This is a genomic window from Streptomyces sp. NPDC101181, from assembly GCF_044767975.1.
Lineage (GTDB): Bacteria > Actinomycetota > Actinomycetes > Streptomycetales > Streptomycetaceae > Streptomyces.
This window is the reverse complement of the sequence record NZ_JBIWOX010000017.1, coordinates 115,344-171,555: the sequence shown is the minus strand read 5'-3', so window position 1 is coordinate 171,555 and position 56,212 is coordinate 115,344. Positions and strand designations below refer to the sequence as shown.

The 56,212-nt window shown below is 73.2% G+C and carries 51 protein-coding genes and 2 pseudogenes (2 of these 53 only partly in view); 37 read left to right on the top strand and 16 right to left on the bottom strand.

Annotation, left to right across the window (positions count from 1 at the left end):
• The 15 genes and pseudogenes from ACIRRU_RS23870 to ACIRRU_RS23800 all read left to right on the top strand — a co-directional run.
• On the top strand, positions 1-644 hold the final stretch of the coding sequence (locus tag ACIRRU_RS23870) for a polyamine aminopropyltransferase (RefSeq protein ID WP_403683670.1). The gene continues 958 nt to the left of window position 1, outside the view; 644 of the gene's 1,602 nt are visible here — the last part of the coding sequence; its start codon lies off the left edge, out of view; the stop codon is at positions 642-644.
• Between the two features lie 70 nt (positions 645-714).
• Positions 715-1,668, top strand: a complete 954-nt coding sequence (locus ACIRRU_RS23865) for an SRPBCC domain-containing protein (RefSeq protein WP_403683668.1) — start codon at positions 715-717, stop codon at positions 1,666-1,668.
• Between the two features lie 20 nt (positions 1,669-1,688).
• A complete protein-coding gene (locus ACIRRU_RS23860) occupies positions 1,689-2,495 on the top strand; it encodes an aldose 1-epimerase (protein ID WP_403683666.1) in 807 nt (268 codons plus the stop codon).
• Between the two features lie 135 nt (positions 2,496-2,630).
• Positions 2,631-3,170 (top strand): orotate phosphoribosyltransferase, encoded by a 540-nt coding sequence (pyrE, locus tag ACIRRU_RS23855; RefSeq protein WP_363201880.1) that lies wholly within the window; start codon positions 2,631-2,633, stop codon positions 3,168-3,170.
• Between the two features lie 338 nt (positions 3,171-3,508).
• Positions 3,509-4,540 carry a class II fructose-bisphosphate aldolase gene (fbaA, locus tag ACIRRU_RS23850; protein ID WP_403683664.1) on the top strand — a complete coding sequence of 344 codons (1,032 nt, stop codon included), beginning with the start codon at positions 3,509-3,511 and terminating at the stop codon, positions 4,538-4,540.
• 93 nt (positions 4,541-4,633) lie between these two features.
• Positions 4,634-5,803: a MalY/PatB family protein gene (locus ACIRRU_RS23845; RefSeq protein WP_403683662.1), complete on the top strand. Its 1,170-nt coding sequence runs from the start codon at positions 4,634-4,636 to the stop codon at positions 5,801-5,803.
• A gap of 365 nt (positions 5,804-6,168) precedes the next feature.
• A complete protein-coding gene (locus ACIRRU_RS23840; protein ID WP_403683660.1) occupies positions 6,169-7,731 on the top strand; it encodes a DHA2 family efflux MFS transporter permease subunit in 1,563 nt (520 codons plus the stop codon).
• A gap of 19 nt (positions 7,732-7,750) precedes the next feature.
• Positions 7,751-8,164, top strand: a complete 414-nt coding sequence (locus ACIRRU_RS23835; RefSeq protein ID WP_363201884.1) for a DUF3151 domain-containing protein — start codon at positions 7,751-7,753, stop codon at positions 8,162-8,164.
• Between the two features lie 215 nt (positions 8,165-8,379).
• Positions 8,380-9,228, top strand: coding sequence for a tryptophan 2,3-dioxygenase family protein (locus ACIRRU_RS23830; RefSeq protein ID WP_403683658.1), 849 nt, complete (start codon positions 8,380-8,382; stop codon positions 9,226-9,228).
• Complete coding sequence (kynU, locus tag ACIRRU_RS23825; protein WP_403683656.1) at positions 9,221-10,519, top strand: kynureninase; 1,299 nt, start codon at positions 9,221-9,223, stop codon at positions 10,517-10,519. Before ACIRRU_RS23830 ends, kynU begins: the two co-directional genes overlap by 8 nt.
• 290 nt (positions 10,520-10,809) lie before the next feature.
• Positions 10,810-11,703, top strand: a complete 894-nt coding sequence (locus ACIRRU_RS23820) for an alpha/beta hydrolase family protein (RefSeq protein ID WP_403683655.1) — start codon at positions 10,810-10,812, stop codon at positions 11,701-11,703.
• 213 nt (positions 11,704-11,916) lie between these two features.
• Entirely contained in the window at positions 11,917-12,744 is an 828-nt protein-coding gene (locus ACIRRU_RS23815) for an NAD(P)H-binding protein (protein ID WP_403683653.1), read from the top strand.
• A 254-nt stretch (positions 12,745-12,998) separates the two neighbouring features.
• Positions 12,999-14,321 (top strand): annotated as a pseudogene (locus tag ACIRRU_RS23810) (sensor histidine kinase); the annotation flags it as partial.
• A 377-nt stretch (positions 14,322-14,698) separates the two neighbouring features.
• Positions 14,699-15,385 carry a response regulator gene (locus tag ACIRRU_RS23805; protein WP_403683651.1) on the top strand — a complete coding sequence of 229 codons (687 nt, stop codon included), beginning with the start codon at positions 14,699-14,701 and terminating at the stop codon, positions 15,383-15,385.
• Between the two features lie 41 nt (positions 15,386-15,426).
• A complete protein-coding gene (locus ACIRRU_RS23800; RefSeq protein ID WP_403683650.1) occupies positions 15,427-16,632 on the top strand; it encodes a cytochrome P450 in 1,206 nt (401 codons plus the stop codon).
• A 47-nt stretch (positions 16,633-16,679) separates the two neighbouring features.
• Here the strand turns inward: ACIRRU_RS23800 and ACIRRU_RS23795 are convergent, their stop codons facing one another.
• From ACIRRU_RS23795 to ACIRRU_RS23785, 3 genes are all read right to left on the bottom strand, one after another.
• On the bottom strand, positions 16,680-17,036 hold the full coding sequence (locus ACIRRU_RS23795) for a hypothetical protein (RefSeq protein ID WP_403683701.1): 357 nt from the start codon (positions 17,034-17,036) through the stop codon (positions 16,680-16,682).
• A gap of 228 nt (positions 17,037-17,264) precedes the next feature.
• Positions 17,265-17,540 (bottom strand): DUF1876 domain-containing protein, encoded by a 276-nt coding sequence (locus ACIRRU_RS23790; protein ID WP_363201893.1) that lies wholly within the window; start codon positions 17,538-17,540, stop codon positions 17,265-17,267.
• A gap of 45 nt (positions 17,541-17,585) precedes the next feature.
• Positions 17,586-18,467 carry a diacylglycerol kinase gene (locus ACIRRU_RS23785; protein ID WP_403683648.1) on the bottom strand — a complete coding sequence of 294 codons (882 nt, stop codon included), beginning with the start codon at positions 18,465-18,467 and terminating at the stop codon, positions 17,586-17,588.
• Between the two features lie 186 nt (positions 18,468-18,653).
• Here ACIRRU_RS23785 and ACIRRU_RS23780 point away from each other — a divergent pair, with 186 nt between their 5' ends.
• From ACIRRU_RS23780 to ACIRRU_RS23750, 7 genes are all read left to right on the top strand, one after another.
• Complete coding sequence (locus tag ACIRRU_RS23780) at positions 18,654-19,937, top strand: adenylosuccinate synthase (protein WP_363201895.1); 1,284 nt, start codon at positions 18,654-18,656, stop codon at positions 19,935-19,937.
• A gap of 237 nt (positions 19,938-20,174) precedes the next feature.
• Complete coding sequence (locus tag ACIRRU_RS23775; RefSeq protein ID WP_403683700.1) at positions 20,175-21,062, top strand: glycoside hydrolase family 19 protein; 888 nt, start codon at positions 20,175-20,177, stop codon at positions 21,060-21,062.
• A gap of 377 nt (positions 21,063-21,439) precedes the next feature.
• On the top strand, positions 21,440-22,327 hold the full coding sequence (locus ACIRRU_RS23770) for a glycoside hydrolase family 19 protein (RefSeq protein ID WP_403683647.1): 888 nt from the start codon (positions 21,440-21,442) through the stop codon (positions 22,325-22,327).
• Between the two features lie 306 nt (positions 22,328-22,633).
• Positions 22,634-23,323, top strand: a complete 690-nt coding sequence (locus ACIRRU_RS23765; RefSeq protein WP_403683698.1) for an RNA polymerase sigma factor — start codon at positions 22,634-22,636, stop codon at positions 23,321-23,323.
• A complete protein-coding gene (locus ACIRRU_RS23760; RefSeq protein WP_403683645.1) occupies positions 23,320-24,384 on the top strand; it encodes a CU044_5270 family protein in 1,065 nt (354 codons plus the stop codon). Before ACIRRU_RS23765 ends, ACIRRU_RS23760 begins: the two co-directional genes overlap by 4 nt.
• Positions 24,385-24,809: 425 nt before the next feature.
• A complete protein-coding gene (locus ACIRRU_RS23755; RefSeq protein ID WP_403683696.1) occupies positions 24,810-26,285 on the top strand; it encodes a helix-turn-helix domain-containing protein in 1,476 nt (491 codons plus the stop codon).
• A gap of 103 nt (positions 26,286-26,388) precedes the next feature.
• A complete protein-coding gene (locus ACIRRU_RS23750) occupies positions 26,389-27,045 on the top strand; it encodes a hypothetical protein (protein ID WP_403683643.1) in 657 nt (218 codons plus the stop codon).
• A gap of 33 nt (positions 27,046-27,078) precedes the next feature.
• Here the strand turns inward: ACIRRU_RS23750 and ACIRRU_RS23745 are convergent, their stop codons facing one another.
• The 3 genes from ACIRRU_RS23745 to ACIRRU_RS23735 all read right to left on the bottom strand — a co-directional run bounded on the left by ACIRRU_RS23745 (position 27,079) and on the right by ACIRRU_RS23735 (position 28,958).
• A complete protein-coding gene (locus tag ACIRRU_RS23745) occupies positions 27,079-27,732 on the bottom strand; it encodes a TetR/AcrR family transcriptional regulator (protein ID WP_403683641.1) in 654 nt (217 codons plus the stop codon).
• A gap of 96 nt (positions 27,733-27,828) precedes the next feature.
• Positions 27,829-28,125, bottom strand: a complete 297-nt coding sequence (locus ACIRRU_RS23740; protein WP_403683639.1) for a DUF397 domain-containing protein — start codon at positions 28,123-28,125, stop codon at positions 27,829-27,831.
• The gene (locus tag ACIRRU_RS23735) at positions 28,122-28,958 is read right to left on the bottom strand and encodes a helix-turn-helix transcriptional regulator (protein ID WP_363202091.1); all 837 of its coding nucleotides are present in this window, start codon (positions 28,956-28,958) and stop codon (positions 28,122-28,124) included. Before ACIRRU_RS23735 ends, ACIRRU_RS23740 begins: the two co-directional genes overlap by 4 nt.
• A gap of 156 nt (positions 28,959-29,114) precedes the next feature.
• On the opposite strand from ACIRRU_RS23735, the gene ACIRRU_RS23730 reads away from it, so the two are divergent.
• Positions 29,115-29,522, top strand: a complete 408-nt coding sequence (locus tag ACIRRU_RS23730) for a hypothetical protein (RefSeq protein WP_403683637.1) — start codon at positions 29,115-29,117, stop codon at positions 29,520-29,522.
• Here the strand turns inward: ACIRRU_RS23730 and ACIRRU_RS23725 are convergent.
• Both ACIRRU_RS23725 and ACIRRU_RS23720 read right to left on the bottom strand, forming a co-directional pair.
• A complete protein-coding gene (locus ACIRRU_RS23725) occupies positions 29,511-30,128 on the bottom strand; it encodes a GNAT family N-acetyltransferase (protein WP_403683635.1) in 618 nt (205 codons plus the stop codon). The genes ACIRRU_RS23730 and ACIRRU_RS23725 overlap by 12 nt on opposite strands.
• A gap of 82 nt (positions 30,129-30,210) precedes the next feature.
• Entirely contained in the window at positions 30,211-30,771 is a 561-nt protein-coding gene (locus ACIRRU_RS23720; RefSeq protein WP_403683633.1) for a TetR/AcrR family transcriptional regulator, read from the bottom strand.
• 211 nt (positions 30,772-30,982) lie between these two features.
• On the opposite strand from ACIRRU_RS23720, the gene ACIRRU_RS23715 reads away from it, so the two are divergent.
• Positions 30,983-32,359 (top strand): MFS transporter, encoded by a 1,377-nt coding sequence (locus tag ACIRRU_RS23715; RefSeq protein WP_403683631.1) that lies wholly within the window; start codon positions 30,983-30,985, stop codon positions 32,357-32,359.
• Here ACIRRU_RS23715 and ACIRRU_RS23710 read toward each other — a convergent pair.
• The 3 genes from ACIRRU_RS23710 to ACIRRU_RS23700 all read right to left on the bottom strand — a co-directional run bounded on the left by ACIRRU_RS23710 (position 32,341) and on the right by ACIRRU_RS23700 (position 35,654).
• Complete coding sequence (locus ACIRRU_RS23710; protein WP_403683629.1) at positions 32,341-34,161, bottom strand: protein kinase; 1,821 nt, start codon at positions 34,159-34,161, stop codon at positions 32,341-32,343. The genes ACIRRU_RS23715 and ACIRRU_RS23710 overlap by 19 nt on opposite strands.
• A gap of 360 nt (positions 34,162-34,521) precedes the next feature.
• On the bottom strand, positions 34,522-35,001 hold the full coding sequence (locus ACIRRU_RS23705) for a MarR family winged helix-turn-helix transcriptional regulator (protein WP_403683627.1): 480 nt from the start codon (positions 34,999-35,001) through the stop codon (positions 34,522-34,524).
• Positions 34,998-35,654, bottom strand: coding sequence for a type 1 glutamine amidotransferase family protein (locus ACIRRU_RS23700; RefSeq protein WP_403683625.1), 657 nt, complete (start codon positions 35,652-35,654; stop codon positions 34,998-35,000). The genes ACIRRU_RS23705 and ACIRRU_RS23700 overlap by 4 nt, the downstream gene beginning before the upstream one ends.
• A 162-nt stretch (positions 35,655-35,816) precedes the next feature.
• Between ACIRRU_RS23700 and ACIRRU_RS23695 the strand changes: the two genes are divergently transcribed.
• The 3 genes from ACIRRU_RS23695 (at position 35,817) to ACIRRU_RS23685 (ending at position 38,890) form a co-directional block, all read left to right on the top strand.
• Positions 35,817-37,190: an aspartate aminotransferase family protein gene (locus tag ACIRRU_RS23695; RefSeq protein WP_403683623.1), complete on the top strand. Its 1,374-nt coding sequence runs from the start codon at positions 35,817-35,819 to the stop codon at positions 37,188-37,190.
• A gap of 157 nt (positions 37,191-37,347) precedes the next feature.
• Entirely contained in the window at positions 37,348-38,043 is a 696-nt protein-coding gene (locus ACIRRU_RS23690) for a GntR family transcriptional regulator (protein WP_403683621.1), read from the top strand.
• A 196-nt stretch (positions 38,044-38,239) separates the two neighbouring features.
• On the top strand, positions 38,240-38,890 hold the full coding sequence (locus ACIRRU_RS23685) for a hypothetical protein (RefSeq protein WP_403683619.1): 651 nt from the start codon (positions 38,240-38,242) through the stop codon (positions 38,888-38,890).
• Between the two features lie 242 nt (positions 38,891-39,132).
• On the opposite strand, the gene ACIRRU_RS23680 is transcribed toward ACIRRU_RS23685, so the two are convergent.
• Positions 39,133-39,990 (bottom strand): SLATT domain-containing protein, encoded by an 858-nt coding sequence (locus tag ACIRRU_RS23680; protein WP_403683617.1) that lies wholly within the window; start codon positions 39,988-39,990, stop codon positions 39,133-39,135.
• 300 nt (positions 39,991-40,290) lie between these two features.
• On the opposite strand from ACIRRU_RS23680, the gene ACIRRU_RS23675 reads away from it, so the two are divergent.
• From ACIRRU_RS23675 to ACIRRU_RS23640, 8 genes are all read left to right on the top strand, one after another.
• Positions 40,291-40,635 (top strand): YbaB/EbfC family nucleoid-associated protein, encoded by a 345-nt coding sequence (locus tag ACIRRU_RS23675; RefSeq protein ID WP_097868468.1) that lies wholly within the window; start codon positions 40,291-40,293, stop codon positions 40,633-40,635.
• 151 nt (positions 40,636-40,786) lie between these two features.
• A complete protein-coding gene (gene recR / locus ACIRRU_RS23670; protein ID WP_363202092.1) occupies positions 40,787-41,386 on the top strand; it encodes a recombination mediator RecR in 600 nt (199 codons plus the stop codon).
• A gap of 224 nt (positions 41,387-41,610) precedes the next feature.
• The gene (locus tag ACIRRU_RS23665; protein ID WP_363201911.1) at positions 41,611-42,270 is read left to right on the top strand and encodes a DUF5063 domain-containing protein; all 660 of its coding nucleotides are present in this window, start codon (positions 41,611-41,613) and stop codon (positions 42,268-42,270) included.
• 497 nt (positions 42,271-42,767) lie between these two features.
• On the top strand, positions 42,768-43,856 hold the full coding sequence (locus ACIRRU_RS23660; RefSeq protein WP_403683614.1) for a hypothetical protein: 1,089 nt from the start codon (positions 42,768-42,770) through the stop codon (positions 43,854-43,856).
• A 541-nt stretch (positions 43,857-44,397) separates the two neighbouring features.
• Positions 44,398-45,669 (top strand): aspartate kinase, encoded by a 1,272-nt coding sequence (locus ACIRRU_RS23655; protein ID WP_363201913.1) that lies wholly within the window; start codon positions 44,398-44,400, stop codon positions 45,667-45,669.
• Positions 45,666-46,739 (top strand): aspartate-semialdehyde dehydrogenase, encoded by a 1,074-nt coding sequence (locus tag ACIRRU_RS23650; protein WP_403683612.1) that lies wholly within the window; start codon positions 45,666-45,668, stop codon positions 46,737-46,739. Before ACIRRU_RS23655 ends, ACIRRU_RS23650 begins: the two co-directional genes overlap by 4 nt.
• 272 nt (positions 46,740-47,011) lie before the next feature.
• On the top strand, positions 47,012-47,674 hold the full coding sequence (locus ACIRRU_RS23645) for a SigE family RNA polymerase sigma factor (protein ID WP_403683610.1): 663 nt from the start codon (positions 47,012-47,014) through the stop codon (positions 47,672-47,674).
• On the top strand, positions 47,671-49,191 hold the full coding sequence (locus ACIRRU_RS23640; RefSeq protein ID WP_403683608.1) for a hypothetical protein: 1,521 nt from the start codon (positions 47,671-47,673) through the stop codon (positions 49,189-49,191). Before ACIRRU_RS23645 ends, ACIRRU_RS23640 begins: the two co-directional genes overlap by 4 nt.
• Positions 49,192-49,478: 287 nt before the next feature.
• Here ACIRRU_RS23640 and ACIRRU_RS23635 read toward each other — a convergent pair whose 3' ends face one another.
• Both ACIRRU_RS23635 and ACIRRU_RS23630 read right to left on the bottom strand, forming a co-directional pair.
• Positions 49,479-50,423, bottom strand: coding sequence for an SURF1 family protein (locus ACIRRU_RS23635; protein ID WP_403683606.1), 945 nt, complete (start codon positions 50,421-50,423; stop codon positions 49,479-49,481).
• 97 nt (positions 50,424-50,520) lie between these two features.
• Positions 50,521-52,650: a S9 family peptidase gene (locus tag ACIRRU_RS23630; RefSeq protein WP_403683605.1), complete on the bottom strand. Its 2,130-nt coding sequence runs from the start codon at positions 52,648-52,650 to the stop codon at positions 50,521-50,523.
• Between the two features lie 146 nt (positions 52,651-52,796).
• On the opposite strand from ACIRRU_RS23630, the gene ACIRRU_RS23625 reads away from it, so the two are divergent.
• Complete coding sequence (locus ACIRRU_RS23625; RefSeq protein ID WP_403683603.1) at positions 52,797-53,639, top strand: class I SAM-dependent methyltransferase; 843 nt, start codon at positions 52,797-52,799, stop codon at positions 53,637-53,639.
• A gap of 78 nt (positions 53,640-53,717) precedes the next feature.
• On the top strand, positions 53,718-54,140 hold the full coding sequence (locus ACIRRU_RS23620) for a nuclear transport factor 2 family protein (protein WP_403683694.1): 423 nt from the start codon (positions 53,718-53,720) through the stop codon (positions 54,138-54,140).
• Between the two features lie 71 nt (positions 54,141-54,211).
• Here ACIRRU_RS23620 and ACIRRU_RS23615 read toward each other — a convergent pair whose 3' ends face one another.
• Both ACIRRU_RS23615 and ACIRRU_RS23610 read right to left on the bottom strand, forming a co-directional pair.
• Positions 54,212-55,036 (bottom strand): SGNH/GDSL hydrolase family protein, encoded by an 825-nt coding sequence (locus ACIRRU_RS23615; protein ID WP_403683601.1) that lies wholly within the window; start codon positions 55,034-55,036, stop codon positions 54,212-54,214.
• Between the two features lie 733 nt (positions 55,037-55,769).
• Positions 55,770-56,212: pseudogene (locus ACIRRU_RS23610) on the bottom strand (molybdopterin-dependent oxidoreductase) (its annotated part continues 1 nt past the right edge of the window); the annotation flags it as partial.

The following is a 56,212-nucleotide window of genomic DNA, read 5'->3' as shown; positions in this document are numbered from 1 at the left end:
TCCTGCGCTACCGGGACGTCCGCGCGGTCACGGTCGTCGAACTGGACCCGGTGGTCACCCGCCTGGCCCGTACGGATCCGGCCCTCTCCGCGCTCAACGGCCACGTCCACCGCGACCCGCGCCTCACGACCGTCGGGGCGGACGCCTTCACCTGGCTCCGGTCCGACCACGACCGCTACGACGTGGTGATCTCCGACCTCCCGGACCCGGGCATCACCGCCAGCACGAAGCTGTACTCCGCCGAGTTCTACGGGCTGGTCGCCGAGGCCCTCGCGCCGGGCGGGCGACTCGTGGTGCACGCCGGGCCGTTGGGGGTGCGCCCGGAGACCTTCTGGACGGTGGAGGCCTCCGTCCGCGACGTCGGCCTGACCACCCGCCCGTACCGCATCACCGGCCGCAACACCGGTTTCGCCGCGAGTCCGGACCGGGTCGGGGGCGGCGCGCGCGGCCCGCAGGACTGGGGCTTCCTCCTCGCGGGGGCGGGCGACGCGGTGGAGCCGCCCGCCCTGCCCGCGGAGGGGCCCGCCGCCCGGTCGCTGAGCGGGCGGGAGCTGGCCGAGGGCGCGCGGGCCGCGGACGCCGCCCGGCTGCCGGGACGGACCCCGTCGACGTTGGTCCACCCGCGTTACCGGGAGGACGTCTGAACCGCCCGGCGGCGGTCCTCGGCGGGGGAAGCGCTGACGTCGCGGCCGTGGCCGATTAGGCTCGCTGTCCATGGAGCATGAGGTGCACGTTCCGGTTCCCGTCCCGGCCCTGCGGCGCACGCTGGGCGACCCCGTCCGCGTCGCCCGGTGCGTCCCCGGTCTCCAACAGGACGCGGACGCCTCGGCGTCGCCCCTGGCCGGGCGGCTGAAGCTCCGGGCGGGCGGTCACACCATCACCTACCGCGGCGAACTGCGGCTCTCCGGCCCGGAGGGCGACGACGGCCCGGCCGGGCCGCGCTTCTCGGTGACCGGGGAGGGGGTCGAGGCCCGGGGCACCGGCGCGGTGCGGCTCGCCCTGACCGTCTCCCTCACCGAGGCCGACGGCGGGACGACGATCGCGTACAGCGGTGGCGCGGACGGCGACGGCCGACTGGCCGAGCTGGAGAAGGGCGCGGCCCTCGCGGCCGCCCTGCGGCTCCTGGACCGCTTCACCCAGCAGCTGGTGACGGAGTCGCTGGCCGCGGAGGCTCCGGGCGGCGCGGATTCTCCGGCTGACGCCGGATCCGGTTCCGGTTCCGATGTCGATGCCGGTGTCGGTGCCAGCGCCGTCGCCGGTTCGGGTGCTGACGCCGACGCCGGTTCCGGCGCTGACGCTGACGCCGCCTCCGAAGCCGGAGCTGATGCCGATGACGCTTCCGTGGCCGATGACGCCTCCGAGGCCGGTGCCGACGACGGACCCGTCTTCGACGCGCCCGTGCCGCCCTCCTCGCTCGACCCCGTCGCCGGGGTGGAGTTCACCGTCCCGGACGAACCGGCCGCCGAGGCCGCACACGCCCGCCGCACGATGATCGGGCGCAGCGCTGAGGAGGTCGACCACGCGCCCCCGCGCGGCCGGTACGCCCCGGTGCCCTCGCCCGAGGAGGGCGGGGCGGGCACCACGCTGCGCTGGGTCGCCCCGGCCGCCGCGCTCGCGCTCGCCTCCGCGGTGGTGCTGGGGCGGGCGTTGCGACGTCGGAGGCTGTGAGCCGCCAGTAGGGTCGTCGGGTGAGCAGGAACGAAGAGAACGTCAGGCTGACCGTCGGCGACGCCGAGTTGACCGTCGACCCCGGGCACGGCTGCCGCGTCAGCAGCCTCCGGATCGGGGGCGTGGAACTGCTGCGCCAGGGGGAGCGGTACGGCTGCTTCCCGATGGTGCCCTGGTGCGGGCGGACCGCGAACGGGCGGTTCCGGAACGGGGACGCGCTCCACGAACTGCCGTTGAACTCCCCGCCGCACGCCATCCACGGCACCGGCCGGGACACCTCCTGGCACCCCGCGTACACGGCCGCCGACCTGGCGGAGGGCCGGGCGTCGTTCTACTACGACCTCGCCGAACCCTGGCCGTACGAGGGGCGGGTGACCCAGACCTTCGAGCTGACCGGGGACGGGCTGGCGCTCGGGCTCTCCGTGGAGACGTACGGCGACTCCTTCCCGGCCCAGGCCGGCTGGCACCCCTGGTTCCACCGCAATCTCGGTGGCCAGGACGTCCGGCTCTCCTTCGATCCCGCCTGGCAGGAGGAGCGGGGCGCGGACCATCTGCCGACCGGGAAGCGTGTCGACCCCCTGCCGGGGCCCTGGGACGACTGCTTCGGGATGCCCGACGGCGTGGACGTGACGCTGACCTGGCCGGAGCAGCTGGAGCTGACGGTGAAGAGCCGCAGCACGTGGGTGGTGGTCTACGACGAGCAGGACGAGGCGGTGTGCGTGGAGCCGCAGTCCGGGCCGCCGAACGGGCTGAACACCGCACCCCGGCTGGTGACCCCGATCGACCCGCTGGAGCTGACGGCCACTTGGAGCTGGGTGCGGCTCTGACCCAGGAGCACGCGGCCCCGGGAGCAAGGGGAAGCGGGAAGCCAGGAGCGGGGGAAGCGGAAAGCCGCGAGCGGGGAAGCGGGAAGCTGGGAGCGGGGCGTGTACGGCCGGGGTGCACCGCTTACCCTCGTGCACATGACTGACGTACGCGCTGACCTGCTCCAGCAGATCAAGGACAAGGCCGTGGTGCACGGCAAGGTGACCCTCTCCTCGGGGCTGGAAGCCGACTGGTACATCGACCTGCGCCGGATCACGCTGGACGGCCAGGCCGCGCCGCTGGTCGGCCAGGCCATGCTGGACGCCACCGCCGAGCTGGACTTCGACTGTGTCGGCGGGCTGACGCTGGGCGCCGACCCCGTCGCCACCTCGATGCTGCACGCCTCCGCCGCGCGCGGCCGGCGGCTGGACGCGTTCGTGGTCCGCAAGGCGCAGAAGGCGCACGGGATGCAGCGCCGGATCGAGGGCACCGACGTCACGGGGCGCCGCTGCCTGGTCGTGGAGGACACCTCGACCACGGGCGGCTCGCCGCTGACCGCCGTCGAGGCGGTGCGTGAGGCGGGCGGCGAGGTCGTCGCCGTCGCCGTGATCGTCGAGCGCGGGGCCGCCCCGGCGATCGCCGAGGCCGGGCTGCCGTACGTCCAGGTCTACTCGGTGGCCGATCTCGGCCTCGCCTGAGCCGGTCTCCCCGGAGCGGGTCTCGTCCGGCCCGGTCTCGTCCGGCCCGGTCTCGTCCAGGCCGGTCTCGCCGGAGCCGAAGGCGTCTGCGCGTGAGCCGGACGCGTCTGGGCCGGACGGGTGCGGGTCCCGGTCCGGGCGGGGCTGACCTGCGGTTTTCGTCAGGGGTGGAGGGTTTCACGTGAAACCCTCCACCCCTGGCCCGTTCCCGGACGGTGTCCGACGGGGTCCGCCGGGTGGAGCCGGGGGGTGAGTCTGGGAAGATGGGCGGGACGATGACGTCGCCCCCAGGTCAGGGACTCACGCCTGCACACCCGCACATCCCAAGGAGCGGTCAGATGCCCATCGCAACCCCCGAGGCTTACGCCGAGATGCTCGACCGGGCAAAGGCGGGCAAGTTCGCCTACCCGGCCATCAACGTGACCTCGTCCCAGACCCTGCACGCCGCCCTGCGCGGCTTCGCGGAGGCCGAGAGCGACGGCATCGTCCAGATCTCCACCGGCGGTGCGGAGTTCCTGGGCGGCCAGCACAACAAGGACATGGTCACGGGCGCGGTCGCCCTGGCCGAGTTCGCGCACATCGTCGCCGCGAAGTACGACGTCACCATCGCGCTGCACACCGACCACTGCCCCAAGGACAAGCTGGACGGTTACGTACGTCCGCTGCTCGACGTCTCCGCGGAGCGCGTCGCCAAGGGGCTGAACCCGCTCTTCCAGTCCCACATGTGGGATGGTTCGGCCGAGACCCTCGCCGACAACCTGTCCCTCGGTCAGGAGCTGCTGGCCAAGGCCGCCGCCGCCAAGATCATTCTTGAGGTCGAGATCACCCCGACCGGCGGCGAGGAGGACGGCGTCACGCACGAGATCAACGACGAGCTGTACACCACCGTCGACGACGCGCTGCGCACCGCCGAGGCGCTGGGTCTGGGCGAGAAGGGCCGCTACCTGCTGGCCGCCTCGTTCGGCAACGTCCACGGCGTCTACAAGCCGGGCAACGTCGTGCTCCGCCCCGAGCTGCTGAAGGACCTCCAGGCGGGCGTCTCCGAGAAGTACGGCAGGCCGGCCGGCAGCCAGCCGTTCGACTTCGTCTTCCACGGCGGCTCGGGCTCCACCGCCGAGGAGATCGCCACCGCGCTGGAGAACGGCGTCGTGAAGATGAACCTCGACACCGACACCCAGTACGCCTTCACCCGCCCGGTCGTGGACCACATGTTCCGCAACTACGACGGTGTCCTGAAGGTCGACGGCGAGGTCGGCAACAAGAAGACGTACGACCCCCGCACCTGGGGCAAGGCCGCCGAGGCCGGCATGGCCACGCGCGTCACCGAGGCCTGCGCGAACCTGCGCTCGACCGGTACGAAGCTGAAGTAACCACCCGTCCGCACGGACGTACGGCCACGGGCCCGGTCCTCCTTCGCGGGGGCCGGGCCCGTCGCCGTGCCGGGAAGAGAAGAGGGCCGCCACGTGGGCACGCACTACGACTTCGACACCGCCGTCGACCGCCGGGGAACCTGGTGCGTCCAATGGGACGGGGTCGCCGACCGGTTCGGGGTCGATGACCTGCTGCCGTTCACCATCTCCGACATGGACTTCGCCACCGCCCCCGAGGTGCTGGACGCCCTCCGGGCGCGGCTGGAGCACGGGGTGTTCGGCTACACCACCTGGCAGCAGGACGACTTCCGTTCGGCGATAGCCCACTGGTACGCCACCCGCCACGGCGCCGAGATCGACACCGGGCAGCTCGTCTACGGCCCCTCCGTGCTCAGCCAGCTCTCCCAGCTGCTTCAGATGTGGACGGAGGAGGGGGACGGCGTCGTCGTCCACACCCCGGTGTACGACGGTTTCCGCAAGGCGATCACCGGGCTCGGGCGGCAGCTGCGCGGGGTGCCGGTGGGCGACGAGGAGGCGCTGGAGCGGGAGCTGGCCCGGCCGGACGCGAAGGTCCTGGTGCTGTGCTCGCCGCACAACCCGACCGGCCGGGTGTGGACGGCCGGTGAACTGGCCCGCACGGCGGCGCTGGCGGAGCGGCACGGGGTCGCCGTGGTCAGCGACGAGATCCACGCGGACTTCGTGCACGAGCAGTACGCCGGGGGTGCCCACGTGCCGTGGACCCGGGTCGCGGGCGCGGGCCGCTGGGCGCTCATCACCTCCGCTTCGAAGGCGTTCAACTTCCCCGCGCTGACCGGTTCGTACGGGCTGATCGGAGATCCGGCGGACCGGGCGGAGTTCCTGCGGCGGATGGAGACGGCGGAGGGTCTCGCCTCGCCCGCCGTGCTCTCGCTGACCGCGCACATCGCCGCCTACCGGGAGGGCGCGGCGTGGCTGGACGCGGCACGGGCGTACGTGGCGGGGAACCTGGCCCTGGTCGCCGAGCGGCTGGCGGACAGCTTCCCCGAGCTGGGCTGGCGGCCGCCGCAGGCCGGGTACCTGGCCTGGATCGACCTGCGGCCGCTGGGCGTGGACGAGGACGCGTTGCAGCGGGTGCTGGTGGAGCGGGAGAAGGTCGCGGTGATGAGGGGGTCCGTCTACGGGGCGCCCGGGTTCGTCCGGCTGAACGTGGGGTGCCCCCGGGAGAAGGCCGCCCGGGGGATCGAGGCGCTGGTGCGCGGCGTGGGAGCGGTACGGGCCGGGTGAGCGGGCGCCGGGCGGTGCCCCCCCCGGGGGGAGTGCGCCAGGTGCGCCGTCCGGGCGGCCGGTGAGCGGTGTGGGCCAGGGGGCGTAGGCGGCCGGTAGCGGTGCGGGCCAGGGGCCGGTGGCCTCGGGGAACGGGGCGGACGAGACCGGCCGTGCGGAGGCCGGCTGAGCGGGGCGTCGGCCGGTGGCCCCGGGAGGGCACACCTGGTGCGCCGTCCGGGCGGCCGGTGAACGGCGCGGGCCAGGGGGGCGTGGGCGGCCCGTAGCGGTGCGGGCCAGGGGGCCGGTGGCCTCGGGGAACGGGGCGCACCCGGGCCCCCGGCTCCTCCCTCGCCACCAGGGCTTGATTGGGGCAGGCTGGCCCCATGACTGCTGCTGCCTCCGCGCCAGGAGAGAAGTCCGGGGAGATCCGGGTCGCCTCGCCCGCCGGGCGGTGGGTCGTGCTCACCACCGTGCTCGGGTCCGGCATGGCGATGCTGGACTCCACCGTCATCAACGTCGCCCTGCCCCGCATCGGCACCGACCTCGGGGCCGATCTGGCCGCGCTCCAGTGGACCGTCAACGCCTACATGCTCACGCTCGCCGGGCTCATCCTGCTCGGCGGGGCCCTCGGTGACCGGTACGGGCGGCGGCGGGTGTTCCTGGTGGGGGTGGTGTGGTTCGCGCTGGCGTCGCTGCTGTGCGGGATCGCGCCGAACGCGGAGGTGCTGATCGCCGCGCGGGCCCTCCAGGGGGTGGGCGGAGCGCTGCTCACGCCCGGGTCCCTGGCGATCATCCAGGCCGGTTTCCACCCGGACGACCGGGCCCGAGCCGTGGGGCTCTGGTCCGGGTTCGGCGGCGTGGGGGCGGCCGTGGGGCCGTTCGTCGGCGGGTGGCTCGTCGACGGGCCCGGGTGGCGGTGGGTGTTCCTGCTGAACCTGCCGCTCGCCGCGATCTGTATCCCCGTCGCCCTGCGGCACGTACCGGAGTCGCGGGATCCGGCGGCGCACGGCCGGTTCGATGTGCTGGGGGCCGCCCTCGGGGCGCTGGCGCTGGCCGGGGTGACGTACGCGCTGATCGAGGCCCCGGAGCAGGGCGCCTCGCCGCTCGTGATCGGGGCGGCCGTCGGCGGGCTGCTGCTGGGGGCCGCGTTCGTCCGGGTGGAGCAGCGGCGGGCGGACCCGATGCTGCCGCCGTCGATCTTCCGATCGCGGTTGTTCACCTCGGTCAACCTGGTGACGTTCTGCGTGTACGCGGCCCTCGGCGGCTTCTTCTTCCTCTCCGCGATCCAGCTCCAGGTGGTCGCCGGCTACTCGGCGCTCGGCGCCGGTACCGCGCTGCTGCCGACGACGGTCCTGATGCTGCTGTTCTCCGCCTGGTCGGGGGAGCTGGGGCGGCGGATCGGGCCGCGCATCCCGCTCACCGTGGGTCCGCTGCTGGCCGCCGCCGGGATGCTGCTGATGCTGCGGGTCGGGCCGGGCAGCGCGTCCTTCGGCGGGTACGTGAGCGAGGTGCTGCCAGCCGTCCTGGTGCTCGGCGCCGGGCTTGTCGTGGTCGTCGCGCCGCTCACCGCGACCGTCCTGGCCGCCGTGGACACCGGGCGGGCCGGTCTCGCCAGCGGCATCAACAACGCCGCCGCCCGCGCCGCCGGGCTGATCGCCGTGGCCGCGCTGCCGCTGCTCGCCGGGATGGGGCCGGAGGCCTACCGGGACGCGGGCGAGTTCGCGGCGACCTTCCGGCGGGCGATGCCGATGTGCGCCGGACTGCTGGTGGCGGGCGCGGTCATCGCCTGGTGGACGGTGCGCACCCCGGCGGCCGCCGCGGCCGCCCGGGGCGAGAGGCCCGCGGCCGCGGTGCACTGCGGGGTCGTCTCCCCGCCCCTGGAACCGGACCGCGCCCGCGGGGCCGGCCCGGAGCCGCGGCCGGGGCGCGGTGCCGCCGAGGCGTGACGGCAGGCACACTTGAGCCATGTCGATCCACGAGAACCTGCTCGGGGGCCCCGCCCCGACCCACCTCCCCGACGACCCCGAGCCGCGCGAGCTGCTCGCCGCGGGCACCCCGCCCGCCGAGGTCGCCGCGAAGTACCCCACCTCCTCGCTCGCCTGGGCGCAGCTCGCCGACGAGGCGTACGAGGGCGGCCGGGTCGTCGAGTCGTACGCGTACGCCCGTACCGGCTACCACCGCGGCCTCGACGCGCTGCGCCGGGCCGGCTGGAAGGGCCACGGCCCCGTCCCCTTCGAGCACGAGCCGAACCGCGGCTTCCTGCGCGCCCTGCACGCCCTGGCGCGGGCCGCCGGGGCCATCGGGGAGACCGAGGAGCACGAGCGCTGCTCGGCGTTCCTGCGGGACTCCTCGCCGACCGCCGCCGACATCCTCGGCTGACCCCTCCCGGTGCTCCCCGCTCGGGCGTCACGGGCGGGGAGCACCGGAGGGCCTCCCTCCGAACAGGCCGGACCAGGCCGGACCGGGCCGGATCAGGCCGGACCGGGCCGGGCCGGGTCCGAAGCGAGGCCCTACTATGCGAGCAGGGGACCGGAGCCCATCACCTCACGGAAGGGGCGGACCGCTACCCGGAAGCTCGTGTCGAGGAGACAGCGATGTCGACCAACCACCCCGACCCCGAAGCCACCGGTGCGGACACCCCGTACCTGGACTTCGCGGGAACGACTCCGTACGAGGACTACGTCCAGGCGGACGTCCTGACCCACCTCCAGCACCTGCGCTCGGACGATCCCGGCGAGATGGTCTTCCTGGTCACCACCCAGGTCATGGAGCTGTGGTTCACCGTCATCGTCCACGAGTGGGAGACCGCCACCCGCGCCCTGCGCGAGGACCGCGTACCCGTCGCGCGGGACGCGCTGAAGCGTTCGCTGCGCGAGCTGGAGGCGCTGAACGACTCCTGGCGGCCGCTCGCCGGACTGACCCCCGCCCAGTTCAACTCCTACCGGAGTTCGCTCGGTGAGGGCTCCGGTTTCCAGTCCGCGATGTACCGGCGGATGGAGTTCCTGCTCGGCGACAAGTCCGCGTCCATGCTGGTGCCGCACCGGGGCGCGCCCCGGGTTTACGACGAGCTGGAGAAGGCCCTCGGCGAGCCCAGCCTGTACGACGAGACCCTCGCGCTGCTCGCCCGGCGCGGGTATGCCATCCCCGAGTCCGTCATCGGCCGGGACCTGACCCAGCGGTACGAGCCCTCGCCCGAGGTCGAGGCGGTGTGGGCGCGGATCTACGCCTCCGACGACCAGAACGACGAGCTGGTCCGCCTCGGTGAACTGCTCACCGACGTCGGCGAGCTGGTCTGGCGCTGGCGCAACGACCACCTGGTCGCCACCCGGCGCGCGATGGGCTCCAAGACCGGGACCGGCGGTTCCGCCGGGGTCGCCTGGCTGGAGAAGCGCGCCACGAAGAACGTGTTCCCCGAACTGTGGACGGCCCGAAGCCATGTCTGAGACCTCACGTGACGCGCTCCGCGAACGGGCGCTGAAGCTGGACGCCGCCGACCCGCTGGCCCCGCAGCGCGAGCTGTTCGCGCTCGACGACGGCGTCTACCTGGACGGCAACTCGCTGGGCGCGCTGCCCCTGCACGTCCCCGACCGGGTGCGGGACGTCCTCACCCGTCAGTGGGGCGAGCTGCGCATCCGCTCCTGGGACGAGAGCGGCTGGTGGACCGCGCCCGAGCGCATCGGCGACCGGATCGCCCCGCTCGTCGGGGCCGCCGCCGGGCAGATCGTCGTCGGCGACTCGACCAGCGTGAACATCTTCAAGGCGGTCGTCGCGGGCAGCCGCCTCGCGGACCGCCCCGACGGCGGACCGTCTGTCCACGACGGGGGGCCGTCCGTTCACGACGGGGGACCGTCCGCCCGTGACGGGGGACGTGACGAGATCCTGGTGGACGCGACGACGTTCCCGACGGACGGGTACATCGCCGCCTCCGCCGCCCGGCTCACCGGACGCCGCATCGTGCCCGTCGACCCGGCCGAGGTGCGGGCCGCGCTCGGCCCCCGTACCGCCGTCGTCCTGCTCAACCACGTCGACTACCGCTCCGGGCGGCTGCACGACCTGCCGGGCCTGACCGCCGACGTGCACGCGGCGGGCGCGATCGCGGTGTGGGACCTGTGCCACAGCGCGGGTGCCCTGCCCGTCGCGCTGGACGAGCACCAGGTGGACCTGGCGGTCGGCTGCACGTACAAGTACCTGAACGGCGGCCCCGGTTCGCCCGCGTACCTCTACGTCGCCCAGCGCCACCAGGCCGCCTTCGACTCCCCGCTGCCGGGGTGGAACTCGCACGCCGACCCGTTCGGCATGACCCCGGACTACACCCCGGCGGACGGCTCCGTACGGGGCCGGGTCGGCACCCCCGACATCGTCTCCATGCTCACGCTGGACGCGGCCCTGGACGTGTGGGACGGGGTCTCCGTGGCCGCGGTGCGCGCCAAGTCGCTGGCGCTGACGGACTTCTTCCTGGAGTGCGTCGAGGCGTACGTACCGCCCGGCCGGGTCTCCTCGGTCACCCCGGCCGCGCACGCCGAACGCGGCAGCCAGGTCGCCCTGCGCTGCGCGGACGCCGAGCCGGTCATGCGCCGCCTCATCGAGCGGGGTGTGGTGGGCGACCTGCGGCGGCCGGACGTGCTGCGGTTCGGCTTCACCCCGCTGTACGTGGGGTTCGCCGACGCGGAACGCGCGGCGCGGGTGCTGGCCGAGGTGCTCGCGGACGTGCCCGGGGAGAACCCGGCCGCCTGACGGGGCGTCGCGCTCCGACCGGCGTGGCGGGGGACGGTGCCGCGTGCTGGTACCGTCCCCGCAGGTCAGCCCAGTTGGGCACCTGACACGGACACGAACCATGGGCACGGGCACGGGCCACGGGCTCAGGAACGGGCTGCGGGTTGCGGGCTTCGGCACGAGCACGGGCCATGGGCCCGGACGCGGGCCACGGACCCGGGTCACGGACACGGGCGCGGGTCACGGCACAGACGGCGGGTACGGACGGCGGGCGCGGAGCGCGGGCCGCGGGCGGAGGACGGTTGAGCAGCATGTCGGATTTCCCGGGTTCCCCGGACTCTGCGGCGCGTGATCGGGACGAGGCCGAGAGCGCGTCGGCGTTCGCGCATCCCCCCGTCGCCCCCGACCGGACCGCCGCCTACGGGGACCACCCCGACCAGGTCATCGACTTCTACGCTTCGCGCGACGGCCGCACCGGCGCCCCGCTCGTCGTCCTGCTGCACGGCGGCGCCTGGCGCGCCCCGTACGACCGGGCCCATGTCTCCCCGCTCGCGGACTTCCTGGCCCGCCGGGGCTTCGCCGTGGCCAGCGTGGAGTACCGGCGCGGCGGCGCGGAGCCCGGCGGGCCGGACGTCGGCCCCGTCGCCGGGCGCTGGCCGGACACCTTCGACGACGTCGCCGCCGCGCTGGACGCCGTCCCCGTCCTGGCCGCCCAGGCCCTGCCGCAGGCGGACGTCCGGCGGATCGTGGTCACCGGCCACTCGGCGGGCGGGCACCTGGCGCTCTGGGCGGCGGCGCGGCACGTCCTGCCCGAGGGTTCGCCGTGGCGGCTGCCCGCCCCGCCGGCGCTGCGCGGGGTCGTCGCACTGGCCCCGATCGCGCACTTCACAGCGGCGGTCGAGCGGGGGGTGTGCGGCGGGGCCGTCACTCAACTCCTCGGTGAAGAGGGCGTGTTCGATGAGCGGGCGGCGCAGGCGGACCCGGCGGCGCTGCTGCCCACGGGAATCGCCACCGCGATCGTGCAGGGCGTCGAGGACATCGTCGTACCGGCGGCCGTCCCGGAGGCGTACGTCGACGCCGCGGCGAAGTCCGGCGAGACGGTCGGGCTGACGCTCCTGGGCGGCGTCGGGCACTTCCCGCTGATCGACCCGACTGCCGACGCCTGCTCGGTGGTGGCGGAGGAGATCACCCAGCTGGCCTGGTGACCCACCTCCCCGGTGACCGGGGAGGTGGGGGGAGCCGGGGCCGTCATCTGCGTGCGGTCACGGACAGGGCGTGCGGTCACGGACAGGGCGTGCGGTCACGGGTAGGGCGTGCGGTGCGGACAGGGCGTGCAGTTGCGGACAGAAGGTGTCCGCAAGGGTCTCTAGCGTCGTGGGTGTCGAACCGAAACGGGTGTCGAGCCGAAGGAGAACCCCATGACGACCCTGGTGACCGGAGCCACGGGAACGGTCGGACGTCGCGTCGTCGAGCAGCTGCTGGAGCGCGGCGAGCACGTCCGGGCCCTGACCCGCGATCCGGCGCGGGCGGAGCTGCCCGCGGGCGTCGAGGTCGTCCGCGGCGACCTGGAGGACCCGGCGTCGCTGGAGTCCGCTCTCGACGGGGTGACCGGGCTGCACCTCATCACCTTCGGCGGGGCGTTCTTCGCGCCGCTGGAGACCGGTGAGGAGATCCTCGCCCTGGCCCGGAAGGCGGGCGTGCGCCGGGTGACCGTGCTCAACGGGGGTGGCGAGACCCCGATGGAGGCGGCGGTGCGCGCGAGCGGGCTGGCCTGGACGGTGGTCATGCCGGTGGAGTTCATGGCGAACGCCCTGGAGTGGGCCCCCGGCGTCAAGGCCGAGAGCGTGGTGCGCGAGCCCTTCGTCGGGCGGCTCAGCGCGATGGTGCACGAGGCGGACATCGGCGCGGTGGCGGCGGTGGCGCTCACCGAGGACGGGCACGGCGGCCAGGTGTACCTGATCACCGGGCCGCAGGCGCTGACCGTCGGCGACAAGGTGGCGGCCGTCGCGGCGGCGCGAGGCGCGGACATCGAGCTGGTCGAGCTGACCGAGGAACAGGCGCTGGAGTCGTGGCGCGCGAACGGGATGCCCGAGGACGTGATCGGGTTCCTGATCGGCGTCTACCGGGACACCCCGCCCGAGGGCCGGACCGTGACCGACACCGTGCGGAAGGTCACCGGGCGTCCGGCGCGGACGTTCGCGCAGTGGGCCGACGAACACGCCGAGCACTTCCGCGCGGGCGCGTAGCGGGGCGGGTGCGCGGAGAGGCGCCGGTGCGCGGGGCGGGTGCCCGTGGAGGCGGCGGAGTGCCGGGCGGGCGCTTGCGTGCGGAGGCGGCGTACCCGGAGGCGGGGGCAGGGAGGAGGCGTCGGGAGGCTCGGGTGCGGGGGATCCGAGCGACCCGACGGCGGGCGGCGGAGGCGGGTAGTCCTTGAGGGGGACGCCGGGGAATCCGTATCGGTGCTGACGACCCGCCCTCCGCTCCCGCCTACCGTGGAAACGTGACCGAGACCCAGTCGAAGACCAGCAGCCCGGAGTTCCGGGCGGCCGCCAGTGCGATGGACGGCCTGCGGGAAGACCTCTTCCGCCATGTGTTCGCCTACCGACCGCTGCCGCCCCTCTCGCAGGAGGGGCGGTTCATACGACAGCTGCCCGAGGGGCTGCGGAGGGCGGTGATCTGGACCCCGCACGCCCTGGTGCTGTTCGCGGCCTTCCTCGTGATGCTGTCCGGGTTCGCCAGCTGGAACTTCCGGCTCTTCGTGGGCCTGGTGCCCGCGATCGCGGTCGCGATGACCCTGATCCGGCCGGTCGCCGCGTTCTGGGCCTCCTGGGTCGCGACGTTCGTCACCGCGCTGCTGGGCAGCGAGGGGCTGTGGGGGGTGAGCGCGCTCGCCGGACAGGTGGTGGTCCTGGTGATCGTGGCCGCCCGGACCCGACCCCGTACGGCGGCCTGGATGTGGCTGCTGACCCTGCTGTTCGGAGTGGTGCTGGAGGGCGGGAGCCCGTCGATCACCGCGCCCGTGGCCGTCCTGACGGCCCTCGCGCTGCTCGTCGTCGTCCTCTTCCAGGTCCGGCGCGACGCCGAGCAGGAGGTCCGCGACGCCGAGCGGGAGGTCACCGTCCAGCGCACCGTCACCGCCGTCGAGCGCGACCGGCGCACCCTGCTGGAGGAGCGGACCACGATCGCCCGGGAGCTGCACGACGTGGTCGCCCACCACATGTCGGTCGTGGCGATCCAGGCGGAGGCCGCCCCCTACCGGGTGGAGAACCCGCCGCCCGAGCTGGAGCAGGCCTTCGTCACCATCCGGGAGAACGCCGTGGCCGCCCTCACCGAGCTGCGCCGCGTCCTCGGAGTCGTCCGCGCGGAGGACTACGCGGCCCCGGACGCCCCGCAGCCCACCCTCGCCGCACTCGACGGACTCCTGAACAACGTCCGCGACACCGGTCTGGAGACGGAGAAGGTGATCACCGGGGCCGTTCGCGAGCTGCCCCAGGGCGTCGAGCTGTCGGCGTACCGCATCATCCAGGAGGCTCTGAGCAACACCCTGCGCCACGCGCCCGGCGCCACGGCCCGGGTCGAGCTCGGCTACGTCCTCGGCGGGATCGGGGTGCGCGTGCTCAACGGGCCGCCGACCGGCCTGGTCAAGCCGTCGCCGGGGGCCGGGCACGGGATCACCGGGATGCGGGAGCGGGTGGCGATGCTGAACGGCGAGATGACGGCCACGGCGACGCGGGACGGCGGCTACGAGGTCGCGGTCTTCCTGCCCGTACCGCTGTCGGAGGAGCCGGAACCCCGTGACACGCCGACTCCGGCGGCCACACCGACTCCGGCGGCCACGGAGACCAGGGGGGCGGGCACGGAGACCACGGCGGGCGGTTGGGGCGGCGGGAATTCCGCAGGCTCCGAGCCCGCCCGGCCCACCGAGCCCACCCGGCCCGCGCCCACCCGGCCTGAGGCTCCCGCCGCACCCACCCGGCCCACCGAGCCCACGCGGCCCGCGCCCGCCCGGCCTGAGGCCCCCGCCGCACCCGCCCGGCCCACCGAGCCCACTCGGCCCGCGCCCACCCTGCCTGAGGCCCCCACCGCGCCCGCCACCGATACCGCCGACACCAGCGACACCGTCGTCCTCGACCGGAGCGACCGAAGCGAGCAGGGCGACCGGGGCGAGCAGGGCGACCGAAGCGACCGGGGTGAGCGGGCATGAGCGACACCGGCACCCCGGCCCCGGCCGACACCCGGGTCCTGATCGTCGACGACCAGATGATGGTCCGCGAGGGCTTCTCCGTCCTGCTCAACGCGATGCCCGGGATCACCGTCGTGGGCGAGGCGGTCGACGGTCGCCAGGCCCTCGCCCAGGTCGCCGCCCTGCGCCCGGACGTCGTCCTGATGGACATCCGGATGCCGGAGATGAACGGCATCGAGGCGACCCGCGAGATCGTCGCCCAGGACGCCGACGCGAAGGTCCTGGTGCTGACGACCTTCGACCTGGACGAGTACGTCTACCAGGCGCTGCGGGCCGGGGCCTCGGGCTTCCTCCTCAAGGACGCCTCGGCCCGGCAGCTCGCCGACGGGGTGCGGGTGGTGGCCTCGGGGGAGGCGCTGCTCGCCCCGACGGTCACCCGGCGGCTGATCACCGAGTTCTCCAAGCTCGCGGAGGCCCCGCGCCCGCCCGCCCTCGCCCGGATCGGGGATCTCACCGAACGGGAGACGGAGGTCCTCGTCCTGATCGCCCAGGGGCTGTCCAACGCGGAGATCGCCGCGCATCTGATCGTCGCCGAGTCGACGATCAAGACGCACGTCAGCCGCGTCCTGGTGAAGCTGGGCCTGCGCGACCGGACCCAGGCGGCGGTGTTCGCGTACGAGGCGAGGCTCGTCACCCCGGGGTAGCGGCCCCTTGCGGTCGGCGCGGGCGCGGGTAGCGTCGGGTCATGCACGTGTCCTTCGACCCCTGGTCGCCCGCGTTCGTCGCCGATCCGTACCCCGCCTACGCCGCCCTGCGCGCCGCCGGCCGGGCGCACTGGTTCGAGCCGACCGGGCAGTGGCTGATCCCGCACCACTCCGACGTGTCGGCCCTGCTGCGCGACCGCCGGCTGGGCCGGACGTATCTGCACCGCTTCAGCCACGAGGAGTTCGGCCGCACCCCGCCGCCCGCCGCGCACGAGCCGTTCACCACGCTCAACGGTCAGGGCATGCTCGACTTGGAGGCCCCCGACCACCCCCGCATCCGGCGGCTGGTCTCCAAGGCGTTCACCCCGCGTACGGTCGAGAACCTGGCCCCGACCGTCCGGCGGCTGGCCTCCGAGCTGGTCGACGCCTTCGTGGCGAAGGGCGGCGGGGACCTGCTGGCGGAGGTCGCCGAGCCGCTGCCGGTCGCGGTGATCGCGGAGATGCTGGGCGTCCCGGAGGCGGATCGGGGGCTGCTGCGGCCCTGGTCGGCGGCGATCTGCGGGATGTTCGAGCTGAACCCGTCGCAGGAGACGGCCCGCGCCGCCGTCCGGGCCTCCGTCGACTTTTCCGGCTATCTGCGCGGACTCATCGCCGAGCGTCGCAAGGCCCCCGGCGATGATCTGGTCTCGGCGCTCATCGCCGCCCACGACGAGGGGGAGCGGCTGAGCGAACAGGAGATGATCTCCACCTGTGTCCTGCTGCTGAACGCGGGCCACGAGGCGACGGTGAACACCACCGTCAACGGCTGGCGCACCCTCTTCCACCACCCGGGGCAGCTGGCCGCCCTGCGCGCCGACCCCGCGCTGCTGCCCACCGCGGTCGAGGAACTGCTGCGCTACGACACCCCGTTGCAGATGTTCGAGCGCTGGGTGCTGGACGACATCGAGATCGACGGCCGGACCATCGGGCGCGGCGCGGAGGTGGCGCTGCTGTTCGGCTCGGCCAACCGGGACCCGGAGCGGTTCGCGCGGCCGGACACCCTGGACCTGTCCCGGCCGGACAACCCGCACATCACCTTCGGCGCGGGCATCCACTACTGCCTGGGCGCCCCACTGGCCCGCCTCGAACTGTCCGCGTCCTTCGGCGAGTTGCTGCGGAAGGCACCCACGATGCGGCTGGTGGCCGAGCCGGAGTGGCACCCCGGTTACGTGATCCGGGGGCTGAAGGAGCTGGTGGTGGAGGTCTAGGCGCGGAGAACGGGAGCGCTTCGGGCCCGCCCCGCCCCCTCGGCCGGTCAGCAGGGTGTGCCGCAGTCCTGCAGCGACCGCGGACCGGCCAGGACCTCGAAGCCGGACCCGAACGCGGCGATCCCCGCGAGGGCCGCCGCCAGTCCGAGCGCCGGGCGCCACCGGCCGCGTATCACGGTGAAGACGGCCAGTGTGGCCACCGCCCCGCCGAGCGCCATGACGGGCAGGCCCAGCCACAGGACGTCCGCGTTGATCTCCCCCTCGAAGCCGCCGTCGAGACCTCGCCTACCGTACGGAAGCCAGGCCGCGACCCCCGCCAGGGCCCCGAGCACGGCGGTCAGACAGCCCACAGCGCCGGTGGCGGCCTCTCGTCGGGTTCCCCCGGTGTCCCCGTCGGTGTCCATGGGGGAGAGGACGCGCGGGCCCGCCCCGGGGGTTCCCACCCCGCGCACCGCCCTCCTCCAGGCCCCGGCCGCCGGCTGCGGGGCCCACCCCGTTCACCAGGGCCGTGATGCCGCCCGGCGGAGCCGTCCGCACGGCTCCCCGGAGCCCGACGGGGATCAGTGGATCAGGGGCATGGAGATCAGGTGATCAGGGGAGCGGAGGGATCAGGCGATCGGGAGATCGGGCGATCAGGGCGTCAGCGGGTACGACGTCCGCCCGGATGCCTCGTCGATCTCGTCGTGCGCCTTCGTCAGCAGTCTCATCGCCAGTTCGTTGAGGGCCCGCGCCCCCGCGATCTCCTCGCCCACCCGCTGCTGGTCCGCGTCCGAGGGGTGGCGGCTGGCGTAGCCGTGGGCGCGCACCTCCGTACCGTCGGAGAGGCGTACGAGGGCCGCGGCACGGGTGCGGTGGCTGTCCTCCTCGAATTCGAGGTCGATGTGCCAGCCAACGGCGATCCTGTTCATGACCGTCACCTCCGGGGCGTGGGGCATGTGGGGCGGTCGCCCCTCTCAGCGTGCGCCTGTCGCCCCGCCCGCGCTCGCCGGGGCGGGCAGCATGAGCCCCCAGGCGCCCGCCCGGACCGTCCAGGTGCGGGTCCGGACCGGACCGCCGGTCTGTATGTCGGCCCGGTAGCGGAAGTCCGCGCCGGAGACCGTGACCGCCTTGGCCGCCGCCGTCACGTCCCGGCCCGAGGAGGTGCGGACGACCACGTCGGCCAGGCCCCCGTCGCCTTGGGAGGTCACCGAGAGGCCCCGCACGGGCGTGTCCAGGTCGCTCAGCAGCACCCCGTCCGCCTCGATGCGCAGCCGGTGCGTGCCCGGGTGGGCGGCGGCGGCCACCGGGGCCGGGCGGACCAGCGACGACACCAGCGAGCGGCAGGTGTGCCAGACGGAGGCGCCGCCCGGGTGCGGGCTCTGCGGGCCGGGAGGCGGAGGCGGCGGGGCGGGGATGCGGAGCCGCCCCAGCACCACGCCGTCGCTGTCGTCGACCAGCAGGTCCAGCCGCCGCACCGCCCCGTCGAGCGCGGTCCGTGCGGCGGCCACCGCGCCCCGGGGCACCCCGAGGGCGTGGGCCACCTCCAGGGCGTGCGCGGCGCCCACCGGGATCAGGGAGAGCACGCCCCGGGCCAGCTCCCGCTCGCGGTGCAACTGGGCGACGGCGCGCAGCAGGGCGTGGTCGTCGCCGACCACCACCGGTCGGCGCGAGCCCCGGCGGGACAGGGCCCTGGCGAACTCCTCGGGGCTGTCCGGAAGGCAGATCTTGGCGTGCGAGCCGGCGCTCAGCACGTCCTTCGCGATGCGGACGGACTCGCCGTCACTCCGGCGCGCGGCCGGGTCGATGACCACCAGGAGCTGGTCGCCGCCGTCGCCGGGGGGCTCTGCAGCCGACACCTCGGTCCTTCCTCGGGTAGCATCTTGGTGCAAGAGCCCCTTGCGCTATTGCGCCAGGGGCTTCGTCTATTCCGGGGCACCCGGTTCGACGGCTCAGGCTGTGCCGTACACCGTCGTACGGCTGGTACGACCTTGACGTACGCCCCCTGGCCTTGGACATGCCCCGCCCGGAAGGGGTGTACGCCTGTGCCCGCACTTGTGCTGCTCGGTGCTCAGTGGGGTGACGAGGGCAAGGGGAAGGCCACCGATCTCCTCGGTGGATCCGTGGACTATGTCGTGCGATACCAAGGCGGTAACAACGCCGGTCACACGGTCGTCGTGGGCGACCAGAAGTACGCACTGCATCTCCTCCCCTCCGGAATCCTGTCGCCGGGCTGTACCCCGGTCATCGGGAACGGTGTCGTGGTCGACCCGGCGGTCCTGCTCTCCGAGCTGAGCGGTCTGAACGAGCGAGGCGTCGACACGTCCAAGCTTCTGATCAGCGGCAACGCTCATTTGATCACTCCGTACAACGTCACGCTCGACAAGGTGACCGAGCGCTTCCTCGGGAAGCGCAAGATCGGCACGACGGGGCGGGGCATCGGCCCGACGTACGCCGACAAGATCAACCGGGTGGGCATCCGCGTCCAGGACCTCTACGACGAGTCGATCCTGGAGCAGAAGGTCGAGGCGGCCCTGGAGCAGAAGAACCAGCTCCTGGCGAAGGTGTTCAACCGCCGGGCCATCGAGGCCGGCAAGGTGGTCGAGGACATGCTCCAGTACGCGGAGCAGATCAAGCCGTTCGTCGCCGACACGACCCTGATCCTGAACGATGCCATCGACGACGGCAAGGTGGTCCTCTTCGAGGGCGGCCAGGGCACTCTGCTCGACGTCGACCACGGCACGTATCCCTTCGTCACCTCCTCGAACCCGACCGCGGGCGGCGCCTGCACCGGCGCCGGGGTCGGCCCGACGAAGATCAGCCGCGTGATCGGCATCCTCAAGGCCTACACGACGCGGGTCGGCGCGGGTCCGTTCCCGACCGAGCTGTTCGACGAGGACGGCGAGGCGCTGCGGCGCATCGGCGGTGAGCGCGGTGTCACCACCGGCCGGGACCGCCGCTGCGGCTGGTTCGACGCCCCGATCGCGCGGTACGCGACCCGGGTCAACGGCCTGACCGACTTCTTCCTCACCAAGCTGGACGTGCTCACCGGCTGGGAGCGGATCCCGGTCTGTGTGGCGTACGAGATCGACGGCAAGCGCGTCGAGGAACTCCCTTACAACCAGACCGACTTCCACCACGCGAAGCCGGTCTACGAGACCCTGCCGGGCTGGTCCGAGGACATCACGAAGGCCAAGACCTTCTCCGACCTGCCGAAGAACGCGCAGGGGTACGTGAAGGCCCTGGAGGAGATGTCGGGCGCCCCGATCTCCGCGATCGGCGTCGGCCCCGGCCGCACCGAGACGATCGAGATCAACTCGTTCCTGTAGGCGGTGTCCGGCCCGTGGGGCCCGGGACCGGACCGGAATGGTCCGGTCCCGGGCCCCACGGCGTCCGCACGCTGTCCGACGGGGACAGAAGTGCCCCTGGTGGTCTAGACCTTGACAGGTTCAGACCAATGCGGATTGGCTGGTGATCCCCATGTCGGCCTGCCGGGTGCTCGGTGTGCCGCGCCGAAGGAGTGACCAGTGCTGTATCGCGTCGATCGCTTCAAGAAGTTCCTGACCGTGCCCCTCACCGCGGCCGCCCTCGGTGCCGCTCTCCTGGCGGCCGTACCCACCGCGTCGGCCGTGCCCGCCGCGTCGGGCGCCGACCCGGCTGTCGCCCGCGCCGCCGAGCCGTGCGCGCCGCTCCACAGCGCCACGGCCGACTACCGCGCCGGGGACACCGTCTCCCACCACGGCCGCAACTGGAGCGCCAAGTGGTGGACCCGGGGCGAGAATCCGGGCGCGGGATCCGCCTGGGCGGACCGGGGCGTCTGCACGGGAGGGGTCTCCGACTTCGTCATCGGCGAGGAGGAGTTCGACGCGATCTTCCCGGACCGCGACCCCTTCTACACGTACCAGGGGCTGATCGACGCGTTGCACGCCTACCCGCGCTTCGCCAACGTCGGTACGCCGCAGACGCGGGCCCGGGAGGCGGCGGCGTTCCTGACGCACGCGGACTTCGAGTCGGTGGGGCTGAGGTACGTCAAGGAGATCAACGAGGCCAACTACGGGCGCAAGTGCGACGACACCCAGCCCTTCGGCTGCCCGGCGGGGCGTGAGGCGTACTACGGGCGCGGCCCGATCATGTTCAGCTGGAACTTCAACTACAAGGCCGCCGGGGACGCCCTCGGCCTCGACCTGCTGAACGACCCCTGGCTGGTCGAGCGGGACCCGTCCGTCGCGTGGGCGACCGCGCTCTGGTACTGGAACACCCAGAACGGCCCCGGCACCATGACCTCGCACGACGCGATGGTCGGGGGCGCGGGCTTCGGCGAGACGATCCGCTCGCTGAACGGGGCCCTGGAGTGCGACGGCGGCAATCCGGCGTCGGTCGCCGCACGGGTGGAGCGGTACGAGCGCATCACCGGCGTCGTCGGCGTGGCCCCGGGGTCCGGGCTCACCTGCTGATCGGCGTCAGGACGCGGCGCCCGAAGGAGGGGGCGGGCGACCGCGTCCGGCGGCGGCAGCGGGGATGGGGCCTCGCCCCGAAAGCCGTCCACCAAGGGGCGGAGGCCGTCCGTATGGTGGGCGGGGCGGAAGATTTTACTTTTGCCGCCGCGCCCGTTCGCGGACGGCCCCGGTGGGCTCCCTCCGGAAGAGCGGCTGTTGAGAGCGCTCTTGACGCGGTCGCCGCGGGTGGCCGGGTCTCGCGACCGGCGGAACCTCCGGCTTTTCCGATGCTGGTCTAGACCTTGACAGGTTCAGACCATTCTCGCTTGAGTGGCGGGCACCCCCCACAGCGGCGCACGGCTGGACGTCGCGCCGCGTCCAAGGAGTGTGTTCACGTGATCCGACGTGTCATGAGCGTGCTGGTCGCGCTCGGAGCGCTCGTCGCGGCGCTCGTCGTCCTCCCCGCCGCCACCGCGCAGGCCGCGGCCTGCGCCGGGGCCTGGAACGCCTCTTCCGTCTACACCGGCGGCCAGTCCGCCTCGCACAACGGCCGCAACTACACCGCCAAGTGGTGGACCCAGAACGAGACCCCGGGCAGCTCCGACGTCTGGACCGACCAGGGCGCCTGCGGCACGGGCGGCGGCGACGGTCCGGGCCAGAGCAACGGGTTCGTCGTCAGCGAGGCCCAGTTCAACCAGATGTTCCCGAACCGGAACGCCTTCTACACGTACCAGGGCCTCACCGACGCCCTGAGTGCCTACCCCGCCTTCGCCAACACCGGCAGCGACGAGATCAAGAAGCGTGAGGCCGCGGCCTTCCTCGCCAACGTCAGCCACGAGACCGGCGGGCTTGTGTACATCAAGGAAGTCAACGAGGCCAACTACCCCCACTACTGCGACGCCAGCCAGCCCTACGGCTGCCCGGCCGGGCAGTCCGCCTACTACGGCAAGGGCCCGATCCAGCTGAGCTGGAACTTCAACTACAAGGCCGCCGGTGACGCGCTCGGCATCGACCTGCTGAACAACCCCTACCTGGTCGAGCAGAACGCCGCCATCGCCTGGAAGACCGGCCTCTGGTACTGGAACAGCCAGACCGGCCCCGGCACCATGACCGGCCACAACGCCATCGTCAACGGCGCCGGCTTCGGCGAGACGATCCGCTCCATCAACGGCGCGATCGAGTGCAACGGCGGCAACCCGGCCCAGGTCCAGAGCCGCATCGACAAGTTCACGCAGTTCACGCAGATCCTCGGGACCACGACCGGCTCGAACCTGAGCTGCTGATCCCGGCCCCACCCGTCACGGGGGGTGCTCCCGGCTCGCGCCGGGGGCACCCCCCGTCGCACTGCCGGGACCACCCCCGGCTCCTGCCTCCAGGACCGCGGTTGACACGATCGCCGGTACGTACGGTGCGGACGGTGTGCGTACGGCTCGAACCGAGGCGCCCGGATGTGACGCGGGCCACGGGAACCGGGCGGAGGTCCCGGAGAGGTACAGGGCGTGGAGCACATCGAACAGTCGCCACCCCCGGCCCGCCCGCCCGATCCGGCCCGTCCGGCACCCCCGCCGGACGGGCCGGATCGGGCGGAGGTGGAACAGCCTGAGGGCACCGAGGCGGACGCGCGCGTACGGGAGCTGGTCCGGGCGGGCGACCGCGAGGTCTTCGCAGGCCTCTACGACCGGTACGCCCGTGCCGTCCACCGGCACGCCGCCCGTCTCATCGGGGACCTCTCCGCTGCCGAGGACGTGATGTCGGAGACCTTCCTGGCCGCTTGGCGCACCCGGGAACAGGTCGACCCCGAGGGCGGTCCGCTGGGGCCCTGGCTCCTCGGCATCGCCACCAACAAGGCCCGCAACCACCGGCGCGGCACCGGCCGCAGGCTGGCGTTCCTGGCCCGGCAGCCGAAGCCGCGGGAGATCGAGGACTTCGCACAGGCCTCCGCCGAGCGGCTGGACCACCGGCGGGAACTCGCGGCCGTACGCGAGGTGCTCGACCGGCTCCGGCAGCCCGAGCGCGAGGTGCTGGCGCTCTGCGTCTGGGCCGGGCTCGATTACGCACAGACCGCGGACGCGCTCGGTGTGCCCGTGGGCACCGTACGCTCCCGGCTCTCGCGGGCCCGGAAGCGGCTGCGCGTACTCGCGGACGGGCATCTCGCGGACGAGCGCACGGCGGAGGAGCGGCGGCACCGGGGCATCGGCCGGGAACCCCGCGGGGGCCGCGGAGAGGTAGGAGGCAGGGCGGCAGTCGTCGCCCTGCCGAGCGAGAGGGGATCGCGATGACGGGTACCGACGAAGGCCGCGAGGTGGGTGCGGCCGAGCGCGCCGGACTGGCGCGGCTGCTGCCGCCGGCCCCCGTGACCGCCCTTCCGCCCGGCCGTCACGAGCACCACAGGGAACGCCTGATGAAGCTGATCGACGACGACACCGCCCGCGCCCAGGAGCATGCCGGGGCACGGCCCGGCCCGGAGGACCGGGCCGGCGGGCGCGGGGGGCACCCCGCCCGGCCGCGGCTGCTGCGGCCCTCCTTCCTGGCGCCCGTCACCGCGCTGGCCCTGGCCGGGGTGCTGGTCGCGGGCTACTCCGCGCGGGACGGCGGCCCAGGGGCCACCGGCGACACCCGGTCGGTGTCCCAGGTGCTGCACCGCATCTCGGACGCGGCGGGGAGGAACGAGGCCCTGCCGGTCCGCGACGACCAGTTCGTCTACACGCGCGCCACGGGCCGGGAGGTCGACCTGACGAGCGGCACGGCGGTGGTCGGCCCGCTGAAGGAGTCGGAGTACTGGTTCTCGCAACGGCCCGGCCCGCAGAAGAAGCTCGGTCTGAGCCGCACGGACGGCAAGACGATGCCCGTCAACGCCGAACTGGGTGACAGCGAGGGCACCCGGCCGGGCCTGTCCCGGCCCACCTACCGCTGGCTGGCCACGCTGCCCACCGAGCCGCGGCAGCTGCTGGACTACCTCACCGAGCTGACCCCGAAGTTCGCGGGGGAGGACCGCGACCATGCCGTCTTCACCTCGATCGGCCACCTGATCGGTGAACCGCTCCTGCCGCCGGACACCGCCTCCGCGCTCTTCGAAGCCGTGGCCCTCATCCCCGGGGTCACCCGGGCCCCCGACGCCGTGGACGCGCTGGGCCGCAAGGGCGTGGGCATCGCCCGCGAGGACGACCGGTCCGCCACGCGCACGGAGTGGGTCTTCGACCCGGATGACCTGACGTATCTGGGCTGGAGCAGCCGGCTGACGAGGGACACGGAGTACGGCGAGAAGGGCGGCCTCCTCGGTGACGGCGCCGTGATCGAGCGGGCGGTCGTCGACACGGCGGGTGTGCCGCCCCGTGACTGAACCTCGGTGTCCCACGACGGGACCACCATGACCGACTGAACCGCCGTCCCGGCGACTGGACCGCCGTGGCCGGTGGGTGGACCGCCGTGCCCGGTGACCGAGTGGCGGAGTTCCGCTCCTGAGCGGCGGGGCCCGCGCCCGGCCTGCGGGCGTCCCGCACGGGGCGGGGACCGGCGACAGCGACCACCCCCGTGAGCCGCTGCCGCCGGGTTCCCCCCCGGCTCCGGCGCCCCCCCCGGGCGGGCCGGGGCGCGGTGCCGGAACACGTTCGCACCCTAGTCCGAGGGGTAGGGGGACCGGGAGGTTCAATACGCCCAGTGGGGCGGCCGCGGCGGTATCAGGTCGCACAGCCACCCTCGTCCGGGCGACACGGGGAACGGGGGGACACCGTGCGTGTACGGGAGCGTGTGGACGATCTGCTGCGGATGCACCGGCTGGTACGGAGCGGGGGCACGCCCGCGATGCTGCGCTGGCTCTCCGGCCGCGCCGGGGGGTGGGCCGGGCTCCTCGGGCCGGACGGGACCGTGCTGCACGCGGCGGCCCGTACGGAGCAAACGCCCTTACCGGACATAGCCGGGCTGCTGGCCGAGGGCGCGGCGGCCCTGACCGAGCGCGGGGCCCAGGCGTACTCCCTCGACACCGGGCAGCACACCGCCTTCCTCTTCCCGCTCCTCCCGGCGGGCGACGACACCGCCGCCGCCCCGCTGCTGGCCGTCGTCGCACCCCGGCCGGTCGCCGCCGGGCTCGCCGCCCTGCTGGCGGACGCGGTGCCCGCACTGGAGCTGTGCTGGCAGGCCGAGACGGTGGAGCGCAAGCGTCGCCGCGTGGACCTCGCGGAGTCGCGGGGCCGGGAGGCGGTGCTGCACCTGCTGATGACGGGGCAGCTCTCCATCGCCCAGCAGGTCGCCGGTGCGCTGCGCCCCCGGCTCCCCGACCCGGTGCGGGTGTGCGTCGTGGAGTGCTCCGGTGACGGGCGGGACGAGGTGGCCCGGGTCTGCGCGGAGGCGGACGGCAGCCGGTCGTGGATCGTGCGGTGCCCCGTCTACGTCCGCCACCTCATCCTCGTGATGCCCGCCGACCAGGCTGCGGAGGGCGCTCCGGCGACCGATGAGGCCGTGGCCGCCCGGGTCGGTGACTGCGTGGTGGGCGTCAGCGAGGCCGTCCCGCTCGCCGACACCGCCACCGGCTACCGCCAGGCCTTCCACGCCCTGGCCGTCGCCCGCGAACTGCCGTCCCGGCACGCCCGGTTCGGGGTCTTGCCGGAGGCGGCGCTCGTCGTCGGTCCCGCCGGGCGGCAGTGGGCCGACGCCCTGCTCACCCCGCTCCTGACCCACGTACCGCGCCGCGCCCAGGACCCCGGCAGCCAGGAACTGGCCGCCACCGCCGGCTCCTGGCTGGCCTTCTCCTCGCACGCCACCGACCACCTGAAGGTCCACCGCAACACCCTGGCCGCCCGGGTCCGGTTCATCGGCGAACTACTCGGCCTCGACCTGAACCGCCTCGCCGACCAGGCCGCCCTCGATCTGGCCCTGCGCGTCCGGGCCACCCCCGCCCCGGTGTGCACCACCGAGCCCACCCCGTACGGCGATGCGACGGGCGGCGCCGGGGGAGCGGCTCGGGCGCTCGAGGCGGTCCTGCGCCACCCCTCCGTACGGGAGTGGGCCGAGCAGCAGCTGGCGCCGCTGGAGCCGGTCCCGGGCTCGGAGGCGACCCTGCGCGCCTGGCTGGAGTGCGAGGGCCGCCTCGGGCCCACCGCCGCCCGCCTCGGCATCTCCGTTCCCGGCGCCCGCAAGCGCCTCACCCGGCTGGAGACCACGCTCCAGCGCTCCCTGCTCCGCCCGCCGAGCGCCCGCTACGACCTGTGGCTGGCGCTGCGGGCGCGGGACCTCGCGGTCCCGTAGAGCGCGAGGAATCGTCACAGAGCGTTACTAGTACGGTGTGTTAGTTTGGGGCAGGAGGTCAGAACAACACACCGTACTGGTCACGATCAGGGAGGGTGCGGCCATGGGGTCGAGCTGGAACGACCGACGACTTGAGCGGCGCGTGAAGCCGGGCGACGGAAAGCCGCTGAAGCCGTTCCGCTGGTGGCAGATGACCCGGCGCTCGCTGTTCTTCATCGCGCTGCCGGTGGGCGGCGGCCGCTCCACGACGTACACGGTGGAGGTCAAGCACGGCGGGGACGCCGAGACGGGCGTGGTCCGGGCCCGGCTGTACCGCGACGGGTTCTGCGAGGCCGAGTCGAAGCTCCCGGCGCGCTTCCCCGTCCCCGGCGGCAACATCGAGGCCCGCAGGAGCGAAGTGGGCATGCGCCGCTGCCACTTCGTCGCGGACGACGGTACGGAGACACGACTCGCCCCCGACCCCCGGTCGGCGGAGGGGCGGCGCATGAGGTTCGCCCACGAGCACCCGGGCGCCAGCGCTATCGTCGGGGCCGTGTCGGTGGTGCTCCTGCTGATCGGGGTCGGCCTCAACCTGTTGCAGGCCGCCCAGCCGATCTCCGAGATCCCGCCCATCGCCGAGTCGTTGGGCACCTTCGAGTCGCCGCTGCGGCTGCCGGTGTGGCTCAACGTCACGCTCGGCCTCGGCGCGGCGTTCGGCGCGGTGGAACGCGCCATGCGGATGCGCTACCACTGGCTCCTGGACGGCGGCGCCGGCACCTGAGACGCCGGAGGCACGTGCGGGCCCCCGCGGGCTTCAGATCCGGTCGGCCAGCACGAGGTCGACGCCGATGCCGAGCATGTCCAGCTCGGTGGCGATCCGCGCGTCCTCGCTCGGCAGCACCTGCTCGACCGAGACGCCGTTGGCCAGCGTCAGCAGGAACCGCGCCCGGCGTGCCGTGTCCCCGGCGGCCAGCGCCCCCTCCTCGACCAGCACCTCCAGGCACCCCTCGACGCGGCGGGTCACCTCGTGCTGCATCGCCTGGTACTCCGCCCGCATCGCCTGCGTGGGCTCCGACGCGATGTACCGCTCGTGCACCGTCAGCCACGCCTCCCGCGCACCCCGTGGGCTGTCCTGCGGTACGAGCAAACCCTGGACGCACCCCATCAGGCGGTCACGCGGTGGGATGGACGTGTCCCGGAAGGCGGCCTCCGGCAGGACCAGGTCGAAGACGACCTTCAACATGGCGTCCATGAGCGCGCGTTGCGTCGGGAAGTGGTGGCGCAGCGATCCCGTGCTCACCCCCGCCCGCTCCGCCACGGCCCGCACGCTCAGCGCCGCCCCCGCGCCCTCGCCCAGCATCGTCGAGGCGGCCCACAGGATCCGGTCCCGGCTCTTCAGCCCCTCGGGCGGCGCCGGGTGCGCCGACGGGGGTTGCGGTTCCGCGTCACCAGCACGCTGTACTGCCATGATTCCGACGCTAACACGCCCGCCACCAGCGGATACGACAGGACCGCCGCCTCCGGTGGGCCACGGAGGCGGCGGTCCTGTCGGTTCGCGCCCGGCTCACTCCGCCCAGGTGACGAACGCCGACCAGGCGTCGGGCGCGACGGAGAAGACGGGCCCGTCGGTCACCTTGGAGTCGCGGACGTGGACCGAGTGCGGGCAGGCGGCGACCTCGACGCAGTCGCCGCCGCTGGCGTTGCTGTGGGAGGACTTGTGCCACGCGGCCGACACCTCGACGCAGTTGCCCCCGCTCTCACTGCTGTAGGAGGACGTCCGCCAGTCGAAGGCGACCTCGATGCAGTTGCCGCCGCTATCGCTGCTGTAGCTCGACGTGAACCATCGGAGGGTGCTGCTCATTCCTTCACTCCTGCCAACCGCATGATGAGGTCCAGCGATTCGCGAGGACCCAGAGCCTGTGACCGGATCTTCGCATAGCGCTGAGCGTAGGTGCTCACCTTTGCCGGGTCACTGATCAGTAGGCTCTCGTCCTGCACTTCTAGATAGACAAGGTGCTCGTGGTCCGGAGTCTCCACCATGTTCATCTCGCCGCGAGCTCCTGCGTACTCCCCGTACTTGCCCGCGTCCAGCGGCAGCACCAGCAGCGTGACATTGCGGCGCCGGGCGCACTCCACGAGATGGAGCAACTGCTCCCGCATGATCTCGTCGCTGCCGATGACGCGGCGCAGAACGGACTCGTCGATGATGATCTCGATCATCGGGAGCGGGTCGCGGTCGAAGAGGACCGTGCGTGCCATCCGGAGCTGGACCAGCTCCTCCACGCGCGCGTCGGAGAGCGGCGGGTGTCCGCCACCGATGAGCGCCCGCGCGTACGCCTCCGTCTGGAACAGCCCGTGAATGACATTCGTGGCGAACAACTGGAGGCTGAGCGCGGCCTCCTCCAGTAGCGCGTAGTCCTTGAACTGCTCGGGCAGCCGCTCCATCCGCATGTACTGCCGTGCCGTGTCGAAGATGCGCGTGCCGTTGCCGAACACCCGTTGCAGCTCGACCAGCATCGCGTCGCTCGCGGGCTGCGCGCAGGTCTCCATCGCGCTGATCGCCGCCGCCGAGTAGCCGATCTCCTTGCCCTCCTGCTCCTGCGTCCACCCGCGCTGGACGCGGAGCGTTCGGGCCATCTCGGCCACCATCCGGGCCATCGGGCTCGCCGTTTCCTTGTTCTCCGAGCTTGCCATCACGCGATCTCTTTTCGACTCAACCAAACTCAACCGGTCACTACGCGAAGCCGCTCGCATCAACTCGGTCCCAGTGGAGTTCGAGCAGGTCAACGGCTTTCCGACGCACCTCGGCAGGCATGGAAAACGCTAGGTGATCGACGCCACACTCGTCCTGTGAACGCATTGAATCGTGGATGGAAAATCGACTGGCTTCCGGACGCCGGATTCCAGCTCCGCAAGGCGGGCGTGCAATTCGACGCCGTCCGTGTCGACGGCGAACAGGGGAGGGAACTGGCCGACCTGATGGAGAAACTGGTCGGCGGGGAGCCCGGCCCGGTGGTCACCGAGTCCAACGGGCGGCGCGGGGTCTACTTCCTCGTCCCGGCGGGCTCGACGGCCGGACGTCCCTGGCCGCGTGAGGTGACCACCTTCAACGCGGCCACGGGCCGGGTGAGTTACGTCCCCGTACCGGCGATCGGTGGTGACACCTGGCCGCTGATGTGGCGCTACCCGCCGAGGGTGGCGGGCCGGTTCGTGCACACGTTGATCCTGTTCAACGCGGCCTATGCGTTACTGAGTTGACCGTCCGAGGTAGGTCAGGGGCCCGGGGTCGTGGACCGGTATCGGGTGGAAGCCGACGCTGTCGTAGAAGGCGCGGGCGCCGGTGTTGGCGGTCACCATGCTCAGGTGGACGGCCGGGACGCCCCGGGAGTGGAGTGCGGCCAGGAAGGCCGTGATCAGACGGCGTCCGTGTCCCGCGCGCTGGTGGTCCGGCAGCAGGTCGATGTGGAGGTGGGCCGGGTAGGCGGCCAGCTCGGGGAGCAGCATCCGCTCGGGATCGTGCATCAGAGAGGTCATCGCCTCGGTGGGGGTGGCGGGTTCGCGGACGGGAGCCGGATAGCGGTCGGCGAGGCCGGGGAGCCATTCGGCGCGGTAGCGGGCGACGAAGGACGGGGTGTCCGCCGTGCCGAGGACGTAGCCGACGGCCCGTCCGCCGTCCTCGACGACGAAGGCCAGATCCGGTTCGAGTACGGCGTAGGGCGCGGCGAAGATGCTCGGCAGGAGGTCGTGGTCCGGGTAGAGGTGGCGGGCGTCCCCGCCCTCGTGTCCGGTGCGTACACAGATGTCGAACAGGGCCTCGCGGTCCTCGGGGCGGTACGGGCGCAGCGTGGCCACGGAGGAAGTCATGCGGGGATCTTTCTCCGTGGGGAGCGCTCCCGCAAGAGTGTTTGCCGTTCCTTGAGTTGACCGTGCGCGAGGCGTTGCCGGGCTATGCGGGGCGCGGGCCGGGGGCGGCCGTGACGCGGGCGACGGCCTCGGCCGTCAGGGCGCGGTCGTGCGGTTCGGTCTCCAGGGCGCGGTGGATGGACAGACCCTCGATGAGCGCGTCGAGCTGCCGGGCGGTCGCCGGGTCGAAGTGCCATTCCAGGGCGCGTCGGCTGCGGCCCATCCAGGTGCGGGTCAGCTCGCGGAAGGCGGGTTCGCGAGCGGCGAGGGTGTAGAGCTCGTGGGTCAGGATGAGCTCGCGCTGGTTGCCGCTGGAGAGGTGGTGGACCAGGTCGGTCACCGCGGCGCGGGCCTCCTCCGGGGTGTTCGCCGCGCCGAGATGGTCCTCGAAGACGGCGACGATCGTCCCGGAGAACCGGGTGAACGCCTCGTGCAGCAGCTGGTCCATGCCCGAGAAGTGGTACGTCATCGAGCCCAGCGGCACGCCCGCGCGGGCGGCCACCTTGCGGTGCGAGAGGCCCGCGACGCCCACGTCGACGATGACGTCGAGTGCCGCGTCGATGATGCGGTCCCGTCGCTCGGGGTCGGTGCGCCCGGTCGCCACGCGGCGCCTCCTGGGGGTGGGTGTGGGTCTGGCCGAGGTGTGCTCGCAGCATAGGGCGGCGGCGCGGGATGTACGTACGTACACTCTGGAGTGTACGATCGTACGCTTGCGGGTCCTCCCGCCTCGCACGCCCTGCACGCCTTGCCGCTTTCCCTCCTTCCCTCCTTCCCTCCTTCCTGTCCCGCTCTCTCGTCGTAAGGACTCGCCGGTCATGGACGCAACGACCCGCCGCTGGCGCGCCGCGCTCTTCCTCTTCATGCTCGCCATCGGCGTGAGCATGGCGTCCTGGGTGGCCAGGACGCCCGCCGTACGGGACGCGCTGGAGGTGTCCACCGGGGCCATGGGCCTGGTGCTGTTCGGGCTCTCCGTCGGCTCGATGGCGGGCGTCCTGGTCTCGGGCGGCCTGGTACGCACGTACGGCGGGCGGCTGGTGATCATGATCGGCGGGTCGCTGATCGTCGCGGGGCTGCTGGGGATCGCGGTGGGCGCGGCGCTGGAGGTGTCCGGCGGGGTCTTCGGCGGGCTGGCGCTGTTCGGGGCCGGGATGGGGCTCGCGGAGGTGGCGTTCAACATCGAGGGCGCCGCCGTCGAACGAACCCTCGGCCGCCCGGTCCTGCCCGTGCTGCACGGCTGCTTCAGCCTGGGGACGGTGGTGGGCGCGCTGCTGGGGATGGGGCTGACGGCGGTGCGCTTCCCGGTGGGCTGGCACCTGGCGGTGGTGGCCGTGGCCGTCACGGCGGCCGGAGTGTGGACGGTGCGGGGGGTGCCGTCGGGGACCGGCCGCGAGGAGTCCGCCACGGAAGGGTCCGGGGCCGGCCGCGAGGAGACCTCCACCGAAGGGTCCGGGGACGGCCGTGAGGAGCCCTCCACCGAAGGTGAAGGCGAAGGCGTGGGCGGGGGCGGGGGCCAAGGCGAAGGCGGGAGCACGGGGCGCAAGCGGGGGCGGGGAACGGGCGGCGTGCGGGCGCAGTTGGCGGTGTGGCGGGACCGGCGGTTGGTGCTGATCGGGCTGATCGTGCTGGCCATGGCGTTCGCGGAGGGCTCGGCCAACGACTGGCTGCCGCTGCTGATGGTGGACGGCCACGGGACGAGCGCGACGGGCGGTTCGCTGACGTTCATGCTCTTCGCCGTCGCGATGACGACGGGCCGGTTCACCGGCGGGCCGCTGCTGGTGCGCTACGGCCCGGCCGCCGTGGTCCGGGCGAGCGCGCTGGTGGCGGCGGTGGGCGTGGCCCTGGTGGTGTTCTCCTCCAGCGCGCTGCTCGCCGGTGCGGCGGCCGTGCTGTGGGGGCTGGGCGCCTCGCTGGGCTTCCCCGTCACGATCTCGGCGGCCGGTGAGGGGGCGGAGCCCGGCGAGGCCTCGGCCCGGGTCGCGGCGGTCTCCACCGCGGGCTACGCGGCGTTCCTGGTCGGTCCGCCGTCGCTGGGGTTCCTCGCCGACCACGTGGGGCTGCGGAACGCGATGCTGGTGGTTCTGGTGCTGCTGGGCGGGGCGGCCCTGATCACCGGGGCGCTGCGGCGGAGGACACCCGAGCGCCCCGAGGCTGCGGCGCCCGCCGCTCGGTCGGCTCAGTCCGACCTGGTGTAGGTGAGGCTCTCGCCCGTGCTGGTGATCGTCCGGCGCAGGGTGCCGTCCTGGAGCAGGGTCAGGTGGGTGGCTTTGCCGGGGGAGCAGGAGGCGGCCGGTTCGCCGGAGGTCACCTTGGAGGGCCCGATCCGGACGGGGCCGTCGGCGGCGGGGCTGGTGGCCAGGGGGGCGCTGAACTCGCAGTGGTACGTGGAGCCGGAGGACAGGGGGCCTTCGGCGGTGAGGGTGAGGACCTGGTCGCCGACGTCGCCCTGGCGGATCGTCAGCGTACGGGTGGAGGAGCCCCGGTCGCCGGGTATGGAGCCGGACCAGGTGCCCACGTAGTCGCCGGGGACGGCGCCTTCGGAGCCGCCGACGCCCTTGCCGTCGGACGAGGGGGACGGGCCCGGACCCGCGCCGGTGCCCCTGGCACCGTCCTTCATGAACGCGTACACGGACCCGCCCGCGCCTATCGCCACGACCACCGCCACGGCGATCAGCGCGGCGGTGGCCCCGGCGGAGCGGCGCTCCGGGGCGGGCGGCGGGGGCGTGGGGGCGAAGTACACCGGGGCGTAGGGCTGCGGGGCGGTGGTGTGGTGGTGAGGGCGGGGATACCCGTTCGGGTAAGGGTGGGCGTACCGGGGCGGCGCGGGGTTCGGGCGGCCGGGAGCCGGTACGGGCGGGTGCGGCGCCCCCGGATGCCGCGCGGCGGTCGGGGCGTCGGGAGCCGGGGTGCGCGGGGCGGCCGGGGTCCGCGAGGCGTCAGGGGTGGCCGGTGTCCGTGAGGTGCCAGGGGCGGCTGGGGGCGATGAGGCCGGTGGGGCGGTCGGGGGCGACGAGGCCGGTGGGGCGGCCGGGGCTTTCGAGGCGCCCGGTTCCGCAGGCGCCTCCGGGTCCTCGGCGTCGAGCAACCCCACCGCCTGGCGGCCCAGTTGGGCGATGAGCGTGCCGGGCAGCCAGGGCTCGTCCGCCTCGGCCGCGCCCAGACGCGCCAGGATCTCGTCCGTACCGGGCCGGGCGGCCGGATCCTTCGTCAGGCAGTCCCGTACGACGTCGGCGATCTCCGCCGGGACGCCGGTCAGGTCCGGGTCCTCCTGGGCGATCCGGAACATCAGGGCGTGCGAGCCGCCGCTTTCCGCCGAGCCGAAGGGCAGCCGGCCGGACGCCGCGTACGCGAGGACGGAACCGAGGCAGAACACGTCGCACGCGGTGGTCACGCGCTCGCCGCGCACCTGCTCCGGGGCCATGAACCCGGGTGAGCCGATGATGGCCCCGGTGCGGGTGAGGTCCCCGTCGGCCACGGAGTCCAGGGCGCGGGCGATGCCGAAGTCGATGACCCGGGGACCGTCGATGGTGAGGAGCACGTTGGACGGCTTCAGGTCGCGGTGGATGAGCCCGGCGCCGTGGATGTGCTGGAGGGCGTGGGCGAGCCCGGAGCCGAGGAACCGGACGGAACGCACCGGGAGGGGCCCGTACGCCTCCGAGGCCGCGACCGGGGCGCCGGGGCGGCCGGAGACGACGCGCTGGAGCGAGGGCCCGGCGACGTAGCCGGTGGCGACCCAGGGGACGGGGGCCTCGGTGTCGGAGTCCAGCACCGGGGCGGTCCAGGCGCCGCCGACCCGGTGTGCGGCGTGCACCTCCTGGCGGAAGCGGGCGCGGAACTCGGGGCGCTCGGCCAGCTCGCGGCGGACCAGCTTGAGCGCGACGGTGCGGCCGCGGTCGGACCGGGCGAGGAAGACCTGCCCCATGCCGCCCTCGCCGAGGCGGCCGAGCAACCGGTACGCGCCGATGCGATGCGGATCGTCGGGACCGAGCTTGTCCATGGTGCGCTTCCTCCCCCTGCGGCCCGCACGAGGATAACGCCGCGCCCCCGGGACCGTTCGGGCCGTGCCCGTAGCCACCGTTCGGGCCATGCCTCCCGGGACCGTTCGGGCCGTGCCCGTAGCCACCGTTCGGGCCATGCCTCCCGGACCGTTCGGGCCGTACCCGTAGCCGGAGGGCGTCCGGGGCCGGTGGCGGTCGGCAGCGGGTGCCGCGGGCCCGGTCCGCGGGGGGGCAGGTCCCGGTCCACGGAGCGGGGGCCGGGTGCCGGTCCGCGGGGGCGGGGATGCCCGTACCCTCGCCCCCGTGGACCGAGGCCTCCAGCGGGGCCGACGCCTCCCCGCGGACCGACGCCCCCGCGGTCAGGCGCTCCGGGCTCCCGCCCTCCTCCCTCCCGCGTCCAGGGTGTCCAGGGCCGTCGACAGCCGCTCCAAGGCCGCCGTCACCCGCGCGAAGTCCTCCGCTCCCAGCTCGCCCGCCAGCCGCGCGGCGAACTCCGCGTGGCCCGGGTCGATGCGGGACACCGCGTCCCGGCCCGCGTCCGTCACCCGCAACAGCTTCGCGCGGCGGTGGGCCGGGTTCTCCGCGTACTCCGCGAGGCCCCGCTCCACCAACAGGTCCGCGATCCGCTGCACGCTCTGCCGGGTGATGCCCATCTCCCGCGCGATCCCCGCGACCGGCAGCGGCTCCGGCAGTACCGCCCCCAGCACCTGCCACCACGCCGCCGTGAGACCGCCCGGACGGGCCAACTCGTCGGCCACCGACAGGAACTGTCCGTTCAGCCGGAACACCGTGAGCGCGGTCCGGCTCAGCAGGTCCTGCTGGTCACGCGCCTCGCTCACGCGCCCGCGCCCCTGTCTCCGGTCTCCTGGGTGCGCTCCTCTTCGGGGCCCTCCGTGTCCTCGCCCGCCAGCACCTCGTAGGCGCTGGCGTCCGAGTCGTGGAACAGCCGGTACCACGCGTCCAGCTTCTTCGGCCCGTACACCCCCAGCAGCCTGAACACCTCGCGGGCGAACGCCACCGGCTCCGTCGGCCCGGCCGTGACCAGCCCGCCGTCCGTCACCGCGTCCGCCGCCACGTACCGCGCGCCACCGCCGTACCCCGTCGCCGCGAGGTAGAACGAGACCGCGCTCGTGTGCGCCCGGTCGTCCAGCAGCCCCTCGCGGGCCAGTCCGGCCGTCGCCCCGCAGATCGCCGCGACCGGCACGTCGGCGCCCAGGAAGGCGTGGGCCGACCGCGCGAACGGGGCCAGCGTGCCCCCGGTGTCCCAGGCGGTCGCCCCGGTCAGGATCAGCAACGCGCTGTCCTGCGGCCGCAGTTCGTCCAGGGCCAGGTCCGGCTGGACGCGCAGGCCGCCCATGGTCGTCACCGGCTCCAGGGAGAGTCCCACGGTCCGCACGGTGTAGCCGTTCTGCGCGAGATGGGCGGTGGTGTAGCCCGTCTCCCAGTCGGCGAACGTGTCGTACACGGCGAGATGGACGGTCCTGCTGGTCACGATGGTCTCCTCGGTTCGATGTCAGTATGCTGTCGTCATGGCAGCTTGCTGTCAATGAGGGTGTGGTGGGCGGCCAGGTCCCCGACACCCTGCCGATCCGCGCGCCCCACGCCATACAAGATGGCCATGGAGGCCGCCCCCACCAGCGCCTACGCTCACCACATGACCCCTCATGCCCCTCATGCCCCGTACGCCGACCCCGCAGCCGGTGCGGCCGTGAAGGCCGCGGACCGCGCGCACGTGTTCCACTCCTGGTCCGCCCAGGGCCTCATCGACCCGCTCGCCGTCGCCGGCGCCGAGGGGTCCTGCTTCTGGGACTACGACGGCAACCGCTACCTCGACTTCAGCAGCGGGCTCGTCTACACCAACATCGGCTACCAGCACCCCACCGTGGTCGCCGCGATCCAGGAACAGGCGGGCAAGCTCGCCACCTTCGCGCCCGCGTTCGCGATCGAGTCGCGCTCCGAGGCCGCACGCCTCATCGCCGAGCGCACGCCGGGCGACCTGGACAAGATCTTCTTCACCAACGGCGGGGCCGAGGCCGTCGAGAACGCCATCCGGATGGCCCGGCTGCACACCGGCCGCCCGAAGGTGCTCTCCGCCTACCGCTCGTACCACGGGGCCACCTCCACCGCGATCAACCTGACCGGTGACCCGCGCCGCTGGCCCTCCGACAACGGCTCGGCCGGCGTCGTCCGCTTCTGGGCGCCGTTCCTCTACCGCTCGCCGTTCTACGCCGGGACCGAGGCCGAGGAGTGCGCCCGCGCGCTCCAGCACCTGGAAGACACGATCGCCTTCGAGGGACCGTCCAGCATCGCCGCGGTCATCCTGGAGACGATCCCGGGCACCGCGGGCATCATGACCCCGCCGCCCGGTTATCTGGCGGGCGTCCGCGAGATCTGCGACCGGTACGGGATCGTCTTCGTCCTCGACGAGGTGATGGCCGGGTTCGGCCGTACCGGCGCCTGGTTCGCCGCCGACCACTTCGACGTCGTACCGGACCTGCTGACCTTCGCGAAGGGCGTCAACTCCGGGTACGTACCGCTCGGCGGCGTCGCGATCAGCGCCGAGATCGCGGAGACCTTCGCGACCCGCCCGTACCCCGGCGGCCTCACCTACTCCGGGCACCCGCTGGCCTGCGCCGCCGCCGTCGCCACCATCGGCGTGATGGAGGACGAGAAGGTCGTCGAGCACGCGGCCCGGATCGGCGAGACCGTACTCGGCCCCGGCCTGCGCGACCTCGCCGAACGCCACCCCTCCGTGGGCGAGGTCCGCGGCCTCGGCGCCTTCTGGGCCCTGGAGCTGGTCCGCGACCGCGAGACGCGCGAGCCGCTCGTCCCGTACAACGCCTCGGGCGAGGCCAACGCCCCCATGGCCGCCTTCGGCGCGGCGGCGAAGAAGCAGGGGCTGTGGCCGTTCATCAACATGAACCGGACCCACGCCGTGCCCGCCTGCACCATCTCCGAGGCCGAGGCCAAGGAGGGCCTCGCGGCGCTGGACATCGCGCTCTCCGCGGCCGACGAGTACACGGTGTAGCCGGTACGCTCCCGGCGCGCGCCCTCCGCACCCCGCCGCCGTGCCCGGAAACGGGCACGGCCGCGGCCCTGGCTTAAGGTGACCCGAGCTGTACAGGTGACCCTGGCCGGAAACACTCGGCGGACGGGGTGCGCGGCGACGGACGAGAGGCACCGGCATGAGCCCGAGCGGAGGTGTGACCCGCAGTACCCTGCGCCAGCAGATCGCCGACGCGCTGCGTGACGAGGTGCTCGCCGGGCGTCTGCCACCGGGCCGGGAGTTCACGGTCAAGCAGATCGCCGAACAGTACGGGGTCTCCGCGACGCCCGTGCGCGAAGCCCTCTTCGACCTCTCCGCGCAGGGCCTCCTCTCCTCGGATCAGCACCGCGGCTTCCAGGTCCGCGAGTTCAGCATCGCCGACTACCGCGCGATGGCCGAGGCCCGGGGCCTCGTCGTCGAGGGCCTCTTCCGCGATTCCGCCAACCGGGTCGCGGTCCGCCCCGAGGGCCTCGCCTCGGTCCGGCGGCGGGCGGCGGAGGCGGTCCGCGCGGCGAGGAGCGGCGACCTGGACGTGCTGATCGGGTACGACCTGCGGTTCTGGCGCGAGCTGGGCCAGTTCGTGCTCAACCCCTACATCGCCGACTTCCTCGCCCGACTCCGCGTCCAGGCCTGGATGTTCGCCGTACACCGGCTGCGCGCGCAGAGCGGCGACGCGCTGGACCCGAGCGTGCTCTGGGGCGGACACGAGGAACTGGTCGAGGCCATCGCCCGGGGCGACCACGAGCAGGTCCACGCCACCCTGCACTCCTACTACGAACACGCGCTCTTCTGGGCCGACCGCCTGGAGGCCCGGGAGAACACGGGCCGCGCGTAACTCTCCGCACCCACAGGGTTCGCATCCGCAGGGTTCGCATCCGCAGGAGGCGGGGCGGGCGCGCGCAACTCTTCGCGTCACCGGGCGCGCGGCGCGTGACCTCCGGACCCGGGCGCTGTGCGCGAGGTTCCCCCCGCATTCGCCCCGCATTACGCTGTCCCGACGATCGCCCGAACCCGTTGGAGAGCGAGACTTCGTGGCCTGTGACCTGTGGCTGGTCCCCCTCGTCGACGTGCTGTGCCACAGCGCCGACAATCCGTTCGCCGAAGAGATCGCCGTCTACGACAAGGCGTTGGACGACGCGGGGCTGCCGCCCGTCCCCGTCTACGCGTACATGCCGGGCCTCAGCGGAGACGTCGCCCCCGTGGCGGGCTTCGACTACGACGCCCTGCACTTCCTGCGCCGCGCCTACCTGCTCCAGCTGAGCGGCCTCGCCGTCACCCCGGCCGCGGGACTGGACGGGGAGTACGAGCAGTTGCTGGAGATGTTCGAGCAGGGGGCGCAGCAGTCGCACCTGGTCTGGCACTACGACCACGCCGGGGCGTACGTCCCGGTGGACTTCCCGGCGCCCCTCTCCGACGACGCCCTCCTGGCGGGCGGCGGTCCGCTGGGCTCCGCGCACGGGCTGCTGCGGGAGCTGGAGTTCGTCGCCCCGGCCCTCGGTATCGACCCGGCCAACCCCCCGGCCGCCCCGCAACCGCCCGCGGGCCCCACGGCCCTGGAGGAACCGGCGCACCCCGCCCCCCACGACGACAGCCCCTTCGCCCGCGAACGCCACGTCTGGCTCGGCCTCCACGCGGCGGCGACCCGCAGCCTGGCGCAGGGCTCGATGATCGTCTTCAGCTGACCGCTCCCATCAGCTGACCCCTCCCATCAGGGGCCCCTCCCGCCAGGGTCTCTCCCGCCGGGCCCCTCCCATCAGGGCCCCTCCCGCCGGGGACCCGCGGCCCGGGTACCGGAAGCCAGCCGGGCGCTCCGCGGGCCGGGAGGGTCACATCAAGCCTGTCCGGCGCTTGAGGACCGGGCGCCGGGGCGGCGGGGCGCCGGGGCGGCGCCCCCAGGGACTACGGGGGCGCCGCCCCGGAAACCTCACCGCGCCCCCGGCTCCGGCGGCCGCTGCCGAGGCATGTTCGGCCGGGTCGCCACCGGCGGCATCGAGAACCGCCCCGCCGCGGCCCCCGGCTCCGACCGCCCCCCGATGCTCCCGGCCGCAAGTGCCTGCACGCCCATCGGTGCGGGCCCGGCCCGGAACTCCACCATCCAGTCCGCCGTCTCCGACCGCACCAGGTCGGTGACGTCCTCGGAGAACCTCCGCAGCACCCCCAGGCACCGCTCCGACGCCTCACTGGCCGTGCCCTCCGTCGGCCCGAGCGTCTCCCGTACGCACTCCGACGCCCAGTCGAACTGGAGCACCTGGAGCCGCCGGTGTACGGCCTGGGCCGTGGCGAGGTTCCTCATCCAGCCCGAGGTGAGGCCGAAGTGCCGGTCGCAGGCCATGCAGGCGGCGCCGAGCAGCAGGGAGAGATAGCCCCACCCGGCCGAGCCGCTCAGCGCACCGGTCAGGTCGAGCAGCGGGAGGGCCGCCCCGGCGATCAGCCCGAGGGCCGCGCCCAGCCGCAGGGCCCGAGCCCCCCGGCGCTTCCGGACCCGGTCCAGGAGATACCAGTCGGCCGTGTCCAGGGCCCCGGCCTCGACCCAGCGGTACAGCTCGTCCAGCCGCTCGGCGTGCTCGCCCCAGTCCCCGAGGGGAAAGGGGCGCCCGGTCAGGTCCCGCCCGCCGGTGCGGCCCGCGGCACGGCCCGTAACGCCGTCCGCAGCCCCGGCCCCGGTCCCTGCCCCGGTCCCGTTCTCGGCCCCGGTTGCGGAGCCGTCTGCTCCGTTCTCACCGGATCCCGCGTCGGACTCCTTGCGGGGCGGCCCCTCGGGCTGCATCTCCGGCTGACTCACCGGGGCACTCCTCTGCACTCTGACGGACGGGACGGCTCCCATGGCATCACCCTGCGTCACGGAATGTGTACGCTCGTGTGTCGATGCGCATGCCCTTTCCTACCGCCGAATGGTGGGCTGTGGAGCCGAAATCTCGGGTTTTCCCCCTGGGCAGGGCCGCTGGTCAGGTATAGGAGCCCTCACGGCGGTTCCGGAATCTCACCCGAAAGAGTTGGCCGCCGGCGGGTGGAGCGCGGCGACCGGGGAGCACGTAGGCTCGGCATACCGAAACATTTGTCGTCGAAAATGCCAGGAGTGACCGTGATTCCCGGTGGTGGCCAGCCCAACATGCAGCAGTTGCTCCAGCAGGCCCAGAAGATGCAGCAGGATCTCGCCACGGCTCAGGAGGAGCTGGCGAGGACCGAGGTCGACGGACAGGCGGGCGGCGGTCTGGTGAAGGCCACCGTGACCGGCTCCGGCGAGCTGCGGGCCCTGGTGATCGACCCGAAGGCGGTGGACCCGGAGGACACCGAGACGCTCGCCGATCTCGTCGTCGCGGCCGTCCAGGCGGCCAACGAGAACGCGCAGGCGCTCCAGCAGGAGAAGCTCGGCCCGCTGGCCCAGGGCCTGGGCGGCGGTGGCGGCATCCCCGGCCTGCCGTTCTGAGCCGACCGGCCTGCCGTTCTGAGTCGACCGGCCGAGCGGCCACCGGCTGGCCGGCTGACCGTTCGGCTCTGAATCTGACCGGCTGACCGGCCTACTGGTACCGACCCGTACCCACTACGGTACGGAGCAGGAAGCGAAGAGAGGCGTTCCGTTGTACGAAGGCGTTGTTCAGGACCTCATCGACGAACTGGGCAGGCTGCCCGGCGTCGGTCCCAAGAGCGCGCAGCGGATCGCCTTTCACATCCTCCAGGCCGAGCCCACCGACGTCCGCCGGCTCGCGCACGCCCTGCTGGAGGTGAAGGACAAGGTCCGGTTCTGCGCCGTGTGCGGCAATGTCGCACAGCAGGAGCAGTGCGGGATCTGCCGGGACCCGCGCCGCGACGAGAGCGTCATCTGCGTCGTCGAGGAGCCCAAGGACGTCGTGGCGATCGAGCGGACGCGGGAGTTCCGGGGCCGCTACCACGTGCTGGGCGGGGCGATCAGCCCCATCGAGGGCGTCGGCCCGGACGATCTGCGCATCCGTGAGCTGCTGGCCCGCCTCGCGGACGGTTCGATCACGGAGCTGATCCTCGCGACCGACCCCAACCTGGAGGGCGAGGCCACCGCGACGTACCTGGCGCGGATGGTCAAGCCGATGGGCCTGAAGGTGACCCGGCTGGCCAGTGGTCTGCCGGTCGGCGGCGATCTGGAGTACGCCGACGAGGTCACCCTGGGCCGCGCGTTCGAGGGGAGGCGACTGCTGGATGTCTGAGACGACCACGGCGACTTCGGCCTCCACGCTCACCATGGCCACTTCGGCCATCACGGCGACTTCGGCCTCCACAGCCTCCACGGCGACTTCGGCCTTCACGCTCACCATGGCCACTTGGGTCGTGCACCCCTACCCGTACCGTTCCCGGCTCGCGCACTCCCGGCCCTCGCATCCCCTGCCGTCCGCTCCACCGTCTGTGACCGCGCCCACGGAAGGGCCCTTCGATGTCTGACGCCACGCTGAACTCCGTCACGCAGGACCCGGGCGACTTCGCCGTCCAGATCGCGGACCAGATCAAGACGTTCATCGTCGCGGTCACCGAGGTCTCCAAGGTCGAGGAGCCGGAGGAGGCCGTTCCGGTCCTGCTCCTCCAGGTTTCGCAGCTGCTGCTCGCGGGTGGCCGCCTCGGCGCCTACGAGGACGTCGTGCCGGACGAGCGCTACGAGCCGGACCTGGGCCCGGAACCGGACGCGGACCGGCTGCGCGAGCGTTTCGCGGCGCTCCTGGAGCCGATCGACGTCTACTCCGAGGTGTTCGACCCGTACGAGCCCCGCAAGGCCCCCGTCCCGCACCGGATCTCCGACGACCTGGCCGACCTGGTCACCGACCTCTCCCACGGCCTGGCGCACTACGAGGCCGACCGCACGGCCGAGGCGCTGTGGTGGTGGCAGTTCTCGTACTTCTCCAACTGGGGCTCCACCGCCTCCGCGGCTCTGCGCGCCCTCCAGTCGTTGGTCGCCCACATCCGCCTCGGCCAGCCCCTGGCCGAGTTGGACGGCCTGGACACCGACCAGGACCCGGGCGAGGACGACCTCGCCGAGGAGGCGGGCCGTGTGATGCTTCAGGAGATCGCCGGACCGCTGGGCCTGCGCCCGGTGAAGTAGGGCCTGCGCAGGACGGTGAAGTGGAGCCTGCGTAAAGCTTCTTGCCCTCGCGTTCGCGCGTGAGGGCTGACACCACGGATGAACGACCGGACGGGCCTGGCGGTGAACCGCCAGGCCCGTCCGCGGTTTTCGCAGGTGCGCCCGAGGCTCAAGCCCCGAGTCCCGTGCCCCGGGCCCCGAGGCGCGAGCTCCGGGCTGCGGGCTCCGAGCCCTCTTATGAAGGAATGGGTGGTGGGGTTCAACCCACCCACCCTCCCTTGCCGCTGTCGTCCGCCGTCTCCCGGTGTCTGCCGGGTCAGGTTCCGAACTGCGCTGTGTGCTGCGCGAGTTCGACCAGGGGTGACGTTTAGTGACCGGGTTGCGCCGGAGCGTAGGCACGCTCTAGGTTCACGATCAGCAACCCCACTACTCGTAAAACGGACAACCCCGGTGGTGCTCACAACACCGACCGGGGTCTGACCGTCAGAGATCGCACCCCTAAGAAAGAAACGATCCCCATGGCTGCTGCCCACCATAGTGCTGCCCTGCGCGCTCCCGCCCACCCCATGGCGAAAGCCGGGTACGGAAAGCGTGACGCTCCCGACCAGGCGCCGCCGCGCGCCACCGACTTCGCCGGTCTGGAACCGCGTGAGGCGGCCATCGCCGCGTACCTCGACCGGCTCCCCGAAGGCGCGGCGATCGGCTACAAGGTGCTCGCCGAAGAGCTGCCGGACTACGGTCAGCAGGCGTGCCGCAGTGCGCTGGACCGGCTGACCCGGGCCGGGCACCTGCGCCGCATCAAGGTCCATGTCACCGTGGCCGACGGCCAGATGCGCTGGGTGACGCGCACGTACTTCTCCCGCACCGCCCGCGACGCCGACTGGTGGGCCGCCCATGTGCGGTTCGTCCGGGGCCTGGACGCGCCGGGACAGCCCCCGGCTCCCGCCCCTGCCGCCACCGACGTGCCCGGTGCCGCCGCCTCTGCCACCGGTGCGCCCGGTGCCTCCGGTGCGCCCGGTGTCTCCGGTGCACCTCGTGCCTCCGCCGCCGGTGCGTCGGCCGCTGGGAGTGCGCCGGAGCCCGGTGTACGTGCCTCGCGCTCGGATGCGTACGCCGTCCTCGCCGGGCTCGGCCGCCGCGAGCCCCGGCTCCAGCTCTCCGAGAGCGAGTGCGCGGAGCTGGAACACCTGGCCGGGGAGTGGCTGGCGCGCGGCGTCGGCCGCGAACAGATGATCCGGGCCCTGACCTCGGGCCTGCCGGAGTCCGTGCATTCCGCCCGACCCCTCCTCCGTAAACGACTGGAGACCAAGATGCCGCCGACCCCCGCGCCCCACCCGGAGAAGGACCACCCGGGCGAGCAGATCGTGGGCGCCGTGATGATGTGCCTCTTCTGCGACGAGGACGAGACGACGACCACGCTGGACCACGGCGTCTGCCGCGACTGCCGCGCCGACATCGCCCGCGACGAGGCGGCCGGTCTGACCGGTGACGTACCGGACACCTTCCTGGCCCGGCCGCGCGGCGGTGTCGACGTCGCCGCCCGCGTGGCCGAACTCCGCTCGGCCACCGCCCGCCCGGTGCTCCCGGCCCCGAGGCCGCGCCGATGAGCGTACGGGAGATGCCGGTCGCGGCGCCATGGAGGCGAGGAGGCGACGCCATGACCCCGGCCCTTCGGCGCGGTCGTCGAACTGCCCGAGCCGGTCGGCTTCCCGCTCGACACCGACAAGCTCAAGGAGTACGCGGACTGACGCCGACCCGGAGCGGAGCCGTAAGCGGCCTGAGGCCGTACGCGGCGGACTCACGCCGTACGTGGCCAGGCGAAGCCGTACGCGGCCGGGCTGACGCCGCACGCGGCCGTACCGAAGCCGTGCGCGGCCGGGACCGAAGCCGTACGCGGGCCGTGCGGCGAGCGGTCCGGGTACGCCGCCTGACCGCCCCCGCTGGCCGATCCGCGCCCGATCGTGTGGGCTGGGACACAAACGGGAGTGCTCCGTATCCGGGCTGGGCAGCAGCCCCGTACGAGCGGTTCGGGGCGACACGCCGTACCAGGTGCTGAGCGGGACATCTCACCATCTGGTAAGGACGGGTCGATTCCGGGCTGCTCGTTAAACTGAGCCGACCGCATTAATGACTGAGCGAGGAGCGCACGTGGGCCTTGTCGTGCAGAAGTACGGAGGCTCCTCCGTAGCCGATGCCGAGGGCATCAAGCGGGTCGCCAAGCGAGTCGTCGACGCCAAGAGGAACGGCAACCAGGTGGTTGTCGTGGTGTCCGCGATGGGCGACACGACGGACGAGTTGATAGATCTCGCCGAGCAGGTGTCCCCGATGCCCACCGGCCGGGAATTCGACATGCTGCTGACCGCGGGCGAGCGGATCTCCATGGCCCTGCTGGCAATGGCGATCAAGAACCTGGGCCACGAGGCCCAGTCGTTCACGGGCAGCCAGGCCGGTGTCATCACCGACTCGGTCCACAACAAAGCGCGCATCATCGACGTCACCCCGGGCCGCATCCGGACCTCGATCGACGAGGGCAACATCGCCATCGTCGCCGGGTTCCAGGGCGTGAGCCAGGAGGGCAAGAACATCACCACCCTCGGCCGCGGCGGGTCGGACACGACCGCCGTCGCGCTGGCCGCCGCGCTGGACGCCGAGGTCTGCGAGATCTACACCGACGTCGACGGCGTCTTCACCGCGGACCCCCGGGTCGTGAAGAAGGCGAAGAAGATCGACTGGATCTCCTTCGAGGACATGCTGGAGCTGGCCGCTTCCGGCTCCAAGGTGCTGCTGCACCGCTGCGTCGAGTACGCCCGCCGTTACAACATCCCGATCCACGTCCGCTCGTCCTTCTCCGGACTGCGCGGGACCTGGGTCAGCAACGAACCGCAAGGGGACCAGAAGGTGGAGCACGCGATCATCTCCGGAGTCGCCCACGACGTCTCGGAGGCCAAGGTCACCGTCGTCGGCGTCCCGGACAAGCCGGGCGAGGCGGCCACGATCTTCCGTGCCATCGCGGACGCCGAGGTCAACATCGACATGGTGGTGCAGAACGTCTCCGCCGCGTCGACCGGCCTGACGGACATCTCCTTCACCCTCCCCAAGGCCGAGGGCCGCAAGGCCATCGACGCCCTGGAACGGACCAAGGACTCCATCGGCTTCGACTCGCTGCGCTACGACGACCAGATCGCCAAGATCTCCCTGGTCGGCGCGGGTATGAAGACCAACCCGGGCGTCACGGCGGGCTTCTTCGAGGCGCTGTCCGACGCGGGCGTCAACATCGAGCTGATCTCGACATCCGAGATCCGCATCTCGGTGGTCACCCGTGCCGACGACGTCAACGAGGCCGTGCGCGCCGTGCACACCGCCTTCGGGCTCGACAGCGACTCCGACGAGGCCGTCGTCTACGGAGGCACCGGCCGATGACGCAACACCGCCCCTCGCTCGCGGTCGTCGGTGCGACCGGGGCGATCGGCGGTGTCATGCTCCGGATCCTCTCGCAGCACGCGGACGTCTGGGGTGAGGTCCGACTCGTCGCCTCACCGCGCTCGGCCGGCCGCAAGCTGGTCGTGCGCGGTGAGGAGAGCGAGGTCCTCGCGCTCGCCGAGGACGTGTTCGACGGCGTCGACGTGGCACTCTTCCTGGTCCCGGACGAGGTGTCCGCCCGCTGGGCCCCGATCGCCGCGGCCAAGGGCGCCGTCGTCATCGACGACTCCGCCGCCTTCCGGCTCGACGACGACGTGCCGCTGGTCGTCCCGGAGATCAACCCCCATGCCGCACGGCTCAGGCCGCGCGGCATCGTCGCGTCCCCGAACTGCACCACGCTGTCGCTGATCGTCGCGGTCGGCGCGCTGCACGCCGAGTTCGGCCTCCGCGAGCTGATCGTCTCCTCCTACCAGGCGGTCAGCGGCGCGGGCCGGGACGGCGTCGCCGCCCTGCGCGGACAGCTCGCTCTGGTGGCCGGTACGGAGCTGGGCACCCAGCCCGGCGACGTACGCCGCGCCCTGGGCGCCGAGGCCGCCACCGCCGACAGCCCGTTCGCCGCGCCCGTCGCCCTGAACGTCGTGCCGTGGGCCGGTACGGACGCCGGGGGCGGCTGGTCCTCCGAGGAGATCGCCCTCCGCGAGGAGTGCCGCAAGGTGCTCGGCCTGCCGGATCTGAAGACCACCGCGACCTGCGTCTACGTCCCCGTCGTCGCCACGCACTCGATGTCCGTCCACGCGCGCTTCGAGAACGAGGTCGCCGTCGACAAGGCCCACGAGATCCTGGCGACCGCGCCCGGCGTGGTGCTGTTCGACAGCCCGGCGTCCGGGGACTTCCCGACCCCGTCCGACGTGGTGGGCACCGACCCCACCTGGGTCGGCCGGGTCCGGCGCTCGATGGACGACCCGCACGCACTGGACATGTTCCTGTGCGGGGACAACCTCCGAAAAGGTGCCGCTTTGAACGTGGCGCAGATCGCGGAGTCCGTCGCCGCCGAATTTCCCCGGGCCTGATCGAACCTCATTTGTAGAATCTGTGAACGCCCTATGAGCAATTTGCTGGTCTGTACCTCTTGAGCTGGGCCGTCGTCGTATCCGACGATGATCTCCCGGCCTCCTGCAACCGCATCTCGGCCGGGCTGCGTCTATGCCGTCACTTCTTGCGCGGCGGGACGCGACCACGGGGCATTCGGGGAAGAGCGGGTAGGTATGAGGGCATGTCGCACAGCGCTGAACGTGACGCGGTCCGCGTACAACCCTGACGGGGGGCGGCGTGTCCAACAGGCGTGGCAGAGGTTCTCGACATCACTGTGGTGGGTCCGTTGCGAGGCGCGTCCGTGCGTCCGCTCCGGCGGCCCCGCGCGCCCGGCGGTATGCCGGTGATCGCGCCCATGCCCGCCGCCCGCCCGGCGCAGTTGCCCATGCAGCGCGGGGGTGCTGAGGAGACGGTGGCAGCTGGAACCACGGTCGACCACCTCACCGAGACCTACCGCGCCCACTACCGCTCCCTCCTCGGCCTCGCGGCCCTGCTGCTGGACGACACCGCGTCCTGCGAGGACGTGGTGCAGGAGGCGTTCATCCGGGTGCACTCCGCGCGCAACCGGGTCCGTGAGCCCGAGAAGACCCTGGCCTACCTCCGGCAGACCGTCGTCAACCTCTCGCGCTCCGCGCTGCGCCGCCGCATCCTCGGGCTGAAGCTGCTCTCCAAGCCGATGCCGGACATGGCGAGCGCGGAGGAGGGCGCGTACGACCAGCTGGAGCGGGACGCCCTGATCAAGGCCATGAAGGGGCTCCAGCGGAGGCAGCGCGAGGTGCTGGTCCTGCGCTACTTCGCGGACATGACGGAGGCCCAGGTCGCCGAGACGCTCGGTATCTCCCTGGGGTCGGTCAAGGCGTACGGTTCCCGGGGCATCGCGGCGCTGCGCGTCGTGATGGAGGCCCAGACATGAGCGGGCCCGAGCGCCGGGACGAGCAGCACAGGCACGAGAACGACCCGACGGGAAACGGAATGGTGAACGACGGGCCGGAGAAGACTCCGCACGCCGATCCGGAACGCTCGCACGACGACAGCGCGAAGCCCGGCCAGGGCGACCACGCCCACCCGGACGCCGAGAACCTGACGGCCGCCGAGAGCAGCGCGGACGAGGCGGGCGCTGAAGGCGGCGGTGGGGGCGGCGCCAGCGAGGCGGGCGCTGAAGGCGTGCCAGGCGCCGGGAGCGGCGCGTCGGCCGAGGGCGCAGAGGAAGCCCGGGGTGCCGAAGGCGGCGGTGTGGGTGGCGCCAGCGAGGCGGACGCTGAAGGCGTGCCAGGCGCCGCGAGCGGCGCGGTGCCCTGCCCGACCGACCTCTTCGCCGGAGTGCGCGGCGCCACCGACTCCGATGGGCCCGCTCGCGGGGAGCTCGGGGACGAGGGGCCCGTGGCCGACCGGCCCGCCGAGGGGCCCGTGGCCGGGGGGCCCGCCGAGCTGGACGAGGTGGCCCTGCGCAGGATGCTGCACGGGGCTGTGCGTCAGCTGGAGCCCTCCGACGGGACCCTCGACCATCTGCACCGGGCCGTCCCCGCCCGCCGGGCCAAGCGGCGGCAGGCCGTCGTCGGTGCGGCCGCGGCGGCTCTGCTGATCGGCACCGCGGTCCCGGCCTTCGTCCACGTCGCCACCTCCGAAGGGCCCTCCGACGCGCGCCCCGCCATCGCCGGACACGGAGAGCAGGCGCAGGGCGGCAATGGGGACGAGCCCAGCCCCGAGGAGCACGACGCGGCGTCGGTGGCGCCCTCGGAGCGCGAAAGTGAGGGCGGCAAGGGCGAGCCGGACCCCTCCCGCAGCCCCTCCGCGGGACCGGGCAGCGACCCGGACGCCACCGCGACGGGCGGCGGCGAGGCGTCCGACACCGCGCGCGCCGGAATCGCGTCCGTGCCCGTCTGCGACCCGGGCCAGCTCGGCGTCGCCTCGGCGGGGGCCGACGCCCCGGGCTCCGACGGCACTGTCTACGGCAGCTTCAAGATCGCCAACGTGTCCGGCGAGGACTGTACGGTCAGCAGCAACGGCACCGTCGGCTTCACCGCCATCGGCGCGGCGGACCCGCTCAAGATCAACGTGGTCCAGCACTCCGCCGGCGGCGCGGCCCCCGGCTTGCCCGACCCCGCGCAGGAGCCCGGCTCGGTGCTGCTGAAGCCGTCCATGGCGTACGAGGTGAAGTTCGCCTGGGTGCCCGCCGACACCTGCCCGACCGTGGGGCCCTCACCGAGCCCCACCCCGACGTCGGACGGTGCGGGCGGGACGGGGGGCGAGGGGAACGCCGGGCACTCCGGCCCGGACGCCCAGTCCCTGCGGGAGGACGGTGGCGGCATGGCGGAGGGCAGCGTCTCCGTGAGGCACACCCCGGAGGCGGGCGCACCCACTGCGGAGACCGTGATCGCCAACGCCTGTTCCGGCACGATCTACCGCACCGGTCTCCTCGCCACCTCCTGAGCCCCGGCCGCTCCTCCCGCCCCCGGGGGGGGAGGGTGCGGCACGGGGGACGAGCCCGGTGCGGCGGACCATCCGAAGAAGCGCGGCCGAAGACGTACGCCGATGCCGGGACCGAAGTCTGCACCGCCACCGATCCCGATACCGACGCCGGGACCGGGGCCTATGCCGCCGCCGAAGCTGAGGTCTGCGCCGATGCGGTCACCGAGACCGCGGTGTGCGCCGCCACCGAGCCCGAAGCCGATGCCGTGGCCGAAGTCCGCACCGCCACCGAGGCCGGGCCTGGTGTCTTACGCCTCCGTCGTCTCCCGGGACTTCGCGGCCGTACCGTCGGGGGCACCTGCCGGGTCCGCGGTGGTCGCGCTGCCCGCGGTCTCCGCGGTGCTCGCAGCCTTCCCCCCGGCGCCCGCCGTGGTCTCCGCGGTGCCCTCGGCTCCCTCGGCCCCCTCCGTGGTCTCCGGGACGAGGCCGAGGGCTACGTCGCGGACGGACTCGGCCTCGCGGCGGACGAGCCGGAACCACATGAAGAGCACGAAGGCCGCGAAGACGAACCACTCGCCCGTGTAGCCCAGGTTCTGGAAGGCCTTGAGGTCCAGCCCGCTGCCCTGCGGGGCGGCCGCGGGCACCGGCTCCATCGAACCGCCCGCGCCCCCGGCGCCGCCCGCCTCGCCCTCGGGAAGCGTCACCCACGCGTCGTAGACGTCGTACGGGACCAGGTTCACCAGGGTCGCTGCGCTGATCATGCCGATCTGACCGGAGGGCAGCCCGCCCCGCGCGTTGACGCCGTCGCTGTTGATGTTCTCGGACGCCTGGAGGTCACCGGTCACGGTGACCTCGCCCGCGGGCGCGGCGGGCACCCGGACGCCGCTCGTGGAACCGGGCAGCCACCCCCGCACCACCGGCAGCGCCCTGCCGCTGTCTGTACGCAGCAGGTTCAGGACGTAGAAGCCCTCGCGGTCCTCCAGCTCACGCCCGGGTACGAGGAACTGGTCGCCGTACGTCCCGGTGACGACGGCCGGGCGGCCGGACGTCACCTTGTCGACGGGCAGCAGCTCGTCCAGCGGTTCGGCGGCCCGGGTGCTCGGATCGGGCTGCCTCTCCGCCTGTTCGTGCGACTGCACACGGTCCTCGAAGCGGCCTAGCTGCCAGGTGCCCATGAACACGCAGAAGGGGATGGCCAGCACGACGAAGAGGTTGATCCCCCACCACCGCGGGGTCAGCAGGAACCGGTACACCCCTCCACGGTACGGTTCCCCGCTCCGCCGCCCTGGGGCGGGGTCCACGTTTCCGCGCCTCCTCAACCGCTTCCTGCACCGGCTCCGGTACTCGCCCTCACGCCCCCTGGACGTCACCCCCTCCCGGCCCTCCCAGGTGCTTCAGCGCGAACTCCAGCTCCAGCCGCACCTGCTTGACGCGTTCCTCCACCACGAGCGAGCCGTGTCCGGCGTCGTACCGGTAGACCTCGTGCACCGCGCCGCGGGCGGCGAGGCGGTCCACGTAGTTCTCCACCTGGCGGATGGGGCAGCGCGGGTCGTTGACACCGGCGGAGATGTAGACCGGGGCGCGCACCGCGTCGACGTACGTCAGCGGGGACGAGGCCTCGAAGCGCTCGGGGACCTCCTCCGGAGTGCCGCCCAACAGCGTGCGGTCCATCGCCTTCAGGGCCTCCATCTCGTCGTGGTACGCCGTGATGTAGTCCGCGACCGGCACCGCCGCCAGGCCGAGCGCCCACGCGTCGGGCTGGGTGCCGAGACCGAGCAGGGTCAGATAGCCGCCCCACGAACCACCGGCCAGGATCAGCCGCCCGGGGTCCGCGAGCCCGGACTTCACCGACCAGTCCCGCACGGCCGCGATGTCCTCCAGCTCGATCAGGCCGACCCGGTGCTTCAACGCGTCCGTCCAGGCGCGGCCGTAACCGGTGGAACCCCGGTAGTTGACCCGGACGACCGCGAAGCCGTGGTCCAGCCAGGCGGCCGGACCGGAGGCGAAGGCGTCGCTGTCGTGCCAGGTCGGGCCGCCGTGGATCTCGAAGACCGTGGGGAAGGGGCCCGCGCCGGTGGCGGGCCGCTGCACGAGGGCGTGGATCAGGCCGCCCGGCCCCTCCACCCAGGCGTCCTCGACGGGCACCGACGGCGGGGCCTTCGCTCCCGGCGGGTCCAGCACCACCGCACCGCTCGTCGACCGCACCACCGGAGGCTGCGCGGCCGAGGACCACAGATACTCCACGGTGCCGTCGGGGCGGGCCGTGGCGCCCGACACCGTCCCGGCGGGGGTTTCCACCCGCACGGGCTCCGGGGCGCCCGGCTCGTAACGCCACAGCTCGCTGCGGGCCTCGAAGCTGTGCTCGATGAGCAGCGCGGAGCCGTCCGGATACCACTCGGCGTCCACATCGCCCGGCAGGTCGATGGGGAGGGCGGTCTCGGTGCCCGCGACCGGGTCCCAGATCATCGGCTCCCATCGGCCCCGGCGCTGGTGCCCGACGAGCAGCCGGCTGTCCCCGGCGACCGGCGCGAACCCGAGCACCGTGAGCCCCAGCTCCTTCGTGCCGCCGTCGGTGTCGTCCAGCTCGGCCACCGCGGAGCCGTCCGGGCGCACCACGCGCAGCGCCGAGTGCATCGCGTCGCCGTGCTCGGTGTGCTCCAGCGCGATGAGCATCCCGTCGTAGGAGAGGTCGCCGACCCCGGCGGACTCCCGGTGGCGGTAGATCTCCACCGGCTCCCAGACCTCCCCGGCCACCCCGCCGCCGCCCGGGGCTTCCCCGCCTCCCACGGCCGTGCCCGCGCCCCCCGAGGCACTTCCACCCGCGTCCGCGCCCACGCTGCCCGGTGTGCCCGCGCTCCCGCCCGGGTCCGCGCCGCCGTCCGTGACCGCGCCCGCGCCGCCTTGTGTGCCCGCGCTCCCGCCCACGTCCGTGCTGCCTTCCGTGACCGTGCCCGCGGTCCCGCCCGGCTTCCGCACCAGGTGGATCGTCGTGCCGTCCTCGTCGGTCGAGCGGCCGATCACCGCTGTGCCGTCGCGCCCGATGGCGAGGCCCGCCGGATAGGAGGGGGCGAGGCCCGGGGCGACGGGCTCGTCCTCCCCGCCGCCGAACGGCTGCCGCATCCACACCCCGAACTCGTCCCCGTCGGTGTCGCTGAACCACCAGATCGCCTCGCCGTCGGGCGTCAGCACACCGTCGGTCGTGCCGTTCGGCCGGTCGGTCACCTGACGCTGCCCGCCCGTCGCCCGGTCCCATGCGTACAGCTCGTAGGTGCCGGTGGCGTTGGAGACGAACAGCGAGCGGTCGGGTGCGTCCTCGGCCCAGTCGGGCAGGGACACCCGGGGCGCGCGGAACCGCTGCTCCCACTCCGGCGTGGTGGAGTGCCCCGGTCCGGCCGGTGTGGTGCGGTGATCCGGCTCGGCCGGTGCGGTGGGCTGCTCCGGGCGGGGCGGGACGTTCGGTGATTCGCTCATGCCCTCCATCCAACCCGATCGGCCGCTCCGCCGGGCAAGCCTGTGGACAACCTTCCGCCGGACCTCCCTCGGCCCTTCCCCAGCCCGCACCGATCCGCCCCCAGCCTGTGGATAACCACTCGCAGCCCGACCGGAGCACCGATAGCTTCGGGCGCATGTACTCCCCGACACCGGACGACTGGCAGGAAGCCAACCGCGCCCGCTGGGACGAGCGGGTGCCGATCCACGCGGCGAGCGACTTCTACGATCTGGCGGCGTTCCGGGCGGGCAGGGACGCGCTGCGGCCCTTCGAGCTCGCGGAGGTCGGCGACGTCACCGGCCGGTCCCTGCTGCACCTCCAGTGCCACATCGGGCTGGACACCCTGTCCTGGGCGCGGCACGGGGCGGCGCAGGTCGTGGGCCTCGACTTCTCCGAGCCCGCCGTCGAGACCGCCCGCGGCCTGGCCCGGGAGCTGGGGCTGGGGCCGGACCGGGCGGCGTTCGTCGCCGCCGACGTGTACGACGCGGCGGCCGCCGTTCCCGACTCCGCCTACGACATCGTCTACACCGGGGTGGGCGCGCTGAACTGGCTGCCGGACATCGTGCGCTGGGCGGAGACCGCCGCCTCGCTGGTGGCCCCGGGCGGGTTCCTCTACCTCGCGGAGTTCCATCCGCTGACCGACGCGCTGGACGACGCGACCGGGTCCGTGGTCACCGACGACTACTTCAGCCGGGACGCCTGGGTGGACGAGACGCCGGGGACGTACGCGGACTTCGATGCGCCGACGGTGCACAACCGCAGCGTCGAGTGGCAGCACCCGGTGGGCCAGGTGGTGACGGCCATCGCGGCGGCGGGGCTGCGGATCGAGTTCCTCCACGAGCACGACGCCTCGCTCTTCCCCCGGTTCGGCACGCTGGAGCGGCACGCGGACGGCCACTACCGCTTCCCGGCGGACCGGCCGCGTATTCCGCTGATGTACTCGCTCAAGGCGTCGCGTCCCGCGCGGCGTCGGGGATAACCGCAGCTCAGCCCGGTGCCGCCGGGCTTTTCCGGCCGATTGTCAGTGGTGGGGGTCACACTCGATTCCATGACCGACATGACAGGCGGGGGCGACATGACTGGTGGGACGACGGCAGCGTTGCGCGCGGCGGTGGAGAGGTACTGGGCGGCGGCGGAGGACCGGCAGTGGGACGCGTTCGCCGCGACCCTGGCCGACGAGGTGGTTTACGAGCTGCCGCAGACCCGGGAGCGGATCCGCGGCAAGGAGCGGTATCTCCGGTTCAACGAGGAGTATCCGGGTGACTGGCACGTCCGGGTGGAGCGGATCGTCACCGACGCGGAGGGCCGCCAGGCGGCCGCCCGGACGGAGGTCACCGTGGCCGGGGAGGAGCCGCAGGAGCTGGACGCCATCCACTTCTTCACCTTCGACGAGCAGGGGCTGATCGTCGGAGTGACGGACTTCTGGCCCGAGTCGTACGAGCCTCCCGCCGGGCGCGAGCATCTGGTCGAGCGCTACTGACACCGACGGCGGCCCACCGGTCGCCCGGTGAACCGCCGCGAGGTGTTCTGATGTGTGGCCGTGCTCGGCGGCTAGACCGCTGCGCGGAAGGCGGGCAGATAGCCGCCCGACTGCCCGGCCGCCTTGGGGTGGTACGAGTTGTAGACGGGCACGGTCACGCTGTGGAGCCAGGCGTCTCCCGAGCACAGCTCGTGCCCGGTGAACTCGTCCACCACGCTGGAGAAGGTGAACCCGGCGTCGGCGGCCCGCTTGGCGAGAACGTCGTTCAGCACGTCCGACGCGTTGTTGATCGCGCCACGCTCGGTCTCGGTCAGCCCGGCGATGCAGCTGCCCGACAGCTGGTAGAAGCGGGGGTATCCGAGCACCACGACACGGGCCTGCGGGGCGCGGTCGCGGATGCTGCCGTACAGGGAATCGAGGTTCGCGGGAAGGGAGTTGTTCATCCGGCCGACAGCGGCGTCCACGCTGTCGAGGCAGACGGCCTCGCTCGACAGCACGCAGTCCTGCATGACGTCGGCGAACCCGATGTCATTGCCTCCGGCCGTGACGCTCACCAGGGACGTCGACGCGCTGAGCACGCCCAGCTGACTGCTCGCCACCGAGGAGGTCGTCGCTCCGGAGCAGGCGACGAAGTCGAACGAGGCGGGGGAGTTCGCCGCCGCCCAGAGATGCGGATAGGCGTTGGTGCTGCGCCGGCAGTCACCGCTGTCGGAGATGTAGTCCCCGGCGCCGACGCCCGAGGAGTAGGAATCGCCGAGGGCGACGTAGCCGCCCGCCGCGGACGGGTCGGCCGCAGCGGAGGAGCCCGCCGCAGAAGCCGGACCGGCGATCCCGAGGGCGGCGACGGCGGCGAGCGCCAGAGTGGAGAGGGATGCCCGAAGCCTTCGTACTGACATGGCTGCCAGCCCTTCGAAGTGTGGGGGACGGGTGGGGGGTTGAAGGGAACGAACCAGTTTCTAGCAGCTCGCGGCACCCACTGGTCATGCTCACGCGAGAAGTCGTCTGATATGCCCGAAGGATTGTTCGGCAGGCCGTGCTCCGCGCGTAGATAAACCTCAATGACGTGACGGAGTAGGCAAGTTCAGGGGGGTGTTGTGTGTCCGAGGGGATGCGGCGAAGGCGCCGGAGGACGCGGAAAGCGGCGTGTGGGCGGCCCTTGGCGGCGGCGGACGCCCGGTGTCCGGCACCGGGGCGCGACAGCAGGTTCAGCCGGACGGCTCAACGCGCGACGGAACCGGTCGGGGTGCCAGGCCCGGTCGACATGGCGGGAGCGGGACCGGTCGAGGCGGCGAGATCGGTCCTCGTGCCGAGGGTGGTCGGCGTGGCGGAAGAGGCCTACGGGGCGACGCCCTCGACGCCATCCGGGATCGGCCGCAGCACCGCAAGCCCCGCCGAGGGCCGTACACCCGAGGGCCGCACCGCCGAGGGCTGCCCCGCCGAGGGCCACACGGCCGAAGGCTGCGACACCGAGGGCTGCCCCGCCGAGGGCCGGACCGCCGAAGGCTGCGACACCGGGGGCGGCACCGAGGATGGCGTGAAGGGCGGAGGTGAGGATGCGGCCCACGTCGGCTCCGGCGACGACGCCGAGGGCATCGCTGCGGGCATCTCCCCGCACGGGAAGGAGGCGTGCCCCACCCACACGCGGGTGATCGCGCTGATGTACCGCGCCCCGCACCGGTCCCACGGAACCACCAGCTGGCTGCCCTCGGGGTCGAGAGGCCTGCCGTCCATCGTGGTGGCGAGCAGGACGGGCGCGCCGCCGAAGTCGGCGTCGATCTCCGCCCAGGAAAGCACCGCGTGGTGCCCGTCGCCGCCGGTGACCGCCAGCAGGAAGCGCGCCCGGTCCTTCCGCCGGTGCACGTCGAACGCCGGGCCCGCGTCCGCGACGACCTCCCGCAGCAGCGGCCCCTCGAAGGTGTGGTGCTGCGGGCCGTCGGACGCGCAGTCGAAGGTCACCTCGGCGCGGTGCTGCTCCCAGCCCCCGCGCAGATCGGTGACCGTCAGCGTCACCGGCCGGCGCACCTCGCCCGCCAGCGTGAACGGCCGTGCCGTCGCGCCATCGACATCTGCCA

What these genes read in the sequence shown, in the direction of transcription:
- ACIRRU_RS23865 (WP_403683668.1), top strand. Translation starts at nt 715, where the DNA reads ATGGAGCATGAGGTGCACGTTCCGGTTCCCGTCCCGGCCCTGCGGCGC.
- pyrE (WP_363201880.1), top strand. Translation starts at nt 2,631, where the DNA reads ATGACTGACGTACGCGCTGACCTGCTCCAGCAGATCAAGGACAAGGCC.
- fbaA (WP_403683664.1), top strand. Translation starts at nt 3,509, where the DNA reads ATGCCCATCGCAACCCCCGAGGCTTACGCCGAGATGCTCGACCGGGCA.
- ACIRRU_RS23840 (WP_403683660.1), top strand. Translation starts at nt 6,169, where the DNA reads ATGACTGCTGCTGCCTCCGCGCCAGGAGAGAAGTCCGGGGAGATCCGG.
- ACIRRU_RS23835 (WP_363201884.1), top strand. Translation starts at nt 7,751, where the DNA reads ATGTCGATCCACGAGAACCTGCTCGGGGGCCCCGCCCCGACCCACCTC.
- ACIRRU_RS23830 (WP_403683658.1), top strand. Translation starts at nt 8,380, where the DNA reads ATGTCGACCAACCACCCCGACCCCGAAGCCACCGGTGCGGACACCCCG.
- kynU (WP_403683656.1), top strand. Translation starts at nt 9,221, where the DNA reads ATGTCTGAGACCTCACGTGACGCGCTCCGCGAACGGGCGCTGAAGCTG.
- ACIRRU_RS23820 (WP_403683655.1), top strand. Translation starts at nt 10,810, where the DNA reads ATGTCGGATTTCCCGGGTTCCCCGGACTCTGCGGCGCGTGATCGGGAC.
- ACIRRU_RS23815 (WP_403683653.1), top strand. Translation starts at nt 11,917, where the DNA reads ATGACGACCCTGGTGACCGGAGCCACGGGAACGGTCGGACGTCGCGTC.
- ACIRRU_RS23805 (WP_403683651.1), top strand. Translation starts at nt 14,699, where the DNA reads ATGAGCGACACCGGCACCCCGGCCCCGGCCGACACCCGGGTCCTGATC.
- ACIRRU_RS23800 (WP_403683650.1), top strand. Translation starts at nt 15,427, where the DNA reads ATGCACGTGTCCTTCGACCCCTGGTCGCCCGCGTTCGTCGCCGATCCG.
- ACIRRU_RS23795 (WP_403683701.1), bottom strand. Translation starts at nt 17,036, where the DNA reads ATGGACACCGACGGGGACACCGGGGGAACCCGACGAGAGGCCGCCACC.
- ACIRRU_RS23790 (WP_363201893.1), bottom strand. Translation starts at nt 17,540, where the DNA reads ATGAACAGGATCGCCGTTGGCTGGCACATCGACCTCGAATTCGAGGAG.
- ACIRRU_RS23760 (WP_403683645.1), top strand. Translation starts at nt 23,320, where the DNA reads ATGACGGGTACCGACGAAGGCCGCGAGGTGGGTGCGGCCGAGCGCGCC.
- ACIRRU_RS23755 (WP_403683696.1), top strand. Translation starts at nt 24,810, where the DNA reads ATGCACCGGCTGGTACGGAGCGGGGGCACGCCCGCGATGCTGCGCTGG.
- ACIRRU_RS23750 (WP_403683643.1), top strand. Translation starts at nt 26,389, where the DNA reads ATGGGGTCGAGCTGGAACGACCGACGACTTGAGCGGCGCGTGAAGCCG.
- ACIRRU_RS23745 (WP_403683641.1), bottom strand. Translation starts at nt 27,732, where the DNA reads ATGGCAGTACAGCGTGCTGGTGACGCGGAACCGCAACCCCCGTCGGCG.
- ACIRRU_RS23740 (WP_403683639.1), bottom strand. Translation starts at nt 28,125, where the DNA reads ATGAGCAGCACCCTCCGATGGTTCACGTCGAGCTACAGCAGCGATAGC.
- ACIRRU_RS23735 (WP_363202091.1), bottom strand. Translation starts at nt 28,958, where the DNA reads ATGGCAAGCTCGGAGAACAAGGAAACGGCGAGCCCGATGGCCCGGATG.
- ACIRRU_RS23725 (WP_403683635.1), bottom strand. Translation starts at nt 30,128, where the DNA reads ATGACTTCCTCCGTGGCCACGCTGCGCCCGTACCGCCCCGAGGACCGC.
- ACIRRU_RS23715 (WP_403683631.1), top strand. Translation starts at nt 30,983, where the DNA reads ATGGACGCAACGACCCGCCGCTGGCGCGCCGCGCTCTTCCTCTTCATG.
- ACIRRU_RS23710 (WP_403683629.1), bottom strand. Translation starts at nt 34,161, where the DNA reads ATGGACAAGCTCGGTCCCGACGATCCGCATCGCATCGGCGCGTACCGG.
- ACIRRU_RS23695 (WP_403683623.1), top strand. Translation starts at nt 35,817, where the DNA reads ATGACCCCTCATGCCCCTCATGCCCCGTACGCCGACCCCGCAGCCGGT.
- ACIRRU_RS23690 (WP_403683621.1), top strand. Translation starts at nt 37,348, where the DNA reads ATGAGCCCGAGCGGAGGTGTGACCCGCAGTACCCTGCGCCAGCAGATC.
- ACIRRU_RS23665 (WP_363201911.1), top strand. Translation starts at nt 41,611, where the DNA reads ATGTCTGACGCCACGCTGAACTCCGTCACGCAGGACCCGGGCGACTTC.
- ACIRRU_RS23660 (WP_403683614.1), top strand. Translation starts at nt 42,768, where the DNA reads ATGGCTGCTGCCCACCATAGTGCTGCCCTGCGCGCTCCCGCCCACCCC.
- ACIRRU_RS23650 (WP_403683612.1), top strand. Translation starts at nt 45,666, where the DNA reads ATGACGCAACACCGCCCCTCGCTCGCGGTCGTCGGTGCGACCGGGGCG.
- ACIRRU_RS23640 (WP_403683608.1), top strand. Translation starts at nt 47,671, where the DNA reads ATGAGCGGGCCCGAGCGCCGGGACGAGCAGCACAGGCACGAGAACGAC.
- ACIRRU_RS23630 (WP_403683605.1), bottom strand. Translation starts at nt 52,650, where the DNA reads ATGGAGGGCATGAGCGAATCACCGAACGTCCCGCCCCGCCCGGAGCAG.
- ACIRRU_RS23625 (WP_403683603.1), top strand. Translation starts at nt 52,797, where the DNA reads ATGTACTCCCCGACACCGGACGACTGGCAGGAAGCCAACCGCGCCCGC.
- ACIRRU_RS23620 (WP_403683694.1), top strand. Translation starts at nt 53,718, where the DNA reads ATGACAGGCGGGGGCGACATGACTGGTGGGACGACGGCAGCGTTGCGC.
- ACIRRU_RS23615 (WP_403683601.1), bottom strand. Translation starts at nt 55,036, where the DNA reads ATGTCAGTACGAAGGCTTCGGGCATCCCTCTCCACTCTGGCGCTCGCC.